The organism is Citrobacter sp. wls615 (assembly GCF_005281355.1).
Classification (GTDB): domain Bacteria; phylum Pseudomonadota; class Gammaproteobacteria; order Enterobacterales; family Enterobacteriaceae; genus Citrobacter; species Citrobacter werkmanii.
In genome coordinates, this window is record NZ_SZXM01000007.1 from 1 (window position 1) to 57,671 (window position 57,671).

The 57,671-nt window shown below is 53.4% G+C and carries 53 protein-coding genes, 1 tRNA gene and 1 other RNA gene (1 of these 55 running past the window's edge); 39 read left to right on the plus strand and 16 right to left on the minus strand.

Annotation, left to right across the window (positions count from 1 at the left end):
• The first annotated feature begins 184 nt into the window (after positions 1–184).
• The 4 genes from FDX04_RS03050 to FDX04_RS03065 all read left to right on the plus strand — a co-directional run bounded on the left by FDX04_RS03050 (position 185) and on the right by FDX04_RS03065 (position 3,745).
• Positions 185–1,045, plus strand: a complete 861-nt coding sequence (locus tag FDX04_RS03050) for a small-conductance mechanosensitive channel MscS (protein WP_042310907.1) — start codon at positions 185–187, stop codon at positions 1,043–1,045.
• Between the two features lie 205 nt (positions 1,046–1,250).
• Positions 1,251–1,886: an arginine exporter ArgO gene (gene argO, locus FDX04_RS03055; RefSeq protein ID WP_137361308.1), complete on the plus strand. Its 636-nt coding sequence runs from the start codon at positions 1,251–1,253 to the stop codon at positions 1,884–1,886.
• Between the two features lie 93 nt (positions 1,887–1,979).
• Positions 1,980–2,726 (plus strand): oxidative stress defense protein, encoded by a 747-nt coding sequence (locus FDX04_RS03060; protein WP_003027002.1) that lies wholly within the window; start codon positions 1,980–1,982, stop codon positions 2,724–2,726.
• Between the two features lie 122 nt (positions 2,727–2,848).
• Positions 2,849–3,745 (plus strand): LysR family transcriptional regulator, encoded by an 897-nt coding sequence (locus tag FDX04_RS03065; RefSeq protein ID WP_137361307.1) that lies wholly within the window; start codon positions 2,849–2,851, stop codon positions 3,743–3,745.
• On the opposite strand, the gene FDX04_RS03070 is transcribed toward FDX04_RS03065, so the two are convergent.
• The 5 genes from FDX04_RS03070 to argP all read right to left on the minus strand — a co-directional run bounded on the left by FDX04_RS03070 (position 3,742) and on the right by argP (position 10,288).
• Positions 3,742–5,208, minus strand: a complete 1,467-nt coding sequence (locus tag FDX04_RS03070; protein WP_137361306.1) for an acetyl-CoA hydrolase/transferase family protein — start codon at positions 5,206–5,208, stop codon at positions 3,742–3,744. The genes FDX04_RS03065 and FDX04_RS03070 overlap by 4 nt on opposite strands.
• Before the next feature lie 24 nt (positions 5,209–5,232).
• A complete protein-coding gene (gene scpB / locus FDX04_RS03075; RefSeq protein ID WP_137370426.1) occupies positions 5,233–6,018 on the minus strand; it encodes a methylmalonyl-CoA decarboxylase in 786 nt (261 codons plus the stop codon).
• 10 nt (positions 6,019–6,028) lie between these two features.
• Positions 6,029–7,024, minus strand: coding sequence for a methylmalonyl Co-A mutase-associated GTPase MeaB (gene meaB, locus FDX04_RS03080; protein ID WP_137361305.1), 996 nt, complete (start codon positions 7,022–7,024; stop codon positions 6,029–6,031).
• The gene (gene scpA, locus FDX04_RS03085; protein WP_137361304.1) at positions 7,017–9,161 is read right to left on the minus strand and encodes a methylmalonyl-CoA mutase; all 2,145 of its coding nucleotides are present in this window, start codon (positions 9,159–9,161) and stop codon (positions 7,017–7,019) included. The genes meaB and scpA overlap by 8 nt, the downstream gene beginning before the upstream one ends.
• A 233-nt stretch (positions 9,162–9,394) precedes the next feature.
• Positions 9,395–10,288, minus strand: a complete 894-nt coding sequence (gene argP, locus FDX04_RS03090) for a DNA-binding transcriptional regulator ArgP (protein ID WP_032940465.1) — start codon at positions 10,286–10,288, stop codon at positions 9,395–9,397.
• A 170-nt stretch (positions 10,289–10,458) separates the two neighbouring features.
• On the opposite strand from argP, the gene rpiA reads away from it, so the two are divergent.
• Both rpiA and serA read left to right on the plus strand, forming a co-directional pair.
• Entirely contained in the window at positions 10,459–11,118 is a 660-nt protein-coding gene (rpiA, locus tag FDX04_RS03095) for a ribose-5-phosphate isomerase RpiA (protein WP_016154364.1), read from the plus strand.
• 270 nt (positions 11,119–11,388) lie between these two features.
• The gene (gene serA / locus FDX04_RS03100) at positions 11,389–12,621 is read left to right on the plus strand and encodes a phosphoglycerate dehydrogenase (protein WP_137370427.1); all 1,233 of its coding nucleotides are present in this window, start codon (positions 11,389–11,391) and stop codon (positions 12,619–12,621) included.
• Between the two features lie 380 nt (positions 12,622–13,001).
• Here the strand turns inward: serA and FDX04_RS03105 are convergent, their stop codons facing one another.
• The 3 genes from FDX04_RS03105 to zapA form a co-directional block, all read right to left on the minus strand.
• Positions 13,002–13,598 carry a 5-formyltetrahydrofolate cyclo-ligase gene (locus tag FDX04_RS03105; RefSeq protein ID WP_137361303.1) on the minus strand — a complete coding sequence of 199 codons (597 nt, stop codon included), beginning with the start codon at positions 13,596–13,598 and terminating at the stop codon, positions 13,002–13,004.
• Positions 13,599–13,617: 19 nt separating this feature from the next.
• A non-coding RNA gene (ssrS, locus tag FDX04_RS03110) (6S RNA) lies at positions 13,618–13,801 on the minus strand.
• A gap of 41 nt (positions 13,802–13,842) precedes the next feature.
• Positions 13,843–14,172, minus strand: coding sequence for a cell division protein ZapA (gene zapA, locus FDX04_RS03115; protein ID WP_003026980.1), 330 nt, complete (start codon positions 14,170–14,172; stop codon positions 13,843–13,845).
• A gap of 167 nt (positions 14,173–14,339) precedes the next feature.
• Between zapA and FDX04_RS03120 the strand changes: the two genes are divergently transcribed.
• The 8 genes from FDX04_RS03120 to FDX04_RS03155 all read left to right on the plus strand — a co-directional run bounded on the left by FDX04_RS03120 (position 14,340) and on the right by FDX04_RS03155 (position 24,512).
• Positions 14,340–14,918 (plus strand): YecA family protein, encoded by a 579-nt coding sequence (locus FDX04_RS03120; protein ID WP_137349424.1) that lies wholly within the window; start codon positions 14,340–14,342, stop codon positions 14,916–14,918.
• A 25-nt stretch (positions 14,919–14,943) separates the two neighbouring features.
• Positions 14,944–16,269 carry a Xaa-Pro aminopeptidase gene (gene pepP / locus FDX04_RS03125; protein ID WP_137361302.1) on the plus strand — a complete coding sequence of 442 codons (1,326 nt, stop codon included), beginning with the start codon at positions 14,944–14,946 and terminating at the stop codon, positions 16,267–16,269.
• Positions 16,266–17,444 (plus strand): 2-octaprenyl-6-methoxyphenyl hydroxylase, encoded by a 1,179-nt coding sequence (gene ubiH, locus FDX04_RS03130; protein WP_137361301.1) that lies wholly within the window; start codon positions 16,266–16,268, stop codon positions 17,442–17,444. Before pepP ends, ubiH begins: the two co-directional genes overlap by 4 nt.
• Positions 17,445–17,525: 81 nt before the next feature.
• The gene (gene ubiI / locus FDX04_RS03135; protein WP_137361300.1) at positions 17,526–18,728 is read left to right on the plus strand and encodes an FAD-dependent 2-octaprenylphenol hydroxylase; all 1,203 of its coding nucleotides are present in this window, start codon (positions 17,526–17,528) and stop codon (positions 18,726–18,728) included.
• Positions 18,729–19,180: 452 nt separating this feature from the next.
• Positions 19,181–20,275 carry a glycine cleavage system aminomethyltransferase GcvT gene (gcvT, locus tag FDX04_RS03140; RefSeq protein WP_048215585.1) on the plus strand — a complete coding sequence of 365 codons (1,095 nt, stop codon included), beginning with the start codon at positions 19,181–19,183 and terminating at the stop codon, positions 20,273–20,275.
• A gap of 24 nt (positions 20,276–20,299) precedes the next feature.
• Positions 20,300–20,689: a glycine cleavage system protein GcvH gene (gene gcvH / locus FDX04_RS03145; RefSeq protein ID WP_006686886.1), complete on the plus strand. Its 390-nt coding sequence runs from the start codon at positions 20,300–20,302 to the stop codon at positions 20,687–20,689.
• Between the two features lie 127 nt (positions 20,690–20,816).
• Complete coding sequence (gcvP, locus tag FDX04_RS03150; RefSeq protein ID WP_137370428.1) at positions 20,817–23,690, plus strand: aminomethyl-transferring glycine dehydrogenase; 2,874 nt, start codon at positions 20,817–20,819, stop codon at positions 23,688–23,690.
• 78 nt (positions 23,691–23,768) lie between these two features.
• Entirely contained in the window at positions 23,769–24,512 is a 744-nt protein-coding gene (locus FDX04_RS03155) for an SDR family oxidoreductase (RefSeq protein WP_137370429.1), read from the plus strand.
• Positions 24,513–24,606: 94 nt separating this feature from the next.
• Here FDX04_RS03155 and bglA read toward each other — a convergent pair whose 3' ends face one another.
• Positions 24,607–26,040 (minus strand): 6-phospho-beta-glucosidase BglA, encoded by a 1,434-nt coding sequence (gene bglA / locus FDX04_RS03160; RefSeq protein WP_137370430.1) that lies wholly within the window; start codon positions 26,038–26,040, stop codon positions 24,607–24,609.
• Between the two features lie 120 nt (positions 26,041–26,160).
• Positions 26,161–26,889, minus strand: coding sequence for a MurR/RpiR family transcriptional regulator (locus FDX04_RS03165; RefSeq protein WP_042310878.1), 729 nt, complete (start codon positions 26,887–26,889; stop codon positions 26,161–26,163).
• A 52-nt stretch (positions 26,890–26,941) separates the two neighbouring features.
• Between FDX04_RS03165 and yqfB the strand changes: the two genes are divergently transcribed.
• On the plus strand, positions 26,942–27,253 hold the full coding sequence (gene yqfB / locus FDX04_RS03170) for a N(4)-acetylcytidine aminohydrolase (protein ID WP_042310876.1): 312 nt from the start codon (positions 26,942–26,944) through the stop codon (positions 27,251–27,253).
• A 163-nt stretch (positions 27,254–27,416) separates the two neighbouring features.
• Positions 27,417–28,076 (plus strand): hemolysin III family protein, encoded by a 660-nt coding sequence (locus tag FDX04_RS03175; protein ID WP_038633489.1) that lies wholly within the window; start codon positions 27,417–27,419, stop codon positions 28,074–28,076.
• Between the two features lie 91 nt (positions 28,077–28,167).
• On the opposite strand, the gene ygfZ is transcribed toward FDX04_RS03175, so the two are convergent.
• On the minus strand, positions 28,168–29,148 hold the full coding sequence (ygfZ, locus tag FDX04_RS03180; protein WP_061382415.1) for a tRNA-modifying protein YgfZ: 981 nt from the start codon (positions 29,146–29,148) through the stop codon (positions 28,168–28,170).
• A gap of 256 nt (positions 29,149–29,404) precedes the next feature.
• On the opposite strand from ygfZ, the gene sdhE reads away from it, so the two are divergent.
• Positions 29,405–29,671, plus strand: coding sequence for an FAD assembly factor SdhE (gene sdhE / locus FDX04_RS03185; RefSeq protein ID WP_016154349.1), 267 nt, complete (start codon positions 29,405–29,407; stop codon positions 29,669–29,671).
• Positions 29,652–30,059 (plus strand): protein YgfX, encoded by a 408-nt coding sequence (locus tag FDX04_RS03190; RefSeq protein ID WP_038633481.1) that lies wholly within the window; start codon positions 29,652–29,654, stop codon positions 30,057–30,059. The genes sdhE and FDX04_RS03190 overlap by 20 nt, the downstream gene beginning before the upstream one ends.
• 99 nt (positions 30,060–30,158) lie before the next feature.
• Here FDX04_RS03190 and fldB read toward each other — a convergent pair whose 3' ends face one another.
• Positions 30,159–30,680 carry a flavodoxin FldB gene (gene fldB, locus FDX04_RS03195; protein ID WP_038633478.1) on the minus strand — a complete coding sequence of 174 codons (522 nt, stop codon included), beginning with the start codon at positions 30,678–30,680 and terminating at the stop codon, positions 30,159–30,161.
• Between the two features lie 112 nt (positions 30,681–30,792).
• On the opposite strand from fldB, the gene xerD reads away from it, so the two are divergent.
• The 5 genes from xerD to lysS all read left to right on the plus strand — a co-directional run bounded on the left by xerD (position 30,793) and on the right by lysS (position 36,882).
• Positions 30,793–31,689, plus strand: coding sequence for a site-specific tyrosine recombinase XerD (gene xerD / locus FDX04_RS03200; protein ID WP_038633475.1), 897 nt, complete (start codon positions 30,793–30,795; stop codon positions 31,687–31,689).
• 23 nt (positions 31,690–31,712) lie between these two features.
• Positions 31,713–32,426: a bifunctional protein-disulfide isomerase/oxidoreductase DsbC gene (gene dsbC, locus FDX04_RS03205; protein ID WP_137370431.1), complete on the plus strand. Its 714-nt coding sequence runs from the start codon at positions 31,713–31,715 to the stop codon at positions 32,424–32,426.
• 5 nt (positions 32,427–32,431) lie between these two features.
• Positions 32,432–34,165 carry a single-stranded-DNA-specific exonuclease RecJ gene (gene recJ, locus FDX04_RS03210; RefSeq protein ID WP_137370432.1) on the plus strand — a complete coding sequence of 578 codons (1,734 nt, stop codon included), beginning with the start codon at positions 32,432–32,434 and terminating at the stop codon, positions 34,163–34,165.
• 91 nt (positions 34,166–34,256) lie between these two features.
• A protein-coding gene (gene prfB, locus FDX04_RS03215; RefSeq protein ID WP_100194817.1) for a peptide chain release factor 2 occupies positions 34,257–35,355 on the plus strand; the annotation gives its coding sequence in 2 pieces (ribosomal slippage) (positions 34,257–34,331 and positions 34,333–35,355; 1,098 coding nt in all).
• Between the two features lie 9 nt (positions 35,356–35,364).
• The gene (lysS, locus tag FDX04_RS03220) at positions 35,365–36,882 is read left to right on the plus strand and encodes a lysine--tRNA ligase (RefSeq protein WP_006686909.1); all 1,518 of its coding nucleotides are present in this window, start codon (positions 35,365–35,367) and stop codon (positions 36,880–36,882) included.
• A gap of 85 nt (positions 36,883–36,967) precedes the next feature.
• On the opposite strand, the gene idi is transcribed toward lysS, so the two are convergent.
• A complete protein-coding gene (gene idi / locus FDX04_RS03225) occupies positions 36,968–37,516 on the minus strand; it encodes an isopentenyl-diphosphate Delta-isomerase (RefSeq protein ID WP_137370433.1) in 549 nt (182 codons plus the stop codon).
• Between the two features lie 165 nt (positions 37,517–37,681).
• On the opposite strand from idi, the gene actS reads away from it, so the two are divergent.
• The 3 genes from actS to FDX04_RS03240 all read left to right on the plus strand — a co-directional run bounded on the left by actS (position 37,682) and on the right by FDX04_RS03240 (position 39,234).
• Entirely contained in the window at positions 37,682–38,440 is a 759-nt protein-coding gene (gene actS, locus FDX04_RS03230; RefSeq protein WP_137361291.1) for an amidase activator ActS, read from the plus strand.
• A 79-nt stretch (positions 38,441–38,519) separates the two neighbouring features.
• Positions 38,520–38,593, plus strand: a tRNA-Gly gene (locus FDX04_RS03235).
• Between the two features lie 317 nt (positions 38,594–38,910).
• The gene (locus tag FDX04_RS03240; protein ID WP_137361290.1) at positions 38,911–39,234 is read left to right on the plus strand and encodes a hypothetical protein; all 324 of its coding nucleotides are present in this window, start codon (positions 38,911–38,913) and stop codon (positions 39,232–39,234) included.
• 208 nt (positions 39,235–39,442) lie between these two features.
• Here the strand turns inward: FDX04_RS03240 and FDX04_RS03245 are convergent, their stop codons facing one another.
• On the minus strand, positions 39,443–39,979 hold the full coding sequence (locus FDX04_RS03245) for a GNAT family N-acetyltransferase (RefSeq protein ID WP_137361289.1): 537 nt from the start codon (positions 39,977–39,979) through the stop codon (positions 39,443–39,445).
• Between the two features lie 804 nt (positions 39,980–40,783).
• Between FDX04_RS03245 and pgaA the strand changes: the two genes are divergently transcribed.
• From pgaA to FDX04_RS03275, 6 genes are all read left to right on the plus strand, one after another.
• Positions 40,784–43,246 (plus strand): poly-beta-1,6 N-acetyl-D-glucosamine export porin PgaA, encoded by a 2,463-nt coding sequence (gene pgaA, locus FDX04_RS03250; RefSeq protein WP_137370434.1) that lies wholly within the window; start codon positions 40,784–40,786, stop codon positions 43,244–43,246.
• A 9-nt stretch (positions 43,247–43,255) separates the two neighbouring features.
• The gene (gene pgaB / locus FDX04_RS03255; RefSeq protein WP_137361287.1) at positions 43,256–45,277 is read left to right on the plus strand and encodes a poly-beta-1,6-N-acetyl-D-glucosamine N-deacetylase PgaB; all 2,022 of its coding nucleotides are present in this window, start codon (positions 43,256–43,258) and stop codon (positions 45,275–45,277) included.
• Positions 45,274–46,608, plus strand: a complete 1,335-nt coding sequence (gene pgaC / locus FDX04_RS03260; protein WP_061382400.1) for a poly-beta-1,6-N-acetyl-D-glucosamine synthase — start codon at positions 45,274–45,276, stop codon at positions 46,606–46,608. The genes pgaB and pgaC overlap by 4 nt, the downstream gene beginning before the upstream one ends.
• A complete protein-coding gene (pgaD, locus tag FDX04_RS03265) occupies positions 46,605–47,111 on the plus strand; it encodes a poly-beta-1,6-N-acetyl-D-glucosamine biosynthesis protein PgaD (protein WP_042310833.1) in 507 nt (168 codons plus the stop codon). Before pgaC ends, pgaD begins: the two co-directional genes overlap by 4 nt.
• An 81-nt stretch (positions 47,112–47,192) precedes the next feature.
• Entirely contained in the window at positions 47,193–47,423 is a 231-nt protein-coding gene (gene yjdI / locus FDX04_RS03270; RefSeq protein WP_032940569.1) for a 4Fe-4S mono-cluster protein YjdI, read from the plus strand.
• 11 nt (positions 47,424–47,434) lie between these two features.
• Positions 47,435–47,707 (plus strand): GNAT family N-acetyltransferase, encoded by a 273-nt coding sequence (locus tag FDX04_RS03275; RefSeq protein ID WP_003033869.1) that lies wholly within the window; start codon positions 47,435–47,437, stop codon positions 47,705–47,707.
• A 35-nt stretch (positions 47,708–47,742) separates the two neighbouring features.
• Here FDX04_RS03275 and FDX04_RS03280 read toward each other — a convergent pair whose 3' ends face one another.
• A complete protein-coding gene (locus FDX04_RS03280) occupies positions 47,743–48,672 on the minus strand; it encodes a LysR substrate-binding domain-containing protein (protein WP_046276120.1) in 930 nt (309 codons plus the stop codon).
• 391 nt (positions 48,673–49,063) lie between these two features.
• On the opposite strand from FDX04_RS03280, the gene FDX04_RS03285 reads away from it, so the two are divergent.
• The 7 genes from FDX04_RS03285 (at position 49,064) to FDX04_RS03315 (ending at position 57,567) form a co-directional block, all read left to right on the plus strand.
• Positions 49,064–49,669, plus strand: coding sequence for an ankyrin repeat domain-containing protein (locus tag FDX04_RS03285; RefSeq protein WP_042310828.1), 606 nt, complete (start codon positions 49,064–49,066; stop codon positions 49,667–49,669).
• 126 nt (positions 49,670–49,795) lie between these two features.
• Positions 49,796–50,584, plus strand: coding sequence for a DUF2877 domain-containing protein (locus FDX04_RS03290; protein ID WP_137361311.1), 789 nt, complete (start codon positions 49,796–49,798; stop codon positions 50,582–50,584).
• Complete coding sequence (gene fdrA / locus FDX04_RS03295; protein WP_137361286.1) at positions 50,562–52,109, plus strand: acyl-CoA synthetase FdrA; 1,548 nt, start codon at positions 50,562–50,564, stop codon at positions 52,107–52,109. The genes FDX04_RS03290 and fdrA overlap by 23 nt, the downstream gene beginning before the upstream one ends.
• Positions 52,109–53,524 carry a DUF1116 domain-containing protein gene (locus FDX04_RS03300; RefSeq protein WP_137361285.1) on the plus strand — a complete coding sequence of 472 codons (1,416 nt, stop codon included), beginning with the start codon at positions 52,109–52,111 and terminating at the stop codon, positions 53,522–53,524. Before fdrA ends, FDX04_RS03300 begins: the two co-directional genes overlap by 1 nt.
• Positions 53,525–53,644: 120 nt before the next feature.
• Positions 53,645–55,195: a xanthine permease gene (locus FDX04_RS03305; RefSeq protein ID WP_137361284.1), complete on the plus strand. Its 1,551-nt coding sequence runs from the start codon at positions 53,645–53,647 to the stop codon at positions 55,193–55,195.
• Positions 55,196–55,221: 26 nt separating this feature from the next.
• Entirely contained in the window at positions 55,222–56,172 is a 951-nt protein-coding gene (locus tag FDX04_RS03310; RefSeq protein ID WP_137361283.1) for a carbamate kinase family protein, read from the plus strand.
• 12 nt (positions 56,173–56,184) lie between these two features.
• Positions 56,185–57,567: an amidohydrolase family protein gene (locus tag FDX04_RS03315; protein ID WP_137361282.1), complete on the plus strand. Its 1,383-nt coding sequence runs from the start codon at positions 56,185–56,187 to the stop codon at positions 57,565–57,567.
• A gap of 45 nt (positions 57,568–57,612) precedes the next feature.
• Here the strand turns inward: FDX04_RS03315 and FDX04_RS03320 are convergent, their stop codons facing one another.
• Positions 57,613–57,671, minus strand: partial view of a nickel/cobalt efflux protein RcnA gene (locus FDX04_RS03320; RefSeq protein WP_137370435.1) — the 3' portion only. Its footprint extends 820 nt past the window's final position; only the last 59 of its 879 coding nucleotides appear in the window; its start codon lies off the right edge, out of view; the stop codon is at positions 57,613–57,615.

Below are 57,671 nucleotides of genomic sequence, written 5' to 3' on the forward strand. Positions count from 1 at the left end.
ATCCTTAACTGATCGGTATTGCGCCAATGCGGGCCTTTTTTATTGCCATTTCAACAGGCTGCTGGCAGAGATTTCTGTGATCTGTTTGGCAAAAATCAGGTTTATTGTTTACTCTTGTCAGATTGCCAGTCCCGGCGGGGCGGCTTTATTTTTCCCATTTGGGTAAGCAAAAAAGGAATAGTAAATGGAAGATTTGAATGTTGTCGACAGCATAAACGGGGCGGGCACCTGGCTGGTCCGCAATCAGGAACTGCTGTTGAGCTATGCCGTCAACATCGTTGCGGCCATCGCCATTGTTATCATCGGTATGATTGTGGCGCGTATCGTATCAAACACCGTTAACCGCCTGATGGTGGCGCGGAAAATTGATGCAACGGTTGCCGATTTTCTCTCCGCACTGGTGCGCTACGGTATTATCGCTTTCACGCTGATTGCCGCGCTGGGCCGCGTTGGGGTGCAAACCGCCTCCGTGATCGCCGTTCTCGGTGCCGCAGGTTTAGCCGTTGGTCTGGCATTGCAAGGTTCGCTGTCCAACCTTGCCGCAGGCGTGCTGTTGGTAATGTTCCGTCCGTTCCGCGCGGGTGAGTATGTAGACCTCGGCGGCGTGGCGGGGACCGTGCTCAACGTGCAGATTTTCTCCACCACCATGCGTACCGTAGACGGTAAGATTGTGGTGATCCCAAACGGTAAAATCATTGCCGGGAACATCATTAACTTCTCTCGCGAACCGGTTCGCCGTAACGAATTCATTATCGGCGTGGCCTACGATTCCGATATCGATCAAGTAAAGAAAATCCTCACCGATATCATCCAATCCGACGAGCGCATCCTTAAAGATCGTGAAATGACGGTGCGCCTGAATGAGCTGGGTGCTTCTTCGATTAATTTTGTTGTACGCGTCTGGAGCAACAGCAGCGATTTGCAAAGCGTCTACTGGGACGTACTGGAGCGTATTAAGCGCGAGTTTGACGCCAACGGCATCAGTTTCCCGTATCCGCAGATGGATGTGAACTTCAAGCGTGTGAAAGAGAACGTGGCAGAGTAATCTTTTTCTGCACCACGGTGCCGGATGGCGCTTCGCTTATCCGGCCTGGTCAGATTTCTATACTGTAAGCCGGAAAGGCGTTAGCTGACATCCGGCAAAGAACCTCTCATTAATTCCTCTAATCCGCGATTAATAATATCCATTTCCGCTAATGATTCTCCCGCGCTATAGTCTGCTCCTAAGAGAAACAGTACGGGATAAAAACGTGTTATCGTATTACTTTCAAGGGCTTGCACTTGGTGCGGCCATGATACTTCCGCTTGGTCCGCAAAACGCCTTCGTGATGAATCAGGGCATTCGTCGCCAGTATCACATTATGATTGCATTACTCTGCGCCATCAGCGATCTGGTGCTGATTTGCGCGGGGATCTTCGGCGGTAGCGCCTTGCTGATGCAGTCGCCGTGGCTGATGGCGCTGGTCACCTGGGGCGGGGTCACATTTTTACTCTGGTACGGTTTCGGCGCGTTAAAAACGGCGATGAGCAGTAATCTGGAACTGGCCAGTGCTGAAGTAATGAAGCAAGGACGCTGGAAAATCATCGCCACGATGTTGGCGGTGACCTGGCTCAACCCACACGTTTATCTGGACACCTTTGTGGTGTTGGGGAGTCTGGGTGGTCAACTGGACGTGGAGCCTAAGCGCTGGTTTGCGCTGGGTACCGTCAGCGCCTCGTTCCTGTGGTTCTTTGGCCTGGCATTGCTGGCGGCCTGGCTGGCGCCGCGTCTGCGTACGGCTAAAGCACAGCGCATCATCAATACGTTAGTCGGATTAGTGATGTGGTTTATCGCTTTTCAACTGGCAAAAGAAGGCGTTACGCATGTTCATGCGCTGTTCAACTAAGTGTTGTCTGATGGACAATGCAGCGAGATCGGCTAAGCTTGCCTGCATGTGCCCTGAGTTTCGGGGTAATTAATGAAACATGGAGGAACGACCGTGAAGTTCAAAATAATGGCCCTGGCGGCATTAGTCGGATTCAGCGCACTATCGGTACAGGCAAATGAGTTGCCAAACGGACCGCACATCGTGACTTCCGGAACGGCAAGCGTGGATGCGACGCCTGATATCGCCACCCTGGCGATTGAAGTCAATGTTGCTGCGAAGGATGCGGCTTCAGCGAAGAAGCAAGCCGATGAGCGCGTGGCGCAATATCTGTCCTTCCTTGAGCAGAATCAGATAGCGAAGAAAGACATTAGCGCTGCCAACCTGCGCACGCAGCCGGACTACGATTACCAGAACGGCAAAAGCATCCTCAAAGGCTATCGTGCGGTGCGTACCGTTGAAGTGACGCTGCGTCAGCTGGACAAACTCAACGCTCTGCTTGATGGCGCACTTAAGGCCGGTCTGAATGAGATCCGTTCGGTATCGCTTGGCGTCGCCCAACCGGATGCCTACAAAGATAAGGCGCGTAAAGCGGCAATTGATGATGCAATTCATCAGGCTGAACAGCTGGCGGCGGGCTTTAACAGCAAACTGGGACCCGTTTATAGTGTGCGCTACCACGTGTCCAATTATCAGCCGAGCCCGATGGTACGGATGATGAAAGCAGATGCAGCGCCTGCGGCATCCGCTCAGGAAACCTACGAACAGCCGGTTATTCAGTTTGACGATCAGGTTGATGTGGTCTTCCAGATTGAACCGACGGCGGGGCAGCCGGCAGCAACGCCTGCCAAAACCCAGTAATCTTTCAAACCCGGCTTTCCAGTCGGGTTTTTTCTGTGTGTAACTGTAAAAATGAGATCTTACATCCAGTCTTTTTTTTCGGCGTAATGAGGATAGGCCATAGCGATTTTTAAGGGGACGCTATGGATATTTTTATCTCGAAAAAGATGCGTAATTTCATTCTGCTGGCGCAAACCAATAACATCGCCAGAGCGGCAGAAAAAATCCATATGACCGCATCGCCTTTCGGTAAAAGCATTGCCGCACTGGAAGATCAAATCGGCTATACGCTGTTTACCCGCAAAGATAACAACATCAGTCTGAATAAAGCCGGGCAGGAGTTGTATCAGAAACTGTTCCCTGTTTATCAGCGTCTCTCCGCTATTGATAACGAAATTCATAACGCCTCTCGCCGCTCGCGAGAAATCGTCATCGGCATCGATAATACCTATCCAACGATTATTTTTGACCAGTTAATTAGCCTTGGCGACAAGTACGATGGCGTAACGGCCCAGGCCGTTGAATTCAGCGAGAATGGGGTGATCGATAACCTGTTCGACCGGAAACTGGATTTTATTATCTCACCGCAGCACGTTTCCTCTCGCGTGCAGGAACTGGAAAATCTGGCGATTAGCGAGCTGTCTCCGTTGCGTCTGGGGTTTCTCGTTTCCCGGCGCTACGAGGAAAAACAGCCGCAGGAGCTGCTGCGCGAGCTGCCCTGGCTACAAATGCGCTTCCAGAATCGCGCCAACTTTGAGGCAATGCTCGATGCTTACATGCGGCCATGCGGAATTCATCCGACGATTATCTACCGTCCGTACAGCTTTATGGCCAAGATTAGCGCGGTGGAGCGCGGACAGTTTTTGACGGTGATCCCTCATTTTGCCTGGCGACTGGTTAACCCCTCGACGTTGAAATATTTCGATGCGCCCGGCAGTCCTATGTATATGCAGGAGTTTCTCTATTCGCTGAAAAACCATCGTTATACCGCCACGATGCTTCAGCATATTGCTGAAGATCGTGAGGGTACGGCAAGTTAACCGAGCATCGATCCGGTTTCGATCAGGTTACGATGCAGATCGAACGCATGGCTGAGATCGTGATGGATATGCCCGCCGGGCGCTCGCTCCAGATAGCGGTGCAGGTAGTCCCGATACAGAGGATGCGCACAGTTATCGATAATCGTGTGCGCCCGCTGCATCGGAGATAACCCACGCAGATCGGCAATTCCCTGTTCGGTGACGATCACTTTGACGCTATGTTCGCTGTGATCGACATGGCTACACATCGGTACGATGGTGGAGATTTTCCCGCCTTTGGCAATCGACGGCGCCATAAAGATCGACAGGTAGGCGTTGCGCTCGAAATCGCCGCTGCCGCCAATGCCATTCATCAGGTTCACACCTGCTACGTGTGTGGAATTGGCATGACCGTAGATGTCAAACTCCAGACCGACATTGAGCGCAATGACGCCCAGCCGACGAATGATTTCCGGGTTATTGGAAATCTCCTGCGGGCGCAGCACAATCCGGCTGGCGAAGAAGTCCATGTTGTCGTAAATCTTCTGCAACGACGGGGCTGAAATAGTCAAACTGGAGGCACTGGCGCCGGTTATCTTGCCCGTTTCCAGCAGATGCACCACAGATTCTTGCAACACCTCGGAATACATCATAAAGGGTGGAATATCCGGGTTCTCGCCCAGTCGCGCCATTACCGCGTTGTTGATATTGCCCACGCCGCTTTGTAAGGGCAGGAATTCCGCTGGGATGCGTTTGTGCGCCATTTCCGCCAGCAGAAATGTCACCACGTTATCGGCAATTTGCTGGCTGACCGGGTTGCTTTTATCCGCGGCATTTCCGGCATCGGGTAGTTCGGTATCCACGACCGCGATAATTTTTTTCGGGTCTATCTGCACACACTGGCTGCCCACGCGATCCATGGTGTGAAAAATCGGTACGCTGTTTCGCCGCGGCGGTGCGCCGGGTATCACAATGTCGGCAAACTCCGCCACGCGCGGGTTATGGTAATGATTCAGTTCGATAATCACCTTTTTCGCCCGTAGCAGCCAGGTCGGCGCGTTGCCGATGCCGCTGGAAAGCCAAATCCGACCATCTGGCGCAATGGCGGAGGCTTCAATGACGGCAACATCGATATCGCCAAAAAAGCCATAATTGACCATTTGCGCCACTTCGCTCAAATGGAGATCGACAAACCTCACCTGACCCTGATTAATTTTCTCGCGCAGGCCCGATGATGTTTGATAGGGAGCCCGCCAGGAAACCGCATCCGCCGCGGATAACGCATCATCAGCGGCAGCGCCAATTGATGCCCCGGTCAGCAGGCGGATTTGAAAAGGCTGCCCGACCTGATGCCGCTCGCAAGCGAGTTGAGCAATTGCGTTAGGTAATGCTTTTGGCGAACCCGCAGGGGTAAAGCCGCTGAATGCCACCATATCGTCGTGCTGGATAATTTCTGCCGCTTCTTCGGCACTCATCCGTTTCATGGCCGTCTCCTTCCTCGAGCGTGATTAATGGCCGACAAAATTGGGTTTACGTTTTTCCATAAACGCGTTCATCCCTTCCTGATAATCCTCGCTGTCGTACACCGCGCGGCGCATGCCCTGAATACGCTCAAATTCGTCTGAGTTCATGGTGTGCGCTTCGCCCAGCACGCGCAGTTCTTCTTTAATGACGGCGATGGCCAGCGGCGCTTTCTCCGAGATGTGGTGCGCCATTTGCAGAGTGAAATCCTCCAGTTCGTCGTCAGGAACCACATGGTTGAGGATCCCGACGGCCATCGCTCGCTGAGCGGTAATCGGCGAGGCGGTAAAGATCAGCTCTTTCACGATGTGGAACCCAGCATCGCGGGTCAGGTTGTGGATGCCGACCAGGTTATATGGCACCCCGAGGTTGACCGGCGTCATCGAGAAGGTAGAGGTTTCAGCGGCGATGATCAGATCGGAACTCATGATCATCTCAAACGCGCCGCCCCAGACGCTGCCTTCGACCATGGAGATCACCGGTTTTGGATATTTTTGGATCATGCGGGTTATCTGGCGCAGCGGATCGTCATAGGAGAGCGGATCGCGACGTCCGGAGGGGAGTTCATGAATATCATGTCCGGCAGAGAACACTTTGGCCCCGCTCGGGGCGCGCAGAATGATACAGCGAATTTCCGGACGATTAAGATCGCTAAGCGCCCGCATCAGATCGTCGATAAACACTTTGCTCAGCGCATTGAGTTTGCGGGTGTAATTGAACTCAATAACCGCGACTTTCTGGATGATGACTACGTTGACGTATTGATAAGACATAATGTTCTCTTTATTCAAAGTAATGATGCTGGATAAATTCACTGATGTGACGCAGACCGGTACGCGGCGAAAGGTCGTTATTTTTGACGGCCTGCAGCGTCTGCTGGAAATAACGGTCGAAATCAGTCCGGGTAAACAGCAGATGCAAAGCTTCTTCTTCAGCCTGCTTGTGTAACCAGTCCACCGCTTGCTGCTGACGGACTTTTTCCAGTCGACCGCTGACGGTAAGGCACGTTTTAAAGTCGGTTATCGCCTGCCAAATCTCCTCAATGCCACGTTTTTCCAGGGCGCTACAGGCCAGAACCTGCGGCTGCCACTCGTCATATTTGCGGCGCAGAATATGCAGAGCGGATTCGTACATATGGCGGGCGATGGCAACCTGGTTACGGTTATCACCGTCGTCCTTGTTGATGACGACCAGATCCGCCATCTCCATCAGGCCCTTTTTGATGCCCTGCAGATCGTCACCGCCGCCGGCAATTTGCAGTGAGATAAAGCAATCCACCATGCTGGCGACTTCGGTTTCTGACTGCCCGACGCCGACGGTTTCTACAATCACCACGTCAAAGCCCGCCGCCTCGCACAACAGCATTAATTCACGGGCGCGCTGGCTGGCGCCGCCTAAATGACCGCTGGAAGGCACCGGGCGGATAAATGCCGATTCTGCACGGGCCAGTTCCGTCATTCGGGTTTTATCGCCAAGAATGCTGCCGCCGCTAACGGGGCTACTGGGATCGACCGCGATCACTGCCACCCGTAATCCCCGGCGGATCAACAGCATACCGAACGTCTCCAGAAAGGTGCTTTTGCCCGCGCCCGGCGTGCCGGTGATGCCCAGACGCAGCGCGTTACCGGTGAACGGCATAATCGCGTCCAGCAATTGCGTACTCAATGGCTGGTGGCGTGGGTGGCTGCTCTCAACCAGCGTCATCGCCTGAGCAAGCGTGGCCCGTTCACCGCGCCGCAAGCGTCGGACGGCATCGTCAAGCGTGGCGGCGTTAATCATGATGCTGACTGATACGGGTCAACACATCGCGGACGCTGTCGAGCATCGGTGTGCCGGGGCCATAAATGGCGGCCACGCCATGCTCGTACAGGAAGGCGTAGTCCTGGGGGGGAATCACACCGCCTGCCACCACGCAGATATCTTCGCGTCCCCAGCCTTTCAGCGCCGTGACCAGTTCAGGGATCAACGTTTTATGCCCGGCAGCCAGTGACGATGCGCCTATGACATGCACATCGTTTTCTACCGCCAGACGGGCGATCTCTTCTGGCGTGGAGAACATCGGACTGAGATCGACGTCGAAGCCGAGATCGGAGTAGGCGCTGGCGATCACTTTCGCGCCGCGATCGTGACCATCCTGGCCCATCTTGGCGATCAGAATCCGAGGTCGGCGACCATTTTCCGCGAGGAACTGTTCGGTTTGCGCAACAATGGCGTCGAACTCATTGGCAGATTTGTCGGACTGGTGATAGCTTTGCGCAATCACGCCGGTGACGCACTGGCTGGGCACCAGATAGCGGTCAAAAGCGGCTTCCAGCGCGTCGGAGATCTCACCGAGCGTGGCGCGAACGCGGGCGGCGTTAACGGCGGCGGCCAGCAGATTTTCATTATGCTGCGCGGCGTGGGTCAGCGCCGTCAGCGCGGCGTTGACGGCATCATTGTCGCGAGTGGCGCGGATATGTTGTAGTGAAGCAATCTGTTCGTTGCGCACCTTCACGTTGTCGATTTCCAGTATCGACGTTTCGTCTTCTTTATCCAGCTTGTACTTGTTCACGCCAACGATGACGCGCTTACCCTGGTCGATCAGCGACTGCTCGCGCGCCGAAGCCTCTTCAATCATTCGTTTGGGAAGCCCAGCTTCAATCGCCTTCGCCATGCCGCCCGCTTCATCAATCTGTTTAATGATCGTGCGCGCCTGCTTCACGATTTGATCGGTCAATGATTCGACGTAGTACGATCCGGCCAGCGGATCGACGGTGCGGCAGATCTCTGACTCCTCCTGGATGATGATCTGCGTATTACGCGCGATGCGGGCGGAGAAATCGGTGGGTAGCCCGAGCGCTTCATCAAAGGCGTTGGTGTGCAGCGACTGGGTGCCGCCAAGCGTGGCGCCGAGCGCTTCAATGGTCGTGCGGATCACGTTGTTGTAGGGATCCTGCTCGGTCAGACTCCAGCCGGAGGTCTGGCAGTGGGTACGCAGTGCGAGAGATTTCGGGTTGGTTGCGCCAAAACTGCTGACCGCTTCGCTCCACAAATAGCGAGCCGCGCGCAGCATGGCGACGTTCATAAACAGATCCATGCCGATACCGAAGAAGAATGACAGACGCGGGGCGAAGTCATCAATTTTCAGCCCGGCAGACAGCGCGGCTTTGATGTACTCAATGCCGTCAGCTAGCGTAAACGCCACCTGCTGGACGCAGTTCGCCCCGGCTTCCCCCATATGATAACCGCTGATGCTGATGGTGTTATAGCGCGGCATATTGGCGGAGCACCAGGCGATGATGTCGGCGATGATGCGCATTGAAGGTTTTGGTGGATAAATGTAGGTGTTGCGGCACAGATACTCTTTCAGAATATCGTTCTGAATGGTCCCGGTGAGCTGTTCCGGCGTTACACCTTGTTCCTCAGCCGCGACGATATAAAACGCCAGTACCGGCAGCACCGCGCCGTTCATCGTCATCGACACCGACATCTTATCCAGCGGGATCTGATCAAACAGCACCTTCATATCTTCAACGGTATCGATCGCCACGCCCGCTTTGCCGACATCGCCCGCCACGCGCGGGTTGTCAGAGTCATAGCCGCGGTGGGTGGCAAGGTCAAAGGCAACGGAAAGCCCTTTTTGTCCGGCGGCGAGGTTGCGGCGGTAAAAGGCGTTGGATTCTTTGGCGGTAGAGAAACCGGCATACTGGCGGATGGTCCACGGCTGCGCGGTATACATGGTGGCGCGTGGACCGCGCACGTAAGGCGGCAGGCCGGGCAGGGTGCCCGTGACTTCCAGATTATCGAGGTCAGCCTCGGTGTACAGCGGCTTGATGACAATCCCTTCCGCCGTCTGTCTTTCCAGCGACTCAACGGTTTTTTCCCGTCGACTGAGTTCTTTATTGGCAAGTGTTTGCCACTCTTGCACGTTAGCCATTTTTTGCTCCGTATTACGCAATAAGTTGAATCTTTACGAGATACGGTGAGCTTTTTCATTTGGCTTGTCGCCAGCAAAAAATAGCCAACAGCGCGTCGTTTTTTGCCGCGTGGTATGTTTTATTTTGTGATGTATTTCAAAGACGTGGCGGGAATAACATGAAAAAGCGGTAAGATGGGGTAGGCCGGATAAGGCGTTACGCCGCCATCCGGCACTCAGAGGCTACAAACAGTTTAATCCTGACGCAGTACGTTGTGACCGTAAGCCAGCAGCGCGTCGGTAACGTTGCGCATCATGCGGCTTTCCGGCGCAAAACGGTGCCAGTACAACATCCGACGCTGGAACAGGCCCGGCGTCAAGTCGATAAGCTCACCGCTTTCCAGCTCTTTTTCTATCTGTAAGTGCGGGATCATGCAGCAGGTCGTGCCCTGACGGGCCAACTGGACGAAGGCTTCAGACGAGTTAACGATATGGCACGGTACGCTGCCTGGCGGCAGGTCGAAGTTTTGTTGCAGGAACGCCTGATGCATATCATCAAGATGGTCAAACGCTACCGCCGGGGCTTTCAGTAGGGCAGAGCGGGTGACGCCGTTCGGGAAATAGCGCTCGGCGAACGCTTTTGAACCCACAAACAGGTAATCCAGCGCGCCAAGTTTATCCACCAGACAGCTTGGCAGCGCCTGATGTTGAATACTCACCGCACCGACCACTTCACCACGGCGCAGACGTTCCTGGGTGCGCGTTTCATCCTCAACCTGCAGGTTCAGGCGAATCGGCGAATTAGCCAGTACCGGGGCCAGCGCCGGAAGCAACCAGGTCGCCAGACTGTCGGCGTTCACCGCCAGCGAAAGCAGCAGCGGCGTGGAACCAGTTTGCTCATCACCCAGCCACTCATCTTCAAGCAGTTCAACCTGGCGTAAAAGCGCCAGCAGTTTCTGCCCTTGTTCAGTAGGGCGAGGCGGTACGGTACGCACCAGCAGCGGCTGTCCGAACATATTCTCAAGCTGTTTTATGCGCTGTGAAACGGCGGATTGCGTGATGCACAGCTTTTGCGCCGCGCGCTCAAATCCTCGTTCACGAATAACCGCATCCAGTGCTTGTAGTGTTCTGTAGTCCGGACGTTTCATTGCTTTGGCGCACTCCTGAAATTTTTGCTTGTTCTGCACTATGACACAAATTTGGGTTGGGTAAAGACGAAATCAGCCACCTGGTAGCGGGTGTGGGGACATTTTTCTGCACAATGTTCTATAATGCGCGTGAATTTTCCCACCATATTCACACCACAGGCGAAACGATCATGACGCAGGATGAACTGAAAAAAGCAGTAGGATGGGCGGCACTTCAGTATGTACAGCCCGGTACCATTGTGGGCGTAGGTACAGGTTCAACAGCCGCACACTTTATTGATGCGCTGGGCACAATGAAAGGTCAGATTGAAGGCGCGGTGTCCAGTTCTGACGCCTCGACCGAAAAACTCAAAAGCCTTGGCATCCACGTGTTCGATCTTAACGAAGTGGACAGCCTCGGCGTTTACGTTGACGGCGCAGATGAAATCAACGGCCATATGCAGATGATTAAAGGCGGCGGCGCAGCGTTGACCCGTGAAAAAATCATTGCTTCCGTGGCGAAAAAATTTATCTGCATCGCTGACGCGTCTAAAGAAGTCGATATTCTCGGTAACTTCCCGTTGCCGGTAGAAGTTATCCCAATGGCGCGTAGCGCAGTGGCTCGCCAGTTGGTGAAGCTGGGCGGTCGTCCTGAATACCGTCAGGGCGTGGTAACTGACAATGGTAACGTGATCCTTGATGTGCACGGTCTGGAAATCCTCGACGCCATCGCGCTGGAAAACGCCATTAATGCGATTCCGGGCGTGGTAACCGTAGGTTTGTTCGCTAACCGTGGTGCGGATGTCGCGCTGATCGGTACCCCAGACGGCGTGAAAACTATCGTAAAATGATCTGATGGGAGCGTCTTCTCCCGTTAAAAAAATTTTGGCAGGGCAAATTTGGTGACTTGTATCACGTTTACAATATTGCCCTGCCGATCTCTCCAAAGAAAAAGTTATCGCCAGTATTTTCCTCTGACATTTCCCGCTGAATGACATTTCCTCAGCATGTCGACGCAAACGTTCATATTGCCGCAATATTATTTTTTGATATGTTGAAGAGGCGGATGAAAATCCCACACACAACACATCAGATTGAACAAAAAAGACAGGGTCGGGGAAATGGCAAAGGTATCACTGGAGAAAGATAAGATTAAATTTCTGCTGGTAGAAGGCGTGCATCAAAAAGCACTCGAAAGCCTTCGTGCAGCAGGTTATACCAACATCGAGTTTCACAAAGGCGCTCTGGACACCGAACAACTGAAAGAGTCCATCCGTGATGCTCACTTCATTGGCCTGCGATCCCGTACCCATCTGACTGAAGATGTAATTGCCGCCGCAGAAAAACTGGTCGCGATTGGTTGCTTCTGCATCGGCACCAACCAGGTTGATCTTAGCGCTGCGGCAAAGCGCGGGATCCCAGTGTTTAACGCGCCATTCTCTAACACACGTTCCGTTGCTGAACTGGTGATTGGCGAACTGCTGCTACTGTTACGCGGCGTACCAGAAGCGAACGCCAAAGCGCACCGCGGCGTGTGGAATAAACTGGCTACCGGCTCTTTTGAAGCGCGTGGCAAAAAACTGGGGATCATCGGCTACGGGCACATTGGTACTCAGTTAGGCATTCTGGCTGAATCACTGGGGATGCATGTTTATTTCTATGATATTGAAAATAAACTTCCGCTGGGTAACGCCACGCAGGTTCAGCATCTTTCCGACCTGCTCAATATGAGCGACGTGGTGAGCCTGCACGTGCCGGAAAATGCCTCCACCAAAAACCTGATGGGCGCGCGTGAGATTTCGCTGATGAAACCAGGCGCGCTGCTGATTAACGCCGCGCGCGGTACGGTGGTTGATATTCCAGCCCTGTGCGACGCGTTAGCGACCAAGCACCTGGCAGGGGCGGCAATTGACGTTTTCCCAACCGAACCGGCAACGAACAGCGATCCGTTCACTTCGCCGCTGTGTGATTTCGACAACGTGATCCTGACGCCGCATATTGGTGGTTCCACGCTGGAAGCGCAGGAAAATATCGGTCTGGAAGTGGCGGGGAAACTGATCAAGTATTCCGACAACGGCTCCACGCTGTCTGCGGTTAACTTCCCGGAAGTTTCGCTGCCGCTGCACGGTGGTCGTCGTCTGATGCACATTCACGAAAACCGTCCTGGCGTTCTGACCGCGCTGAACCAGATTTTTGCCGAGCAGGGCGTCAACATTGCCGCACAGTATCTGCAGACTTCCGCACAGGTAGGTTACGTGGTTATCGATATTGAAGCGGATGAAGATGTGGCAGAGAAAGCGCTACAGGCGATGAAAGCCCTTCCGGGAACCATTCGCGCTCGTCTGCTGTACTAATTTCCTCTATATGGGCAGGCGATGACCTGCCCATCTTTCCTCTGATTTCCCTGCCTCAAAATTTCTTTCTGTAACGCATACATTCTGTTTTCGAGCCTTGCCGCAATTGGCAACTAAAGGCAGTGCTGCGTGTTGTACAGCACTAAAAGAAATTTACGATAGGGGCTCAGCATCGCGCTGAAACGGGAAAGCCCCTACCGAAGCAGGGGCTCTAAAAAGGAAAGGGACGATGATGAGATACGTCATCATGCTGCTGATCCTGTTAATCATCGCTTGCCCAGCATATTAACAGAGAGTACGCAGGAGGGAGGTTCGCCTCCCTCACCCTTCACCGAGGAATTTAGGTCAAAAAAACGGCGCTGTCAATCGGCAAAAAACGGCTACCACTCCCAAATTTTGGATGGTGTCACCACCGCAGGCAGTGGGATATCCCACTCTTCGACAGGCAGCTTTTCCACTCGCTGACAATCGTGCGCGTAGCCTACCGGCTGGACCTTATGCTGCTGCCAGTTTTGCAACGTACGGTCATAAAATCCGCCGCCCATGCCCAGACGCTGCCCGTCTTCATCAAACGCGACTAACGGCGTAACCAGTACATCCAGCTTTGCCAGTGGCAATACGTCGCGGACATCAAGTCGTGGCTCCTGGATCTTTAAGCGGTTGGTCACCAGCGCACTCTGTGGATGATAGTGCAGGAACAGCAGGTTGCCAGGGCTAAAGGGATGAAGAACCGGAAGGTAGACGCGCTTACCCGCTCGCCACAGCTGTTCAATCAGCGGTTGGGTGTCGAGTTCGCCATCGAAAGAGAGAAACACCGCTACGGTATGGGCAAGAACAACAGGGGGAAAACTGAGCATTCTGGTCGCGGCTTGCTGACCAAAGTGTTGTTGCTGATCGCTGGTAAGCGCACGGCGACGCTGACGAATCAGTGTGCGTATTTCTTGTCGGGATAAAGGGAGTTCAGAAAGTAGTGTCATGGCTGTTGCCAGGTAGAAGGGAATCTCCGAGATGCCGCCGCAGGCTGTAACCCTTGAACCCTTGGTTCAAGGTGAATGCGTCGTCACAGTTTTAAGGCTTCTCGGACGGGCCGAGCATGCTCACCAACCGTGGAGCGCCACATTCTTGTGGTATGAAATATCGGCTCAGGGGACTGGCCCGCTTGCAAACATCTCAGAGAAATTTTGTCTTCACGGTCACTCTACCACAGTAAACCGAAAAGTGTTATTCAAAGTTTTGGCCCGTTTTTTCGGTTATGCGACCCTGATCAAGCAACGCTTGTTCGATGGTCTGTTGCAGCATCCGAATACGTTGTTCCATGCTCGCCGCGTACTCACGCGTCTTCGCTTTTTCCTGAGTTAATTCATAGCTGATGTTCAACGCGGCGATGAAAACCAACTGCTCAGTATTTGTGACTCTAGTGCGAACTTTCAGATCTTGCAATCGCTGATTGAGATCGTCCGCAGCCTGATTCAACGCATCCCTTTGTTCAGGCGGGCAATTCACTCGCAGTGAACGGCCAAATATTTGGATATCGACGGGTTGTGCAGACATGCCACCTTCCTGCTGATTGACTGCGCTGCCTTCGTCTCCAGACCTTGGGTCCGCGAAGGGGCGACACTATAGCTACCCTGGTATCAAGATACAAGCCCTTTTCTGGTCCACCAGGGTCCAAAGTGGTAGCATATCATGAATATTCCTCCCTTTGATGACGAATGCTTATGTCTATACAGAACGAAATGCCTGGCTACAGCGAAGTTAGCCAGTTTTTGAACCAACAAGGGGCTGGATTAACCCCGGCCGAAATGCACGGCTTAATCAGCGGGATGATTTGTGGTGGCAACAACGACAGCTCATGGCAGCCGCTGTTGCACGACCTGACGAACGAAGGTCTGGCCTTTGGTCACGAGCTGGCTCAGGCACTGCTGAAAATGCACTCTGCTACCAGCGATGCCCTTGAGGACGACGGTTTCCTTTTTCAGCTTTTTCTGCCTGAAGGTGATGACGTCAGCGTGTTCGATCGCGCCGATGCGCTGGCTGGCTGGGTAAACCACTTTCTGCTGGGTCTCGGCGTTACGCAGCCTAAGCTCGACAAAGTGACCGGCGAAACCGGTGAAGCGATTGACGACCTGCGCAATATCGCTCAGTTGGGATATGACGAAGACGAAGATCAGGAAGAGCTGGAAATGTCGCTCGAAGAGATCATCGAATACGTGCGCGTAGCCGCCTTGCTGTGCCATGACACGTTTACGCGTCAGCAGCCGACGGCGCCGGAAGTCCGCAAACCGACTCTGCACTAAATACAACAACGCCAAGGAGAGTGTTATGAGTGAGATATCTCAGCAAGAATTCCAGCGTCGTCGTCAGGCTTTGCTGGCACAAATGCAGCCCGGCAGCGCCGCGCTGATTTTTGCCGCGCCGGAAGCGACGCGCAGCGCGGACAGTGAATACCCGTACCGCCAGAACAGTGATTTCTGGTATTTCACCGGCTTTAACGAGCCTGAAGCCGTGCTGGTGCTGATTAAAAGTGATGACACTCATAACCACAGTGTTTTGTTCAACCGGGTTCGCGACCTGACGGCGGAGATCTGGTTTGGCCGCCGTCTGGGCCAGGATGCCGCACCGGCAAAACTCGGCGTTGATCGGGCGCTGGCCTTCAGTGAAATCAATCAACAGTTGCATCTGCTGCTCAATGGTCTGGACGCGGTGTATCACGCTCAGGGCGAATATGGCTGGGCCGACGAAATTGTCTGCACGGCGCTGGATAAACTGCGCAAAGGCTCCAGACAAAATCTGCACGCGCCCGCTGCGATCATCGACTGGCGTCCGATGGTGCATGAGATGCGCCTGTTCAAATCACCGGAAGAGATTGCGATCATGCGCCGTGCCGGAGAGATCACCGCCCTGGCGCATACCCGCGCGATGGAAAAATGTCGTCCGGGGATGTTTGAATACCAACTGGAAGGGGAGATTCACCACGAATTTACCCGCCACGGCGCGCGTTATCCGTCCTATAACACCATTGTCGGAAGCGGTGAAAACGGCTGTATTCTGCATTACACCGAAAATGAAAGTGAAATGCGCGATGGCGAGCTGGTGCTGATTGACGCTGGCTGTGAATACAAAGGCTATGCGGGCGACATTACCCGTACCTTCCCGGTTAATGGCAAATTTACCCCCGCGCAGCGTGAAATCTACGATATCGTACTGGAATCCCTGGAGACCAGCCTACGTCTGTATCGCCCCGGAACCTCCATTCAGGACGTCACCGGTGAAGTTGTGCGCATCATGATTACCGGTCTGGTGAAGCTTGGCATTCTGCACGGCGACGTCGACCAGTTAATTACCGAGAATGCGCATCGCCCATACTTTATGCATGGTCTTAGCCACTGGCTGGGGCTGGATGTGCACGACGTTGGCGTTTATGGTCAGGATCGTTCGCGTATCCTTGAGCCAGGAATGGTGCTTACCGTCGAGCCAGGGTTATATATCGCACCGGATGCCGATGTACCGGCTGCTTATCGTGGCATTGGCATTCGTATAGAAGATGACATCCTCATCACCGAAGACGGTAACGAAAACCTGACCTCCAGCGTGGTGAAGAAAGCTGATGATATTGAAGCCTTAATGGCTGCGGCGCGACTGCAATGAGCGTAATTATCGTCGGTGGTGGCATGGTCGGTGCGACGCTGGCGCTGGCCATTTCCCAGCTCAGTCATGGGACGCTGCCAGTTCATCTGATAGAAGCGAGCGAACCTGAAACTGACCGTCATCCTGGGTTTGACGCCCGGGCGATTGCGCTGGCGGCAGGAACCTGTCAGCAGTTGGCGCGAATTGGCGTGTGGCAGGCGATTGCCGATTGCGCAACGGCAATCAAAACGGTCCACGTCAGCGATCGCGGCCATGCCGGATTTGTTACGCTGGATGCGCAGGAATATCGTCTCCCGGCGCTGGGTCAGGTGGTGGAACTCCACGATGTTGGGCTGCGTCTGTTTGCGCTACTGCGTAAAGCGCCGGGCGTCACGCTACATTGTCCCGATCGCGTAGCCAGCGTGGCGCGTACGCAGGAACATGTTGAGGTCACGCTGGAAAATGGCGAGGTTATTACCGGTCGCGTGGTGGTCGCCGCTGACGGTACGCGTTCCGCGCTGGCTACCGCCTGCGGCGTGGACTGGCTGCAGCAGCCTTATGAACAACTGGCGGTAATCGCCAATGTCACGACCTCCATTCCCCACGATGGGCGAGCGTTTGAACGCTTCACGCAGCATGGCCCGCTGGCAATGCTGCCGATGTCTGATGGTCGCTGCTCGCTGGTATGGTGCCACCCGCTGGAGCAGCGTGATGAGATCATGGCCTGGTCCGACGAACGGTTTTGTCGTGAATTGCAAACCGCGTTTGGCTGGCGGCTGGGGCGTATTACCCAGGCCGGTAAACGCAGCGCTTATCCGTTGTCATTAACTACTGCGCTGAAGGCGATGACCCATCGTACCGTGCTGGTGGGGAATGCAGCCCAGACGCTGCATCCCATTGCCGGACAAGGTTTCAACCTTGGTCTGCGCGACGTAATGAGCCTGGCTGAGATGTTAACTCAGGCGCAAAACTGCGCGGAAGATATTGGTGATTACGCAGTGCTGGCACGCTATCAGCAACGCCGCGAGCGCGATCGCGAAACGACGATTGGTGTGACCAACAATTTAGTGTATTTGTTTGCCAATCGCTGGGCTCCGCTGGTAGTTGGCCGCAATGTCGGGCTGATGGCGATGGAATTATTCACACCCGCGCGCGATGCGCTGGCGGAGCGGACCCTGGGTTGGGTTGCGCGATAAATATGGCCTGTAGGCCGGATGGCGGCGTAAACGCCTTATCCGGTCTACGGTTTTGATTGTTCCGGTTTCCAGGAGTAAACAGTGCAAAGTGTTGATGTAGCAATTGTCGGTGGCGGCATGGTGGGACTGGCGGTTGCCTGCGGCTTGCAGGGCAGCGGGTTACGCGTTGCGGTGTTAGAACAACATGTTCCGCAGCCGTTGGCGGCGGATGCAGCTCCTCAGCTTCGCGTGTCGGCAATCAATGCCGCCAGTGAAAAACTGCTTACTCGTTTGGGCGTCTGGTCAGATATCGTTGCCCGTCGCGCGTGCTGCTATCACGGTATGGAAGTCTGGGACAAAGACAGCTTCGGGCGCATTGAATTTGACGACCAGAGCATGGGCTACAGCCATTTGGGCCACATCGTCGAAAACTCAGAGATCCATTACGCGCTGTGGCAAAAGGCGCAGCGTTCGCCGGATATTACGCTGCTGGCACCCGCTGAAATACAGCAGGTAGCTTGGGGTGAGAACGAGGCATTTCTGACCCTGAAAGAGGGCGCAATGCTGACGGCTCGCCTGGTGATCGGCGCGGATGGCGCTAACTCCTGGCTGCGTAATAAAGCAGACATTCCGCTCACCTTCTGGGATTACCGTCATCATGCGCTGGTGGCGACGATCCGTACGCAGGAAGCCCACGGCGCGGTTGCGCGCCAGGCGTTTCACGGCGAGGGTATCCTGGCATTCCTGCCGCTCAGTGACCCGCATCTGTGCTCTATCGTCTGGTCACTTTCTCCGCAGGAAGCCGAACGCATGCAGCAGGCAAGCGTTGAGGAGTTTAATCAGGCGCTGAATATCGCTTTTGATAACCGTCTGGGACTGTGCAGCGTTGAAAGCGAACGGCAGACGTTTCCGCTGACGGGACGCTATGCGCGTCAGTTCGCCGCCCATCGTCTGGCGCTGGTGGGGGATGCGGCGCATACTATCCATCCGCTGGCAGGTCAGGGGGTTAACCTCGGCTTTATGGATGCGGCAGAGCTTATCGATGAGCTTAAGCGGCTACAACGTCAGGGCAAAGATATTGGCCAGTATCTCTATTTGCGTCGCTATGAGCGCAGCCGTAAGCACAGCGCAGCAATGATGCTGGCCGGTATGCAGGGCTTCCGTGAACTGTTTGCTGGTGAGAATCCGGCGAAGAAACTGCTGCGTGATATTGGTCTGAAACTGGCCGATACCCTTCCGGGCGTAAAACCGCAGCTCATCCGTCAGGCGATGGGACTGAACGATCTTCCCGAGTGGCTACGTTAGCGTCCGTAAGGACAATCTTAAGAGTTTGAGACCCGTCACATTTTCCTCTCCCGGCCCTCGCGCCGGGATGCTTCTCTCATTTGAAATAATCTAATTCCACACCTTTTTTCGCATTAGTTTTTTTAATATCACGTTTTTTTCATAACGCCATTTTTGACATTTTTTCCACATTTAATGTTGTTTACTGCTGATTACTCTGCCTTGTTTATGCTTATTATTCTGATTTTTTCGTGTGGTTATGGGTTTTTATTCTGTCGTCGATCTGGCCATTTTTTGCCATAAGCTAATGTGATGGCTAATTTTGCCTTATGGTTTAGCGTCTGTTTCGGTGGTAAGTTCAGGACAAAGAGAACGTTTGCGTCGTAGCCCCTGGAGCGGCTGCGGTGCTGGGTTTCGTGGCGAAAATTTCACCGCGAAAGAGTTGGTAGCCCCGCTTATTCAACGAGGAAAAGATGGCTCAACAGACTCCTTTGTACGAACAACACACGCTATGTGGCGCGCGCATGGTAGATTTCCATGGCTGGATGATGCCACTGCATTACGGTTCTCAGCTCGATGAACACCATGCTGTTCGCACCGATGCCGGTATGTTTGATGTGTCGCATATGACCATCGTCGACCTGCGCGGCAGCCGCACCCGGGAGTTCTTGCGTTATCTGCTGGCAAACGACGTCGCGAAGCTAACGAAGACGGGTAAAGCCCTCTACTCCGGTATGCTTAACGCATCGGGCGGCGTGATAGATGACCTGATTGTCTATTACTTCACTGAAGATTTCTTCCGCCTCGTTGTAAACTCCGCCACCCGCGAAAAAGACCTCTCCTGGATTACCCAACACGCTGAACCTTACGCCATCGACATCACCGTTCGTGACGACCTGTCGCTGATTGCGGTGCAGGGGCCAAACGCGCAGGAAAAAGCAGCAACGTTGTTTACTGACGAACAGCGCCATGCGGTAGAAGGTATGAAGCCGTTCTTCGGCGTTCAGGCGGGTGATTTGTTTATCGCAACCACCGGTTATACCGGCGAAGCAGGCTATGAAATTGCCATGCCGAATGAAAAAGCGGCTGATTTCTGGCGTGCGCTGGTACAGGCAGGCGTCAAACCTTGCGGTCTGGGTGCGCGTGACACGCTACGCCTGGAAGCGGGTATGAACCTGTACGGTCAGGAGATGGACGAAGGGATTTCTCCACTGGAAGCCAACATGGGCTGGACCATTGCGTGGGAACCTGCCGACCGCGACTTTATTGGTCGTGAAGCGCTGGAAATGCAGCGTGAAAAAGGCCACGAACAGCTGGTCGGACTGGTGATGACCGAGAAGGGCGTGCTGCGTAATGAACTGCCAGTCCGTTTCACTGACGCTTCCGGTAACCAACATGAAGGCATTATCACCAGCGGAACATTCTCCCCAACCCTGGGTTACAGCATCGCGCTGGCGCGTGTACCCGCGGGTATTGGTGAGACCGCGATCGTGCAGATCCGTAACCGCGAAATGCCAGTAAAAGTCACTAAACCTGTTTTTGTGCGTAACGGCAAAGCCGTCGCGTGATTCATCCTTTTTGGAGATTGATTGATGAGCAACGTACCTGCAGAACTGAAATACAGCAAAGAACACGAATGGCTGCGCAAAGAAGCTGACGGCTCTTACACCGTTGGTATCACCGAACATGCTCAGGAGCTGTTGGGTGACATGGTTTTCGTAGACCTGCCAGAAGTTGGTGCCACCGTCAGCGCGGGTGATGACTGCGCCGTTGCGGAATCCGTAAAAGCAGCTTCTGATATTTATGCGCCGGTAAGCGGTGAGATTGTTGCGGTTAACGACGCGCTGAGCGACTCCCCGGAACTGGTCAACAGCGAACCGTATGCCGGTGGCTGGATCTTCAAAATCAAAGCCAGCGATGAAAGCGAAATCGAATCGCTGCTGGATGCCACTGCGTACGAAGCATTGTTAGAAGACGAATAAGATTGTGCCGGATGGCACTGCGTTTATCCGGCCTACGGTTTTATCCAGGCCCGGTAAGCGTCAGCGCCACCGGGCAATTGAGTTAGAGACAATCACGATTCACTGCACGTTTCAGGAACCATCGCCCATGACACAGACGTTAAGCCAGCTTGAAAACAGCGGCGCTTTCATTGAACGCCACATCGGACCGGACGCCGCGCAGCAGCAAGAGATGCTGAATGCGGTTGGCGCCGAGTCGTTAAACGCGCTGATCGGCCAGATTGTGCCGAAAGACATTCAGCTCGCAACCCCGCCACAGGTAGGCGAGGCGGCGACAGAATACGCTGCGCTGGCCGAATTAAAAGCCATCGCCGGGCGTAACAAGCGCTTCACGTCCTACATCGGCATGGGCTACACCGCCGTGCAGTTGCCACCGGTTATCCTGCGTAACATGCTGGAAAATCCGGGTTGGTACACCGCGTATACGCCGTATCAGCCGGAAGTCTCTCAGGGCCGTCTGGAAGCGCTGCTGAACTTCCAACAGGTCACGCTGGACCTGACGGGGCTGGACATGGCCTCCGCCTCTCTGCTGGATGAAGCCACCGCGGCGGCAGAAGCCATGGCGATGGCCAAACGCGTCAGCAAACTGAAAAACGCCAACCGTTTCTTTGTGGCGGCTGATGTTCATCCGCAAACGCTGGACGTCGTGCGCACTCGCGCCGAAACCTTTGGTTTTGACGTCATTGTGGATGACGCAGCGAAAGCACTGGATCACCAGGATGTGTTCGGCGTGCTGTTGCAGCAGGTTGGTACCACTGGTGAAGTGCACGACTACAGCAAACTAATTGCTGAGCTGAAATCCCGTAAAGTTGTGGTCAGCGTTGCTGCCGACTTTATGGCGCTGGTGCTGCTGACGGCTCCTGGCAAACAGGGTGCGGATATCGTTTTCGGCTCTGCGCAACGCTTCGGTGTTCCAATGGGTTGCGGTGGCCCGCACGCGGCATTCTTTGCCGCCAAAGACGAATTCAAACGCTCCATGCCAGGCCGTATTATCGGCGTATCAAAAGATGCGGCGGGCAATACCGCACTGCGCATGGCGATGCAGACTCGCGAGCAGCATATCCGCCGTGAGAAAGCGAACTCCAACATTTGTACCTCACAGGTACTGCTGGCTAACATCGCCAGCCTGTATGCCGTTTATCATGGTCCGGTCGGTCTGAAGCGCATCGCTAATCGTATCCACCGCCTGACCGATATTCTGGCGGCAGGTGTGCAACAGAAAGGCTTAAAGCTGCGTCATGCGCATTACTTTGACACGCTGTGTGTTGAAGTGGCTGATAAAGCTGCGGTACTGGCGCGTGCGGAAGCGGCAGAGATCAACCTGCGCAGCGATATTCATAACGCGGTAGGTATTACGCTCGACGAAACCACCACCCGTGAAAACGTGGTGCAGTTGTTCACTGTTCTGCTGGGCGACAGCCACGGCCTGAACATCGACACGCTGGATAAAGACGTGGCGCTCGACAGCCGTTCCATTCAGAGCAGCATGCTGCGTGATGACGCGATCCTCAGCCACCCGGTGTTTAACCGCTACCACAGCGAAACCGAGATGATGCGTTACATGCACTCGCTGGAGCGTAAAGATCTGGCGCTGAACCAGGCGATGATCCCGCTGGGTTCCTGCACCATGAAGCTGAATGCCGCCGCCGAGATGATTCCTATCACCTGGCCGGAATTCGCTGAACTGCATCCGTTCTGCCCGCCAGAGCAGGCGGAAGGGTATCACCAGATGATCGGTCAGCTTTCCGAGTGGCTGGTAAAACTGACCGGCTATGACGCAGTCTGTATGCAGCCGAACTCCGGCGCACAGGGCGAATACGCTGGCCTGCTGGCGATTCGTCATTATCACGAAAGCCGTAACGAAGGCCATCGCGATATCTGCCTGATCCCGGCGTCCGCCCACGGTACTAACCCGGCTTCCGCACAAATGGCGGGGATGCAGGTGGTGGTAGTCGCCTGTGATAAGAACGGCAACATCGATCTGGACGATCTGCGGGCAAAAGCAGAACAACATGCTGCAAACCTTTCTTGCATCATGGTGACCTATCCGTCCACCCACGGCGTGTATGAAGAAACGATCCGCGAAGTGTGTGAAGTTGTGCACCAGTTCGGCGGCCAGGTGTACCTCGACGGCGCGAACATGAACGCCCAGGTTGGAATCACCACGCCGGGCTTTATCGGCGCGGACGTTTCGCACCTCAACCTGCATAAAACCTTCTGCATTCCGCACGGCGGCGGTGGCCCAGGTATGGGACCGATTGGCGTTAAATCGCATCTGGCACCGTTCGTACCGGGCCACAGCGTCGTTCAGATTGAAGGGATGCTGACCCGTCAGGGCGCGGTGTCTGCCGCACCGTTCGGTAGCGCATCCATTCTGCCAATCAGCTGGATGTACATCCGTATGATGGGCGCAGAAGGTCTGAAGCAGGCAAGCCAGGTCGCGATTCTTAACGCTAACTACATTGCCAGCCGTCTGAAAGATGCCTATCCGGTACTGTATACCGGTCGCGATGGCCGTGTGGCGCATGAATGTATTCTCGACATTCGCCCACTGAAAGAAGAGACCGGCATCAGCGAACTGGATATTGCCAAACGTCTGATCGACTATGGTTTCCATGCGCCAACCATGTCGTTCCCGGTAGCGGGTACGCTGATGGTGGAACCGACCGAATCTGAAAGCAAAGTGGAACTGGATCGCTTTATTAACGCGATGCTGGCAATCCGCGCTGAGATCGAGCGTGTGAAAGCCGGTGAGTGGTCGCTGGAAGATAACCCGTTGGTAAACTCGCCGCACACCCAGAATGAGCTGGTCAGCGAGTGGAACCACGGTTATAGCCGCGAAATCGCAGTTTTCCCGGCAGGCGTGGCGAACAAATACTGGCCTACCGTGAAGCGTCTTGATGACGTTTACGGCGACCGTAACCTGTTCTGCTCCTGCGTGCCGATGAGCGAATATCAGTAACTTTTCCGCGTAGTTAAACAATTTCCAGGCCGGGTAAGGCGAAGCCGCCTCCCGGCTTTTTCATATCTGGAGGTCTCTATGGGAATCGCACTTGTTACTGGCGGCAGTCGCGGTATCGGGCGAGCAACCGCGCTGCAACTGGCACTGGAGGGTTACACGGTCGCGGTTAATTTTCATCACAATATTCGTGCGGCTACCGAGGTGGTGAATAACATCGTCGCTTCAGGCGGTAAAGCATTTGCTTTGCGAGCGGATATCAGTGATGAAAGTCAGGTGCTGGCGATGTTTGAATCGATCGACCGTGAAGGGGAATCGCTGACTGCGCTGGTGAATAATGCCGGGATTTTATTTGAACAGACCACAGTGGAAAACTTAACTGCAGAGCGAATTAACCGCGTGCTGGCGACCAATGTTACCGGCTATTTTCTGTGCTGTCGGGAAGCGGTTAAGCGCATGTCGTTTAAGCACGGCGGTCAGGGTGGGGCGATTGTGAATGTCTCTTCGGCGGCATCACGGCTCGGTGCGCCATTCGAATATGTCGATTACGCCGCTTCAAAAGGTGCGGTGGACACGCTCACCACCGGTCTGGCGCTGGAGGTGGCGGCGCAGGGGATCCGCGTAAACTGCGTACGTCCTGGCCTGATCTACACTGAAATGCACGCCAGCGGTGGTGAGCCGGGGCGTGTGGATCGCGTGAAGTCGATGCTGCCGATGCAGCGCGGCGGGCAGCCGGAAGAGGTCGCTCAGGCCATTGTCTGGTTGCTGAGCGAGAAGGCGTCGTATGTGACGGGAAGTTTTATTGAGCTGGCGGGTGGAAAATAGCGCTTTGATTGCCGGATGGCGGCGTAAACGCCTTATCCGGCCTACAGGTTAAGTTCCCGTAGGCCGGATAAGCGCAGCGCCATCCGGCGAAAAATCACAGATTCTCGCCGTTGCTGGCGATCACCGCTTTATACCACTCAAAACTCTTCTTGCGTGAACGCGACATATCGCCAGTGCCGTCATCGTGCTTATTCACGTAGATAAAGCCGTAGCGCTTGCTGTACTGACCGGTGGTGAACGAAACACAGTCTATGCAGCCCCACGGCGTGTAGCCCATCAGATCTACGCCATCATAGGTGACCGCCTTCATCATCTCTTCGATGTGGGCGCGCAGATAATCGATGCGGTAATCATCATTGATACTGCCATCTGTTTCCACTTTATCGTAGGCGCCAAAACCGTTTTCAACGATAAACAGCGGCTTCTGATAACGCTCGTACAGCTCACATAAGGCATAGCGCAGGCCAACCGGGTCAATCTGCCATCCCCAGTCGGAGGTTTTGACGTGCGGGTTCGGTACGCTGCCCTCAAAACCGGAAATGGCATCACCGCTACCACCTTCCGCTTTCACCGCGTTGGTCATGTAGTAGCTGAATCCGAGATAGTCGCAGGTTCCTTCACGCAGGATTTGCGCGTCGCCGTCTTCCATCCTGATGTTAAATTCGCGACGTTCCCACTCGTTCAACACATAGCTTGGGTAGTAGCCGCGCAGCTGGACGTCAGTAAAGACGTAGCGTTCACGCATTGACTCCTGGGCGAACATGACATCTTCGGGCTTACAGGAGAATGGATAGAGCGGCACCATTGCCAGCATGCAGCCCACTTTCATTTCCGGATTGATGCGGCGTGCGGCTTTCACTGCGAGCGCGCTGGCCACGAACTGGTGATGCAGCACCTGGTACATGGTCTCTTCCGGGTTTTCATGCTCGGTATACACCACACCGGAGCAGCAATAGCCAAACAACGGTGCGCGCCAGTTACGTTGGTTATTGATCTCGTTGAAGGTCATCCAGTATTTGACTTTGTGTTTGTAACGCTCAAAGACGACTTCGGCAAATCGAACAAAGAAATCAACAACTTTGCGATTGGTCCAACTCCCATACTGTTGAACCAAATGTAGCGGCATTTCGAAGTGGGAAAGGGTGATGACCGGTTCGATGTTGTATTTCAGTAATTCATCGAACATGTCGTCATAGAACTTCAGGCCTTCTTCGTTCGGCTGGGTTTCGTCCCCATTGGGGAAGATACGGGTCCATGCGATGGAGGTACGGAAACATTTGAAGCCCATTTCGGCAAACAGCTTAATGTCTTCTTTGTAATGACCGTAAAAATCGACGGCTTCGTGGTTGGGGTAGTATTTACCGGGCACGACTTCCTGAGTGATTTCTCGTGGAACGCCGTGTGCCCCACTGGTCAGTACGTCGCATATGCTGGGACCTTTGCCACCTTTGTTCCAACCGCCTTCGACCTGGTGCGCCGCAACCGCGCCGCCCCATAAAAAATCTTTTGCTAAGGTAAGTTTTTTCATCTGCGCTCAGTCTCAAATTAATACAATCTGATTTTGAGTCTAACAAAGCAAATCTAAATGTCACGATATAACAAAATAACGTTAATGTGATTTGTTACATCAAAAAAACAGATTGTTTTTTTACGCTATTCTTTTCGCCAGTTTGCGGCCAAGTGATTCCAGAATATAAATAACGGGGATTTGCGTGGTTATATCGTATACCCCGGCAATGCGCGTTTGTGGAACGTGCCAGGAGAGATTAAAGTCGGCGAGTTTCGCCAGACGCGAGTGTTCATGGCTGGTTACAGAGAGCACTTTACAGTTGTGCAGGCTGAACTGGCTGGCAAAGCGTAGGATCTCTTCAGTTTCACCGGAGACGGAAAGCACGATTGCCAGCGCGTTTCTGGCCATATCATTGGTTACCGGAAAATAAGGGTCGTCAATATGATTACTGAATTTACCGACGTTGGAGAAAAAACGTGCGCCGTATTTCGCAAGCGCTCCTGACGTTCCTGCGCCAACAAATATAATACGTTCGGAAGATAATATAATATCAACAGCCTGATCGAGCAGTTTATCGAATTCGTCGTTATTGACGCTTTTAAAAAAGCTGATAATTTCGCTGGCGCTGAAATTAGCCTGTTGCGGTTCATTCTGCTCTAAATATAATTTGAAGCGTACGCGAAATTCTGAGTAACCTTCACACTTAAGCTTGCGGCAAAAGCGCAGTACGGTGGTAGTGGAAACACCCACGGCATCGGCCAGTTCGCGAATGGTCATGTACATGACTTTGTCACGATTTTTGATGACATAGTTGTAGACCAGCATCTCAAGATTGTTGAGACTGGCGATGGCAGCGTGGGAGAACATACTCACAATAGCAAAACTCACTCATCAGACTTCATCTACAGGGAATAATAACATGCAGCCAAATGACATCACTTTTTTTCAGCGTTTCCAGGATGACATACTGGCCGGACGCAAAACCATCACCATTCGTGATGAGTCCGAATCACACTTCAAAACCGGTGACATTCTACGGGTTGGGCGCTTTGAAGATGAGGGATACTTCTGCACGATTGAAGTTGTTGGCACGTCAACCGTCACGCTGGATACGCTGACCGAAAAACATGCCCAACAGGAAAACATGTCGCTTGAAGAACTGAAACACGTGATCGCCGAGATTTACCCGGATCAAACGCAGTTTTATGTGATTGATTTTAAATGTATTTGATTTAATGTGTACGCTTGTTAGCTGAAAAGGTAAAATTAATCATATGATTTTTATGAACTATTTATTTTAAGATAAATATTACAGCTAACATGTGTTCACTGGAACCATTCTCAGTTACGCTAGAGGGGCAATAACGAAAGTGTTCGTTTCTCGGGAGTAAGCTATGGTTCAGAAACCATTAATCGCGCAGGGATATTCGCTGGCAGAGGAAATAGCCAACAGCATCAGTCACGGTATCGGGTTGGTGTTTGGGATTGTCGGGCTGGTGTTGTTGCTGGTTCAGGCAGTGGATACCAACGCCAGCGCTATGGCGATTACCAGTTATAGCCTGTACGGCGGCAGCATGATCCTGCTGTTCCTCGCCTCAACTTTGTATCACGCGATCCCCCATCAGAGAGCGAAAGTCTGGCTGAAAAAATTCGACCACTGCGCGATTTATCTGCTGATTGCCGGGACCTATACGCCATTTCTGCTGGTGGGGCTTGATTCGCCGCTGGCACGTGGGCTGATGATTGTTATCTGGAGCCTGGCGCTGCTCGGTATTTTATTCAAACTGACCATTGCGCACCGCTTTAAAGTTCTGTCGCTGGTGACCTACCTGACAATGGGCTGGCTATCGCTGATTGTGGTGTATCAATTGGCGGTTAAACTGGCGGCGGGAGGCGTGACGTTGCTGGCCGTTGGTGGTGTGGTCTATTCGCTGGGCGTTATTTTCTATGTCTGTAAGCGCATTCCATATAACCACGCGATCTGGCACGGCTTTGTACTGGGCGGCAGCGTTTGCCACTTCCTGGCGATTTATTTGTATGTTGGACAGGCGTAACCCTTGATTTCGGATGGCGGCTAACGCCTTATCCGGCCTACAAAATGTGCCTGTAGGCCGGATAAGCGTAGCGCCATCCGGCGTTAAGCTTTTACTCTTCCAGCGAATACGGCAGCGGCACAATATGCAGCGTTTTTGCGTCATCGCGAACACGGAACACGCTGTCGGCTTCCATGTCGTTATTCATCACGACCTGCACCAGTATCTGGCCATCAGCGAGCTGTACTGCGGCAAGTACGGTACCGGTACGACGCCAGTTCTCACCCATTTTCAGTTCCAGGTCTTCGCCTGCTTCCGGCACCCGGCTGGCCGTACCTGCCAGAGTCCACATGGCGCGTTTGTTGGCGCCGCGGAATTTGGCGCGCGCCACCATTTCCTGGCCGGTATAGCAGCCTTTTTTGAAGCTGATCCCGCCCAGAGCCTGCATATTGGTCGCCTGGGGAATAAACTGTCCGCTGTTGGCTGTATCAATGACCGGAATACCCGCTTCGATATCCAGCGCCAGCCACTGTTGACTGTTATTTAACTCCGCTTCGCCGCGCAGTTTCTCAACCAGGCTTTCCGCTGTTGCAACATCAACGATCAGCAGGAAACGCTCGGCAGGGTGTTCGAACCACAGTATTGTGGAAGCACCTTCGGTAATAACCTGTTTATCGCTGTTCGGTAATTCGCTAAAGAGATTGGCCAGCGCCGCTCGTGCCTGGAATCCCGCTACGCCCAACAGAACACGCTCGTCGTCCGGCGCAATCACTACCTTCGAGAAGACCGCATATTTCTTCAGTTCTGTAAGCTGCGCATCGCGCAAGCTGCGGCGTTCAAGCCATGCAAAACCGTCACTGTTACGGAACAGGCGCAGATTGCTCCACATTTTACCTTTGGCATCACAATGGGCTGCCAGCACGTGCTGATACTCGGTCATCTGGCTGACATCAGCCGTGACCTGACCCTGAATATACTTCTCACTGTCGACACCGGTAATGGTGGCGAGCGCCCAGTCATCGAGCGTCATTAGCGTCAGAGGTAAACGCGTTGACGCAAAAGGCTGGCGAGGAGGAAAAGATGTAAAAGCCATAATAATGTCCTGATTTGCTTAACGCCGTGATAATGACTAATGGTAAAAGAGCTATGGCCCATTGCAAGCGGTTTAATCAGGCTATTTGTGCCATATAGTAAGCTTTGCGAGGTGACATCCAAAAATGATGAATCCTTTGACTTAATGCGGTTTTATTTAGCGAACGTGCTTCCATTAGCTGATATTCCCGCAAAAGCGTGTGAAAAACACGTTACAATAGCCGGATACTTCGTTTTCGCGAGACAGGAAGAAGAACATGGATATTAATAACAAAGCACGTATTCATTGGGCATGCCGCCGCGGTATGCGTGAGCTGGACATCTCTATCATGCCGTTTTTCGAACATGAATATGACAGCTTAAGTGACGAAGAAAAACGTATCTTTATCCGTCTGCTAGAATGTGACGATCCAGATTTATTTAACTGGTTGATGAATCATGGGAAACCAGCTGATGCTCAGTTGGAGCAGATGGTGCGACTTATCCAGACACGGAATCGGGAACGTGGTCCAGTGGCAATCTGATTTACGCGTTTCGTGGCGTGCGCAGTGGCTTTCGTTGCTTGTTCATGGGCTGGTCGCGGTATTTATTTTATTGATGCCCTGGCCTTTGAGCTACACCCCATTATGGATGGTTCTGCTCTCTCTGGTGGTGTTCGATAGCGTACGCAGCCAACGTAGAATTAACGCCTGTCAGGGCGAGATTAGGCTGTTGATGGACGGTCGTCTGCGCTGGCAAGGGCAGGAGTGGACTATCGTGAGCGCGCCCTGGATGGTCAAAACAGGCATGATGCTGCGTTTGCGTTCAGATACCGGGAAACGTCAGCATTTGTGGCTGGCGGCAGACAGTATGGATGAGGCTGAGTGGCGAGACTTACGGCGGTTAATGCTGCAACAGGCGAAGCAGGGGTAATGCCACCGTATGTCTGATGGCGTGCAGCTTTAAGGCTTAGATTTGATGCGTGAGGTAAGCCGGATAAGGCGTTCACTGCGCCATCCGGCAACACGGTTATCAGGACCAGTGTTCGGCCATTTCCCCAAGAATTTGCTCGCACCAGTTCTGGATGCGTTCATCGCTGAGATCGTACTGGTTCGTTTCATCCAGCGCCAAACCAACAAACAGCTGTCCATCGGCAATGACGGGTTTATCGCTGGTAAATTCATAGCCTTCGGTTGGCCAGTAACCGACAAACTTGACGCCTTTGGTGACCAGTTTATCGTGCAGCATACCCAGCGCATCCAGGAACCATTCGCCATATCCTAACTGATCGCCCATCCCGTAAAGCGCGACAATTTTGCCTTCCAGGTTGAGGTCGTCCAGTTGCTCCCAGACCGCTTCCCAATCCTCCTGAATTTCACCGAAATCCCAGGTCGGGATGCCCAAAATGAGCACATCATACTGCTCCATTAAGGTCGGGGAATCATCTTTGAGGTTGTGCAGTGTCACCAGTTCGGGACCCAGGATATCGCGGATTTTTTCTGCTGCCATTTCGGTGTAGCAGGTACTGGAACCGTAAAAAAGACCCATGTTCATGACGTAAACATCTCAATTCTGCTGTAGCGTTGCGGGTAGTGTAACAGAATCGCCGCAATCCCGGCACAATGAGGCATAATGCATCAAAAATGAGAGTGAATAAGGGGCGCGAGTGGAACAGGATCTGGCGCGCATCGAGCAGTTTCTTGATGCCCTGTGGCTGGAACGAAATCTGGCGGAAAACACATTAAGTGCGTATCGTCGCGATCTGACCATGCTGGTCGAATGGCTGCATCATCGCGGCGTTTCACTGGCGACGGCGCAGAGCGATGATCTTCAGGCATTGCTGGCCGAGCGGATGGATGGGGGATATAAAGCCACCAGTTCCGCTCGCTTGCTCAGTGCCACGCGGCGCTTTTTTCAGCATCTGTACCGCGAAAAATTTCGCGAAGACGATCCCAGCGCCTCGCTTGCATCACCGAAGCTTCCGCAGCGTCTGCCCAAGGATCTCAGTGAAGCGCAGGTAGAGCGGTTGTTGCAGGCACCGCTTATTGAGCAACCGCTGGAGCTACGCGACAAAGCCATGCTGGAAGTATTGTATGCAACGGGCCTACGCGTGTCTGAGCTGGTGGGACTGACGATGAGTGACGTCAGCCTGCGTCAGGGCGTGGTACGGGTGATCGGTAAAGGTAATAAAGAGCGCCTGGTGCCGTTGGGTGAAGAGGCGGTGTACTGGCTGGAAACGTATCTGGAACATGGCCGCCCATGGTTGCTCAACGGCGTATCGATTGATGTGCTGTTTCCCAGCCAGCGGGCGCAACAGATGACCCGTCAGACCTTCTGGCATCGTATTAAACACTATGCTGTGTTGGCGGGAATCGACAGCGAAAAACTGTCACCGCACGTCCTGCGGCATGCTTTTGCCACGCATTTGCTCAATCATGGCGCTGACCTGCGCGTGGTGCAGATGCTACTGGGGCATAGCGATCTCTCAACAACACAAATTTATACTCATGTCGCAACGGAGCGCTTGCGTCAACTACATCAACAGCATCACCCGCGAGCGTGAGTGCTGACAGGATAGGATAGGTTATGAAAAAACGTTTTATGATGTTCACTCTGCTGGCAACGGCGTTTTCCGGCATGGTACATGCAGACGATACGGCGATTCGCCAGTCATTGGCAAAGCTGGGCGTCCAGAGCACAGAGATTCAGTCTGCTCCGGTGGCGGGCATGAAAACCGTACTGACCAATAGCGGCGTGCTGTACGTAACTGAAGACGGTAAACATATTATTCAGGGACCGATGTATGACGTGAGCGGCGCAAGCCCAGTGAATGTCACTAACCAGCTGCTGATGAAGCATTTGAACGCGCTGGAAAAAGAGATGATCGTCTACAAAGCGCCGCAGGAAAAACACGTCATTACCGTTTTCACCGATATCACCTGTGGCTACTGCCACAAGCTGCATGAAGAGATGAAAGACTATAATGCGTTGGGGATCACCGTTCGTTATCTGGCCTTCCCCCGTCAGGGGCTGGAAAGCCAGGCTGAGCAGGACATGAAGTCGATCTGGTGCGCGCAGGATAAAAACAAAGCCTTTGATGATGCGATGGCAGGCAAGGACGTGAAACCAGCGACCTGTGATGTGGACATCGCTAACCACTATGCGCTTGGCGTGCAGTTTGGCGTTACCGGCACGCCGGCGATTGTGCTGAGCAATGGCTATGTCGTGCCGGGCTATCAGGGCCCGAAAGAGATGAAAGAATTCCTCGACGCACATGCAAAACAAACCAGCGGTAAATAATTCGCGTGAAACAAAAGATACAACTTCGTCGGCGTGAAGCCGACGAGACAACCGAGCTGCCTGCCGACCTGCCGCCATTGCTGCGTCGTTTATACGCCAGCCGCGGCGTGAGAACGGCTAACGATCTGGAGCGAAGCTTGAAAGGGATGCTGCACTGGCAGACGCTGACGGGTGTGGAAAAAGCGGTTGAGATGCTGCATGACGCGTTTGAGAAAAACCTGCGCATTATGGTGGTCGGCGATTTTGATGCAGATGGCGCGACCAGCACTGCACTAAGCGTCCTTTCGCTGCGGGCGATGGGCTGTAATACCGTGGAATATCTGGTTCCCAACCGTTTTGAGGACGGCTACGGCTTAAGTCCTGAAGTGGTCGATCAGGCCCATGCACGCGGCGCACAAATGATTATGACGGTGGATAATGGGATCTCCTCCCACGCCGGGGTCGATCATGCGCATGCGCTGGGTATCCGCGTTCTGGTTACCGATCACCATCTGCCGGGGGAAATACTGCCCAATGCCGATGCCATTGTGAACCCAAACCTTGCGGACTGTCCTTTCCCGTCAAAATCGCTGGCGGGAGTGGGGGTGGCGTTCTACCTGATGCTGGTGCTGTGTAATCACCTGAAGAGTAAGGGCTGGTTTGACGCGCGTGGTATCGCGGTACCGAAGATTGTGGAATATCTCGATCTGGTCGCGCTGGGGACAGTGGCGGACGTTGTTCCGCTGGACGCTAACAACCGTATCCTGACCTGGCAGGGCTTGTCCCGTATTCGTGCGGGCGTCTGCCGTCCGGGTATCAAGGCGCTTCTGGAAATCGCCAACCGCGAACCGGCTAAGCTGGTGGCCAGCGATTTAGGTTTTGCGCTCGGGCCACGGCTGAATGCCGCCGGCCGTCTGGATGATATGTCCGTCGGCGTTGCGCTGTTGCTGTGCGACAACATTGGCGAGGCACGCGTGCTGGCCAATGAACTGGACGCGCTCAATCAGACTCGCAAAGAAATTGAGCAGGGCATGCAGGCGGAAGCGCTGACCCTGTGTGAAAAGCTGGAGCGCAGCAGCGAGACGCTGCCGGGCGGCCTTGCGATGTACCATCCTGAGTGGCATCAGGGGGTAGTCGGCATTCTGGCATCGCGCATTAAAGAGCGTTTTCATCGTCCGGTGATTGCGTTTGCTCCTGCCGGCGACGGTACGCTCAAAGGCTCCGGGCGTTCGATTCAGGGGCTGCACATGCGTGATGCGCTGGAGCGCCTGGACACCCTTCATCCTGGCATGATCCTCAAGTTTGGCGGTCACGCCATGGCGGCGGGCTTGTCGCTGGAAGAGGCGCAGTTTGAGCGTTTCCAGCAGCGTTTCGGCGAACTGGTAACCGAGTGGCTGGATCCCGCCTTGCTGCAGGGCGAAGTGGTGTCAGATGGCCCGCTAAGCGCCGCGGAGATGACCATGGAAGTCGCGCAAATGCTGCGTGATGCCGGGCCGTGGGGGCAAATGTTCCCGGAACCGCTGTTTGATGGACATTTCCGTCTCCTTCAGCAGCGTTTGGTGGGGGAGCGTCATCTGAAGGTGATGGTGGAGCCAGTTGGCGGCGGACCTCTGCTGGACGGAATTGCGTTCAACGTTGATACCAGTTGCTGGCCGGACAACGGCGTGCGCGATGTTCAGTTGGCCTATAAACTGGATATTAATGAGTTTCGCGGCAACCGCAGTTTGCAGCTAATAATCGATAATATCTGGCCACTTTAGCGTCACTAATCGCTATAAAAAAGGGCGTGGATTAGTTACAATCCCGCTCTTATAACCGCATTTTGACTAGTCCAATAAAAGAAATCAGACAATGTTTGAAATTAATCCGGTAAATAACCGCATTCAGGACCTCACGGAACGCTCTGACGTTCTTAGGGGGTATCTTTGACTATGATGCCAAGAAAGAGCGTCTGGAAGAAGTAAACGCCGAGCTGGAGCAGCCGGACGTGTGGAACGAACCCGAACGCGCGCAGGCGCTGGGTAAAGAGCGTTCCTCCCTCGAGGCTATCGTCGATACACTCGACCAAATGAGCCAGGGCCTGGAAGATGTCTCCGGCCTGTTGGAACTGGCTGTAGAAGCCGACGACGAAGAAACCTTTAACGAAGCCGTAGCAGAACTCGATACCCTGGAAGATAAGCTGGCGCAGCTGGAATTCCGTCGTATGTTCTCCGGCGAATATGACAGCGCAGATTGCTATCTCGATATTCAGGCTGGCTCCGGTGGTACGGAAGCGCAAGACTGGGCAAGCATGCTGATGCGTATGTATCTGCGTTGGGCTGAAGCACGCGGCTTTAAGACTGAAATTATTGAAGAATCTGAAGGTGAAGTGGCGGGTATTAAATCAGTGACCATCAGAATTGCTGGCGAATATGCGTACGGTTGGCTGCGGACTGAAACCGGCGTACACCGTCTGGTACGTAAGAGCCCGTTCGACTCCGGCGGTCGCCGCCATACGTCGTTCAGCTCGGCGTTTGTCTATCCGGAAGTTGACGATGATATCGATATCGACATCAACCCGGCGGATCTGCGCATTGACGTTTATCGCGCCTCTGGTGCGGGCGGTCAGCACGTTAACCGTACAGAATCGGCGGTACGTATCACCCACATCCCGACCGGGATTGTGACGCAGTGTCAGAACGACCGTTCCCAGCACAAGAACAAAGACCAGGCCATGAAGCAGATGAAAGCGAAGCTTTATGAACTGGAAATGCAGAAGAAGAATGCCGAGAAACAGGCGATGGAAGACAATAAGTCAGATATCGGCTGGGGTAGCCAGATTCGTTCTTATGTCCTTGATGACTCCCGCATTAAAGATCTGCGTACCGGGGTTGAAACCCGTAACACGCAGGCGGTGCTGGATGGCAGCCTGGATCAATTTATCGAAGCAAGTTTGAAAGCAGGGTTATGAGGAACCAACATGTCTGAACAACACGTACAGGGCGCTGACGCGGTAGCCGATCTTAACAATGAACTGAAAACGCGCCGTGAGAAGCTGGCGAGCCTGCGTGAGCAGGGGATCCCGTTCCCGAACGATTTCCGTCGCGATCATACCTCAGACCAACTGCATGCTGACTTCGACGCGAAAGAAAACGAAGAGCTGGAAGCGCTGAACATCGAGGTATCCGTTGCTGGCCGTATGATGACCCGCCGTATTATGGGTAAAGCCTCATTCGTTACGCTGCAGGATGTTGGCGGCCGTATTCAGCTGTACGTTGCTCGTGACGATCTGCCGGAAGGCGTTTACAACGAGCAGTTCAAAAAATGGGATCTGGGCGATATCCTTGGCGCGAAAGGTAAGTTGTTCAAGACCAAGACCGGTGAGCTGTCCATTCATTGCACCGAGCTGCGTCTGCTGACGAAAGCGCTGCGGCCGCTACCGGATAAATTCCACGGGCTGCAGGACCAGGAAGCGCGTTATCGTCAGCGCTATCTGGATCTCATCTCTAACGATGAATCCCGCAATACCTTTAAAGTGCGTTCACAAATTATGGCTGGCATCCGTCAGTTCATGGTGGGTCGCGGCTTTATGGAAGTGGAAACCCCGATGATGCAGGTGATTCCTGGCGGTGCCGCTGCGCGTCCGTTCATCACCCATCATAACGCGCTGGATCTGGATATGTACCTGCGTATCGCGCCGGAACTGTACCTCAAGCGTCTGGTGGTTGGCGGCTTCGAACGCGTGTTCGAAATTAACCGTAATTTCCGTAACGAAGGCATCTCAGTTCGTCATAACCCAGAGTTCACCATGATGGAACTCTACATGGCGTATGCAGACTACAAAGATCTGATCGAACTGACCGAATCACTGTTCCGTACGCTGGCGCAGAACGTTCTGGGCACCACCGAAGTGCCTTACGGCGAAGAAGTCTTCGACTTCGGTAAGCCGTTCGAAAAACTGACCATGCGCGAAGCGATTCAGAAATATCGTCCGGAAACCAACATGGCCGATCTGGATAACTTCGACTCTGCTAAAGCGATCGCTGAATCTATCGGCATCAAAGTTGAGAAGAGCTGGGGTCTGGGCCGTATCGTGACCGAGATCTTCGAAGAAGTCGCGGAAGCGCATCTGATTCAACCGACCTTCATTACCGAGTACCCGGCAGAAGTTTCTCCGCTGGCGCGCCGTAATGACGTAAACCCTGAAATCACCGATCGCTTCGAATTCTTCATCGGCGGTCGTGAAATCGGTAACGGTTTCAGCGAGCTGAACGATGCAGAAGATCAGGCGCAGCGTTTCCAGGATCAGGTTAACGCCAAAGATGCAGGTGATGACGAAGCGATGTTCTACGATGAAGACTACGTTACCGCTCTGGAACACGGTCTGCCGCCGACTGCGGGTCTGGGTATTGGTATCGACCGTATGGTTATGCTGTTCACCAACAGCCACACCATCCGCGACGTGATCCTGTTCCCGGCGATGCGCCCGGTTAAGTAAGATGTGAAATGCCGGATGGCGGCTGATGCCTTATCCGGCCTACGATTCGTTATGTAGGCCAGCTAAGCATAGCGCCATCAGGCAATTAATTCCCGTTGGCAAACTTGCGCAGTAATCCTCGCGCCTTACCGTTTGAAACCTGCATTACCATCCACGGGCTAAACGCCCACGGCGTTGCGTCAATCCCGCTCAACACATCCTCAAGATCGCTCCACTGGTAATCCATCACTTCATCTGCGTTTAGCTGGAGCGGACTCACGATATGTGCGGCGTACACCGGACACACCTCGTTTTCCATAATTCCGCTCGGGTCCGTGGCACAATAACGAAAATCAGCATACACGGAGCTGAGCGAGTCAATGTCTGTACCCAGTTCGAACCGAGCGCGACGGACAATAGCGGCTTCGGTGGATTCTCCCGATTGGGGATGACCGCAGACAGAGTTGGTCCAGACGCCTGGCCATGCTTTTTTGTGCAGTGAACGGCGCGTCACCAGCAGTTGTCCCTGGTCGTTAAATATCCAGCAGGAAAACGCAGCGTGCAGAGGCGTTGTAGCGGTATGCGCCGCATACTTTTCCAGCGTCCCGCAGGGCTGACCCTGCTCATTTAATAAAATGACATGTTCCTGTCGCATAGCGTCCACCATCAATCTTAAGCACCCACATTATATGCTTAATTAAGACAGTTTGATTAACCGTGGGTGTGAAATGCAGCGTCGAGGGGTCGTTACGCGATATGATTTGGCATCCGGTTTCTGGCTGCTATGATAAAGCGTCTGAAAATGTTGCGAGGTATTGTTTTGAGTGCAGGACGCCTGAAGAAAAATGGCCTGAGTGTCGCGATGCTGCTGTGTGTCGGTCTGCTGCTATCTGGCTGTTCCGGGAGTAAGTCGTCTGACGCAGGAAGTTATTCCGGCTCCGTGTATACCGTGAAGCGGGGAGATACGCTATATCGTATTTCACGCGCCACCGGAACCAGCGTGAAAGAGCTCGCTCGCCTGAATAACATTTCCCCACCCTATACCATTGAAGTGGGGCAAAAGCTAAAGGTCAGCGGCGGTGCGAAATCCACTTCTTCCTCTGGTAAAACAAGCTCGAAATCCTCTACCAAAACGGCGACAGTCAGACCGTCTTCTTCCGTGCCTCAGTCGTCCTGGCCGCCGGTAGGACAACGCTGCTGGCAATGGCCTGCCAGCGGTAAGGTGATCCTGCCTTACTCCACGGCGGACGGTGGTAACAAGGGTATTGATATCTCAGCTGCGCGCGGTACGCCGATTTACGCGGCTGGAGCGGGGAAGGTGGTCTATGTCGGCAATCAACTGCGGGGTTATGGCAACCTCATCATGATTAAGCACAGTGAGGATTACATCACTGCCTATGCGCATAATGACACCATGCTGGTGAACAACGGTCAAAACGTGAAAGCCGGGCAGAAGATCGCCACGATGGGCAGCACGGATGCGACGACGGTGCGTCTGCATTTCCAGATCCGTTATCGCGCAACGGCTATCGATCCACTGCGCTATTTACCCCCACAGGGTAGTAAGCCCAAATGCTGACGGTGAATTAATCGCCAGTCAGTCGGTTAGTCCCTTGCCAAGAAGAGCGTAAGGTTTATAATCCCTTACGCACTTCAATGCGGGCGTAGTTCAATGGTAGAACGAGAGCTTCCCAAGCTCTATACGAGGGTTCGATTCCCTTCGCCCGCTCCATAACCCTGCTTTCATTACCTGGTTCATTGAATCCCTTGAAGTCGTGGCGTAACGCCTCCTGACAGTAGCTGACTGTAACCTACTGTGTAACCCTTATGGGCTTACAAGCATGATTCAAAGCAATACTATTCACTCGACAAATGTTTATCTTTACCAGCGAAACGGTATCTATTGAGGGCCTTGATCCCAAGGCATCGCCACGTAAAGCGGCAGTTGCTCGTAAAGCCAGCTATCAACGGTGCTAAGGATGTAGAGGTGTAAATTTTGCTCCAGATATTAAAACAAGCTTTAATAAATTAAATGTTAATGGTGATGAAATGAATATTAAAATTGCTTTTATTGTAACATCTTTGTTTGCATTATCAGGATGTAACATGAACCCTTCGATGTATACGGCTAACGCTAATAAATCAGAGGGGACTGTTACTATGGCCTACCATTACACTTCATCCACTCCAATGTGGTGGAGCCCAGCATTTGGTGAGGAGGCCCAGAATCGCGCCACCGTAATATGCCAAGGGTGGGAATTTGACTCGGCAAGACCTTTAGATGATAGCTCATATATGAATAGTGGTGGGGCAATTGAAGGGATAGATTCTGTAACATATCAGTGTATTAAGAACAAAAAGGGTACCGAATAGTCTCTGAATTAATTGTCATCCCTAAAGCGGTTACATTTCCCCAAAAAAACACTGAGTTTTATCCAACTACCCCCTTGAGATTAAAGGACGAGGGGGCCAGAACGTTAAAGCCTATTGTTCTGTGGTCACCCTGAAGAATACTTCCTGCCCTCCGTCCGCGTATGACCAAGAGGTGGTCCTAATGACAGCCTTTCTTTGAGCCTTATTATCAAAGGGTTATTGGTCGGTCATCTTCAATACTTCTATTCACTTCACTCAGGGTTCGTTGCAGTAAAACCGTATCCAGCCAGCGACCATGCTTGAAGCCAACGTCTTTCAGCGTGCCTATTTCTGTAAATCCGACCTGCTGATGGACTTTAAGCGATCCCTGATTATTGCTGTCGCCGACCATGGCAATTAACTGTCGATAGCCGTGCGTTTCGGCCCAGTCAATTACATGGCGCAGTAGCGCTTTTCCCGCTCCCTGACGCTGCGCCGCCGGGTCAATGTAAATTGAATCTTCGAGGGTATAGCGGTAGGCATAACGTTCGCGGTAGCGAGTGAGATAACAATATCCTATGACCCTGTCTTCCTGCAGAGCGACAATCCACGGCAACCCCAGACTATGAATTTTTTCCAGCCGAGCCAGCATTTCGTGGGTATCCGGTGGGTCAGTTTCAAAGCTGCCTGTACCGTGAATAACGTGGTGTGCATAGATATCGCGTATGGCGGGGATGTGTTTTTCTTCTGCATTAACGATTTTCATCGACCAACTCCTGGTGGCATCTTTTTTCAGATTACCTGAAAGTCTGAAAGGAAGGTAAGCGCAAAAAGTTATGCTTCAATCAGGAGCTCACAATGAAATTAAGCTTGTTAATAGTAAGGGTAAAAATAATTGTGGTTAATGCTGTCAATAGCAAGTCAGGGTGATAAATAGAGAAGCTGATAAATTTTCAGGCCAATATGACCGGATGAAAAAATACTATCATTCAATTGTGAATTAATAAACCACTTTGATTTCATGGTATTATCACTGTGCCTAATGTTTATCGTGGCTGTACCTTTAATTTGACTTCATCAATGCTGCCTGTAAATTAAAATTACGTTGTCGAGTTTGTCTCATTATTTTTATAGTGATAAGAGTGGTTGCTATCAGAACTTTCTCTATTCATACCAAATAGTTACTGTGCAAACAGTTACGGAGTGTAGCTATGTTACCCAACAATAGTTTGCATCGTCACATGGCTTCGTCACGGAAAATTAATCTAAATCCAGAATGCAATCCCAAGAGTATTAGGATAATTTAGTTTAAAATACTTTTTTTGCCTAAGCATTATCTTATTACATAGCCATGAACTACGTTGAGTGATAAAATTCTCGAGTTTATGCCTCCTTTCCAAGGATTAGAGGGCGAGGCAAAGGTAGTCAATAAGACGAAAGAATTAATTGCTTCATAACCCTATTACGAAATAAGCGGCAGTGCGTCTTACATGGTCGGCAACCGTCAGGGATTGACTGTAACTTATTGAAAACGCTTATTTTTACTCTGATGTAAGATATAAGGGCAGATATGTTAAGTATGCGTCGACATGCCAACTTCATTAAACGTTTTAAGTCTGTAAGCTGTTTATTTACGGCAAGCATTCTTTTCCCGATGCCAATCTCTGCGGCGGTATCAGATTATGATGCTTTAGTTATTGAAGCACGGGGAGGTAATAGTGCACCGCTATTACGTTTCCTTGAGGATCAGGGAAAGAAAAGCGCACTAACGCCCAATCAGGTTGCCGACTGGCTGCAAGTTTCCAGTTGGGTCGATAACAACGATAAAACCACAATTGAAATCTGGCAGCAGTATCGTGGACAGATGAATATACCTGCCCGGGGCAAAGTCGCCGCTGCACGAGCGTATCGCAATCAGAAGAACTGGAATGATTCTTTAGCCGTCTGGGAAAGTGTTTTACAGGAAGAGCCTGATAACGTTGATGTTCGTACCGGCTGGATAATGACGTTGGCGGATGCTCGCTACAATCAGCAAGCCCTTACTGAAGCGAATAAATGGGCGCAGGCACATCCCGGGGCTGATTCTGATGCGCTACTTGCCTATGTCTACCATTCGCAGGGAAAAAACTGGGATGCATTGTTAGTCGCCAGCCAGGCGGATGACGTCGATCCGGGCAACAAAAATGCAAAATCCACATTGCTGTCTGCGCTGTCAGCAAACCGCGTTTCCGGGCCCGCCTTAAATATGGCAGAGGTGGTACCAACGGCAGACCCGGTGAAGCGTCGCCTTGAGCTTGATGCCGCAGCAGAAATGGTACGTTCCTCCTATACGTCCGCACGTAATGAAGAAGAACGGTTTATCGTGGCCGATAAAGCGCTGGCCCGTTATGACCAGTTGCTGGCTGCCTGGAAGGATGAACCGTCCGCGCAGAATGATGTCCGTCGGGCCAGAATTGACCGCATGGGCGCCTTGTTGGTGCGTAAGCGTACTGCCGAAGTTGTTCAGGAATATGATTCGCTGTCCGCAAGCGGTGAAGTGCCAAACTATGCTAAACGCTGGGTGGCATCAGCATGGTTGAGCGAACGCCAGCCGGAAAAAACCGAAGCGATGCTAACGAGCATCTATTATCCGAACGGACCGATTCCGGTTACGCCGCTCGGTCCTGAGGATCAACAGGATCTGTTCTACGCGCATATCGATAATGAAAACTTTGATGCGGCGAAAAAGCAGGTCGATGCGTTAATCAAAGACAGCCCGTACCTGCGACGCATCTATGGTTCGCCAACGCCGCAGCCTAACGATAACTGGCTGCTCGGACAGTCGCTGCTGACGCAATATCATATCGCAGCCAATGAACTGCCGGAGGCAGAAAAACTCGCTGAGCATCTGGCACGCACAGGCTCAGGTAACCAAGGGCTGCGCATATCCTATGCTTCTGTTCTTGAAGCCCGTGGACTGCCGCATGCGGCGGAGAAAGAGCTGAAGCTGGCGGAAGTGATTGAGCCAAGCAACCTGGAACTGGAGCGTCAGCAGGCTTATGTGGCGCTGGATCTCCAGGAGTGGAAGCAGGCCGATGAACTGACGGATGACGTTATTGCTCGCAGCCCGGATGATGAAGCGACGCTGCGCCTCGCGCGTATTCGTGATGTGCATAAAATGTCGGAAGTACGTATTAGCGGCACGCAGGGGATCTCGTCCGATAGTCCGGTCAGCGGTAAGAATGATTTCAACATCAACACGGCGATTTACAGCCCGCCAATTGACGACAACTGGCGACTGTTTACCGGATTCAACTTCGCTACCGGTGAATTTGAGGAAGGGAAGGGCATCAGCCGCGATCTGGCGGCGGGTGCAGAATGGACTTCCCGTGATTACTGGGCCGAAATGGAAGTGTCTGGCCGAAATTATGGTGATGGTCAGAAGATTGGTGGGCGTCTATCTGGCTGGCATGACTTCAATGACAACTGGCGCGTTGGCGGTTCGGCCGAGCGTCTTTCGCGCAACACGCCACTGCGCGCGCTGCGTAGCGGCGTGTATGCCAACGGCGGCGATATGTTTGTCCGCTGGTATCAAAACGAACGACGTGAATATCAACTGTCGTTTGCCGCATCACATTTCTCGGACGGTAACGATCGCATCGAATACGGGCTGAGCGGAAAAGAGCGCATGTGGACTACACCGCGCTTCACGCTGGACTTTACGCCGGGCATTGGCGGGAGCACCAACACCAAAGAAAATGTGCCGTATTACAACCCGAAGAGTGATTTTTCGGTTGTCCCTGGCCTGAGCGCGGAGCAGGTTCTTTACCGCCACTATGACACAGTGTGGACCCAGCAAGGCATAGCCGGAGTCGGCGGTTACTGGCAGCAAGGTGAAGACGCAGGCGCTATCGTCCAGGTGGGATACGGACAACGGCTGAAATGGAACAACGTCGTAGATGGCGGGGTGATGCTGGTTTGGGATAAACGCCCCTACGACGGTAAACGTGAGCGGAATATCTCCCTCGCTTTCGATTTAAATGTCAGGTTTTAAGGATTGTTCATGCTGAAAAGATGCCTGTGGCTTAGCGCATTAATCGCTGGCTGGTTGATGATTACCGCGTGCAGCAGCGCGCATAATACAACGCCTCGCTATGTTCCTCCCGCAGAGAGAACGCCGCTGACGGCGGATCATCCGTGGCCGAAGAATAGCTTTCTGGTGCTCGGCTACCATGATGTTGAGGATGGCGCCGCCGACCAGCGCTACCTCTCCGTGCGCACCAGCGCGTTGAGCGACCAGATGGCCTGGCTGCGTGATAATGGCTATAACCCGATCAGCGTGCAGCAAATTCTGGACGCCCATGACGGTAAAATTGTGTTGCCGGAAAAAGCGGTCTTACTCACCTTTGACGACGGATACAGCAGTTTTTATACCCGTGTCTGGCCGCTGCTGAAAGCCTACAACTGGCCTGCGCTCTGGGCGCCAGTGGGCAGTTGGGTTGATTCTCCAGCCAATAAAAAAGTCGATTTTGGCGGCTTGATGACGGCGCGAGATAAATTTGCCACCTGGAAGATGGTCGAGGAAATGGGCAAATCGCCGTTGGTGGAAGTGGGCGCGCACACCTGGAACTCGCATTTCGGTGCTGAGGCGAACCCGCAGGGAAGTAAAGAACCTGCGGTGGCGAACCGCCTTTTCGATAAGAAAACCGGGACTTACGAAACCGACGAACAGTACAATCGTCGCATTAATACTGATATCTCGCTGATTACCAATAAGATTAAATCGGTAACCGGGAAATCGCCGCGCGCGTGGGTATGGCCTTACGGTGCGGCTAACGGCACGACGTTAAACCTGGCCAAAGAGCATGGCTATAAGATGGCCTTTACGCTCAACGAAGGGCTGGCGAACGCCGCGTTTCTGGATGATATCCCGCGCGTACTGATCTCTGATAATCCGTCCCTCAAGCGCTTTGCCAGCCAGGTCGCTCAGGTACGTGAACCGCAAACGATGCGCGTCATGCACGTCGATCTGGATTACGTGTATGACAAAGATCCTGCCCAGCAGAAGCGAAACATCGACAAGCTGATCCAGCGCGTTTATGACATGCGCATTTCTCATGTCTTCCTGCAGGCGTACGCCGATCCTAAAGGCGACGGGAATATTCGCGAACTCTATTTCCCTAACCGTTGGCTGCCGATGCGTGCCGATCTGTTTAACTATATCTCCTGGCAGTTACAAACGCGGGCCGGGGTGACGGTGTATGCCTGGATGCCGGTACTGGCTTTCGACCTCGACGCGTCCATTCCACGCGTGACGGCATGGGATCCGAAAACAGGACGCACTGCGATCAACCGCGAGAATTATGTGCGTCTGTCTCCCTGGGACAGCGAAGCGCGTAAACGCATTACTGATATCTATGAAGATCTGGCAAAGCACGCCAGTTTCAAAGGGATTTTGTTCCACGACGATGCTTTCCTGACGGACTTTGAAGATGCGTCACCGGAGGCGTTAGCCGCCTACCGCGCCGCAGGTCTTCCGGGAAGTATTGAGCAAATCCGTAGCAACCCTCAGACCTTCGAGCGCTGGACGCGCTTGAAAAGTAAGATGTTGATCGACTTTACTAAGCAGCTGACGCAATCGGTACGCAATATTCGCGGTCCACAGGTAAAAACCGCGCGTAATATTTACGCCTTACCAGTGCTGGAGCCTGAAAGTGAAGCCTGGTTTGCACAAAACCTGAATGATTTCCTCAATACCTATGACTGGACGGCGCCGATGGCGATGCCATTCATGGAACAGATCCCGGCTAATGATGCCAACGCCTGGCTCGACAGATTAGTGAATGCCGTTGCACAAACGCCCGGCGCGCTGGACAAAACCGTGTTTGAACTGCAGGCACGAGACTGGCGCAAATCCGGGGACGAAGCAGAAATCAGTGGAAAACAAATAGCTGAATGGATGCGCCAGCTGAAACTTAGTGGTGCAGGTAACTACGGCTATTATCCGGATGATTTCATCAGCGACAAACCTGAGATGTCAGAGATTCGCTCGACGTTCTCCTCATACTGGTACCCGCAAAAATGACCGATCGCATTATTGCTTTCCTGATACTTTGCCTGATGTTCAGCCTACCTTTTGGCGTGGCTGTCATCTTTACAGGTGAAGTCATGTTGAACTTCGTCTTCTTCTGGCCTTTATTCATGTCTGCATTATGGATAAGCGGCGGGGTCTATTTCTGGTTTTATCGTGAGCGTCACTGGAAATGGGGAGACGATACACCGCCACCGACGCTGGAGGGAAATCCGCTGGTTTCCATTCTGATCCCCTGTTTTAACGAAGGGATTAACGCGCGTGAAACCATTGAGGCTGCACTGGCACAGCGATATAAGAATATCGAAGTGATTGCCATCAACGATGGTTCGACGGATGACACGCACGACGTACTGGAACAACTGGCAGTGGAATACCCCAGCCTGCGCGTCATTCATCTGGCTGAAAACCAGGGTAAAGCACTGGCGCTCAAGACCGGTGCGGCCGCAGCGCGCAGTGATTACCTGGTGTGCATTGATGGCGATGCGTTACTGGATCGCGATGCCGTGGCGTATCTGGTGGCGCCGCTGATCCAGTTCCCGCGCGTTGGTGCGGTGACGGGGAACCCGCGTATTCGAACCCGCTCTACGTTAATCGGTCGTGTGCAGGTCGGTGAGTTCTCTTCCATTATCGGCTTGATTAAGCGCACTCAGCGAGTCTATGGGCAGATCTTTACCGTTTCCGGCGTCGTTGCGGCGTTTCGTCGTCGCGCACTGGCCGAGGTCGGTTACTGGAGCCCGGACATGATCACCGAAGATATCGATATCAGTTGGAAGCTGCAGTTGCGCCACTGGTCGGTATTCTTTGAGCCGCGCGCGCTGTGCTGGATCCTGATGCCTGAAACGTTAAAAGGGCTGTGGAAGCAGCGCCTGCGCTGGGCGCAAGGTGGGGCGGAGGTATTTATCGTTAACATGCGTCGTCTGTGGTCGTGGGAGTTCCGCCGCATGTGGCCGCTGTTTTTCGAATTCTGTTTTTCTACCGCCTGGTCGTTTGCCTATGCGATCAGTATCGTACTGTTCCTGCTGGGACTGATGATTCCGATGCCGGACTCGTTGTATGTACAACATCTGTTCCCGCCAGCCTTTACCGGACTTATTCTCGGTGTGGTCTGCTTAATACAGTTTGCAGTGAGCCTGATGATTGAACGACGCTATGAAAAAGGCATTGGCGCCTCGTTGTTCTGGATTATCTGGTTCCCGGTGGTGTACTGGATGCTAAGCCTGTTCACTACGCTGGTGGCTTTCCCGAAAGTGATGCTTAAACGCAAACGCGGCAGGGCGCGCTGGGTGAGTCCTGATCGTGGAATTGGGAGGATCGAATCATGAGCCAGCCACTGATCTTTACGGAACGGCGTTTACTGCCGCGCATCATCGACGTGCTGTTGACGGTCATCGCCTGGGTTGGTTTTTTATACCTGATCTATAAAGGGCTAATCACGGCCCTGGCGCATTCACCGTATATGGGCGTGCGTCCCTTTTTCACCACGCTGGATACGGTCACGTTTTATATCCTTGTCGCGCTGGTCAACGGACTGGTGCTGATCGGCTGGGCGAAATACAACCAGTTTCGCTTTCGGGTGGAGCGTCGCAGCCGTAGACCAGGACTGGAACACCATGAGCTGGCAGAAAGTTTACGCATTACCCGTGAACTGGTTACGGAGTTGAACAAAGCGAGGGTGCTGACGGTCCATCATCATGAGAATGGCGAAATCAGTCATATCGATGTGGACAAGCACATCGCCGATAACCGCCTGCCGCCGCCGACGCCTGCAATGCTGGAATATTTGCCGCCGGAGCGGGAGCCATCGTTACAGAAAGGGACTGAGTGATATTTCTGCTACCCGCCACTTCCTTCAGACTCGCATCGGTCTATGATTAGACTCAGACAATAAAAAATGCGAGGCAATGTCGTGGAAAAGGAACTACTTGATGCAGGCTACCGGGCCTATACCGGCGAGAAGATTGACGTCTACTTCAATACGGCGATATGTCAGCATTCAGGGAATTGCGTGCGGGGAAGCGCGAAGCTTTTCAATCTGAAACGCAAACCCTGGATAATCCCCGATGAAGTGGATGTCGCGACGGTGATTAAGGTCATCGATACCTGTCCAAGCGGTGCGCTGAAATATCGCCAGAAATAAGTGAGGGAATCATGGAAATTCTTGCAGGCCACAACAAATTTTATGTCAACGATGCCGAAGGCAATCAGGTTGCCGAGATTGTCTTTGTGCCGACGGGCGAGCATCTGAGCATCATTGAACATACCGATGTTGACCCCAGTCTGAAAGGTCAGGGTGTCGGCAAACAACTAGTGGCGAAGGTAGTGGAGAAAATGCGCGCTGAAAACCGCAAAGTTATTCCGCTGTGCCCGTTTGCCAAACATGAATTTGATAAAACCCGCGAGTACGACGATATTCGCGCCTGACGTCTGATTTTCGCCGGATAGACTTATCCGGCATATCACTCCCGATGCAGCAAATCCTGATAAATGCCCGTCAGTACCCCTTGCGGGCCAAACTCTTTTTTAATCCACTGGGTTACTCGACCGGTTGCCGAATGCTGGGTCGCCAGCAGCATCCGTGAATCCTGACGTGGGTTGTGGATCTGTCGCGTGACCAGCAGCGACTTTTCCATCGCTTCGCGCACCATATAGTCCGGTAAAAAACCGATGCCTTCGCCCAGAATTTGGCACTGACATTTGGTATTAAAATCGGGAACCAGAATCGACTCCTGACCGTGTAACAGCCACCCGACCTTTTTGTTAATGGTGTGGGCGGTGTCTTCCACCATAATGTTCGGATACAAACGCAGCTGGCTCTCAGAAATCGGTTCAGGCATGAAAGCCAAGGGATGATCCGGGGCAATGGCAAACGACCAGCGAATAGCGCCGATCTCGGTATAATCAATCCCGCCGCCGTCCAGTAACGTATCGGGTGCGCCAATGGCAATATTGGCAAGGTTGTTGATGATCGAATCCCAGACGCCGTTATACACCTCGGTGGTGACGGTTATCTGGCAGGTAGGGAACTGTTTCTTGAGTACCTGCAGCAGTCGTGCCGTATGCTGTGGGGTGTACAACAACTGGTTAATACAGATGCGCACCCGGGCTTCAATGCCCTGAGCGATGGTATCAATGCTGCGCTTAATCGCGTGGAAATCGTTGAGCAGGTCGGTGGCCTTGCGAAACAGATAGCGGCCAGATTCAGTCAACTCAATGCTACGGGTGCTACGCGTAAACAGCACCACATCAAGCCCCACCTCCATGCGTTTAATGGTATAGCTAATTGCTGATGTGGTTAAGCCTAGCTCCTCCGCAGCTTTGCTGAAGCTGCTGTAGCGGGCAGCCATAGTAAATGCCAGCAGATTTTCCTCGGTAAAAATGGAATTCATCTTTTCTCCCTTCAGGCAACCAACACGCCCCGCCACATAATGATTGTTGAATGTATTTGTAATCCTTATACAGAGCAATCAGTTTTGAACAGAATTTAACACTAGTTTTACATTTGATTTGAAGGTAATCACACTTCTGCATATTAATTGCAGGCCGCTATCCGTGCAGCATACCGCCTGATTTACCGGACTAGTAATGAGTGGCAAAAAACGCCCCAGCCATAAGGGAAAGATTGCACTACAGCACGGTTTCCTCTCATTGTTAAATTTTATTCAATAATTGCCACGCTTACGATGAATGAAATTTAAGCGGATGTTATTCTCTACACTCTGTTGCTATTCTCAGCTTATCGGATATTTAAAAAGTCTAAAAAACTGCAGGAGAGCAATTATGTCAGAGAAAGAACTCATTACTGAATTTCTGCTGGCGGCAGAGCAAGGTAATGCCGATGGATTAAAATCCTGTCTGGCAAAAAATGTGGATATTAATGCCACGAACCGCCAGGGACGTACCGCCATTATTATTGCCAGCCTGAATAAGCATTATGACTGTGTTTCTTTACTGATTGCCGCCGGTGCCGATATTAATAAACAGGACCAAACCTGTTTTAATCCTTTCCTGATTAGCTGCCTGACTGACGATTTAACGCTGCTGCGTACCGTATTGCCTGCTAACCCCGACCTTAACTGCCTGAGTCGTTTTGGCGGCGTAGGCATTACGCCAGCCAGTGAAAAAGGACATGTGGAGATTGTGCGCGAACTACTGCTGCGTACTGATATCAATGTCAACCATACCAACTTTGTTGGCTGGACGCCGCTTCTGGAAGCCATTGTGCTTAATGACGGCGGCGCGAAACAGCAGGAGATCGTCAAGCTGCTGCTCGATCATGGCGCGAATCCACATATGACGGATAAATATGGTAAAACCCCGCTGGAACTGGCGCGCGAGAAAGGTTATCACGAAATTGCCGAGCTGCTGATTGCTGCCGGAGCCTGACAGAGGAGCGCCGCTATCGCTACGCCATCACGGCGATGCGTACAGGCGCTAACCGCAGATAGCGCGTTTCTCGCTTTCCGGGGAACGGGGCAAGTTGAACAGGTTTTTTCCCGCGCGGTGAACCTGTTGATACCTGACCAGCAGCGACTGTTGACGTTGCTGAGTGAAGGTTGTGATAACGCGCCTAATAGCTGTCGGCTGGCGCTGACGCATTGCGCGGACCTGTTTCTCCCCGGTGAGCAGGTCAGATTTACCGAGTCGGGGATAGCCGTTGGCAAAGATAAATGGATAGAGACCTCTGGTTGCCTGCCGTGGCGCATACCACAGTGGACGCCAGATGCAGTAACCCTCGCCGCAGTCCGCTGGCAGCGCTGGGAAGAGGTAATCCGCCAACAGTTAAACAGCGACGACACATTATTTTTGTATCAGGGGGACAACCCGTTTTATCAGGAAATCACCCGTCAATTACTCAACCGCCGACAAACACTAATAGCGGCGCTATATACGGGAGTAAATATTTCTACAGCGGCCAGCCATTTAATTGGTCTGGGAATTGGCCTGACGCCATCATCCGATGATTATTTAGTGGGCTTAAGTGCCATTTTATTAATCCCAGGACATCCGCTGGAGAAATATCGTGGAGATTTTTTAGCGGCATTACAATGCGCCGGAAATAATACGACGCTACTTAGCAAAATAACGCTCGAAGAAGCTTTGCATCAACGTTATCGGGAAAGCGTCGTGCGGCTGCTGCAACATATTATTACTGAGCAACAACCCGTTTCTACGCAATATATTACTGACATTAAAAATATCGGCTCAAGTTCTGGCTGCGACATGCTGTATGGCATGGCGGACGCCTGCGCCCTGAGCCACAGGTCCGGAGGGAATTATGTCGATCAGGATAGTTGTTAAAAAGAACACGTATTTTGATTCCGTTTCACTGATGTCTATCTCCACACGTGCAAATAAGCTCGATGGCGTTGAGCAGGCATTCGTGGCGATGGCCACGGAAATGAACAAGGGTGTGCTGAAGAATCTCGACCTGCTGACGCCTGAACTGGAAGAGGCAAAAAGTGGCGATCTGATGATTGTCATTAAAGGCGCAAGCGAGGCGGCGAACGACCAGACACTGGTGGCAATTGAAGATCTGTTTACGCATAAAGAGCAGGGCGGCCAGCATGAAGCGCGCTATGCCACGCTTGCTAGTGCCAAGAAGCATGTGCCTGACAGTAACCTGGCGGTGATCTCGGTCAATGGTCTGTTTGCGGCGCGTGAAGCGCGTCAGGCGCTGCAAAATAACCTCAACGTGATGCTGTTCTCGGACAACGTTTCTCTTGAGGATGAACTGGCGCTAAAACAGCTGGCGCACGAAAAAGGGCTGTTGATGATGGGGCCAGACTGCGGGACCGCCATTATTAACGGCGCGGCGCTGTGCTTTGGCAACGCGGTACGTCGCGGCAACATTGGGATTGTTGGTGCGTCCGGTACCGGTAGCCAGGAACTGAGCGTACGTATTCACGAGTTTGGCGGCGGGATTTCCCAACTGATTGGCACCGGTGGTCGCGATCTAAGTGAGAAGATTGGCGGCCTGATGATGCTTGATGCGATTGGCATGCTGGAAGCCGATCCGCAAACCGAAATCATTGCGCTTATCTCTAAACCACCTGCCCCAGCGGTGGCGCGCAAGGTGCTGGAACGTGCGCGCGCCTGCCAAAAGCCAGTCGTGGTGTGCTTCCTCGGACGCGAAGCCGCGCCTGCGGATGAAAAAGGTCTGCAGTTTGCACGCGGTACCAAAGAGGCGGCGCTGAAAGCGGTGCTGCTGACCGGCGTGAAAAAAGAGAGCCTGGACCTGCATCCGCTCAACTGGCCGCTGATTGAAGAGGTCCGCGCCCGTCTGACCCCGCAGCAAAAGTATATCCGTGGCTTGTTCTGCGGCGGCACGTTGTGTGATGAGGCGATGTTTGCCGCCATGGAAAAACACGCGCAGGTTTACAGCAACATTCATCCGGATCCGGCGTTTCGCCTGAAAGATCTCAACCGCAGCGTGGCGCATACCTTCCTTGATTTCGGTGATGACGATTTTACCAACGGTAAACCACACCCGATGATCGATCCCACCAACCGTATTAGTCGTCTGTTGCAGGAGGCGCGCGATCCTGAAGTGGGCGTGATCGTGATGGACTTCGTGCTTGGATTTGGATCGCATGAAGATCCGGTCGGGGTGATGCTGGACGCGATCGTTGAAGCCAAAGCGATCGCCTCCGCAGAGGGGCGTCCGCTGGAAATCCTCGGCTATGTGCTGGGAACCGATCTCGATACGCCGTCGCTGGAAAAACAGTGCCAGATGCTGACCGATGCCGGGGTTATCTGGGCGAGCAGTAGTACCAACACCGGATTGCTGGCGCGTGAATTTATTTGTAAAGGGGAGGAAGCCTGATGAGCCAGACACTGTTTAACCAGCCGCTGAACGTGATTAACGTCGGCATCGCGATGTTCAGCGATGACCTGAAAAAACAGAATGTGCCCGTGACTCAACTCGACTGGACGCCGCCGGGCCAGGGCAATATGCAGGTCGTGGCCGCGCTGGATGACATTGCTGATTCGCCGCTGGCGGACAAAATCGCAGCCGCTAACCTGCAGGCGCTGGAGCGCATCATCCAGTCGCATCCGGTGCTGATTGGTTATGACCAGGCTATCAACGTGGTGCCGGGGATGACCCGCAACACCATTTTGCACGCCGGGCCACCGATCCGCTGGGAAAAAATGTGCGGCGCGATGAAGGGCGCGGTAACCGGGGCGCTGGTGTTTGAAGGGCTGGCGAAAGATCTGGATGAAGCTGCCGAACTGGCCGCCTCGGGTGAAATCATCTTCTCACCGTGCCACGAGCATGACTGTGTTGGCTCGATGGCGGGGGTGACGTCGGCGTCGATGTTTATGCACATCGTGGAGAACAAAACCTACGGCAACCGCGCATATACCAATATGAGCGAGCAGATGGCGAAGATCCTGCGCATGGGGGCGAACGATCAGAGCGTTATCGATCGACTGAACTGGATGCGCGATGTGATGGGACCGATGCTGCGTGATGCCATGAAGTTGGCGGGTGAAATCGATCTGCGTCTGATGCTGGCGCAGGCGTTGCACATGGGCGATGAGTGCCATAACCGTAACAACGCCGGGACGGCGCTACTGATTCAGGCGCTAACGCCGTGGATAATCCAGACCGGTTATCCGGTTGAGCAGCAGCGTGAAGTATTCGAGTTCGTCCTCAGCAGCGATTACTTCTCCGGGCCGACCTGGATGGCGATGTGTAAAGCCGCGATGGATGCCGCACACGGCATTGAATACAGCACCGTGGTCACGACGATGGCGCGTAACGGCGTCGAGTTCGGTCTGCGCGTCAGCGGGTTGCCGGGGCAATGGTTTACCGGCCCGGCGCAGCAGGTGATTGGTCCAATGTTCGCGGGCTATAAGCCGGAAGATTCCGGGCGTGATATCGGCGATAGCGCGATTACCGAAACCTATGGCATTGGCGGTTTTGCCATGGCGACGGCGCCTGCCATTGTGGCGCTGGTCGGCGGTACAGTCGAGGAGGCGGTCGATTTCTCTCGCCAGATGCGCGAAATCACCCTCGGTGAAAACCCCAACGTTACCATTCCGCTGCTCGGTTTCATGGGGGTACCGACCGCTATCGACATTACGCGCGTGGGCAGCACCGGCATTTTGCCAGTGATCAACACCGCCATTGCGCACAAAGATGCGGGGATCGGCATGATCGGTGCCGGAATCGTTCACCCGCCGTTCGCCTGTTTTGAAAAGGCGATCCTCAACTGGCGTGACCGCTACTGCTAATAACAACAACCGGGGCTAACGGCGTTAGCCCCACAGTAGCAAAGCGTTAAACGTTGCTTACCTGCAGGGCTGGGCGATCTCCGCGATCGCAAACGATGCTTAACCTGTTAAGGATATTCCATGAACAGCATAAAACTAGAATGGAAACGTGGTGACTGGGCGGCTTACTTCGGGCTGATGACCAACAACCTGACGAACCTGCTGACAATGATGGGGCTGCTCATTTTTGTCGTCGGGATCCCTACCGAAATTGTCTATGGTCGCATTGCGCCTGCCTTTGGTCTGGCGGTGCTGGTGGCCAGCGTCTGCTACGCCTGGTTTGGCCTGCAAATGGCAAAACACACCGGACGTAATGACGTAACGGCGCTGCCGTCCGGTCCCAGCGCACCGTCGATCTTTACCGTGACCTTCCTGGTGCTGATGCCGGTTTATCAGCAAACCAAAGATGCCAACTTCGCCATCCAGATAGCGCTGGTGTGGTGCTTTGTGGAAGCATTAATCCTGGTGGGCGGCTCCTTCCTTGGCGAGACCATCCGCAAGATGATCCCACGAACGGTACTGCTCTCTTGTTTATCCGGCCTGGGCCTGCTGTTGTTGGCGATGAACCCAATGCTGCAGGCATTTGAAGCGCCAACCGTTTCTTTCATCGTCCTGCTGCTGATCTTTATTAACTGGTTCGGTAAGAAGCCAATTTTTGCCCGCATTCCTACTGGTTTGCTGTTACTGATTGCCGGTACGGCACTGGCGTGGATCTCGGGTTTGCAAAGCCCGGAGGCGATTAAAGCGTCGATGTCTTCTTTTGGCTTTAACCCGCCGGAAATTCATGTCGACAGCTTCTTGCAAGGGCTGCCGCACGCGCTGCCGTATCTGGCGTCTGCGGTTCCGCTGGGTCTGGCGAACTACATTTTTGACCTCGAAAACATTGAAAGTGCACACGCTGCGGGCGATGAGTACAACACCCGTAAAGTCATGATGGCGAACGGTTTTGCCTCCATGCTCGGCTGCATGCTCGGTAACCCGTTCCCGGTGACCGTATATGTTGGGCATGCGGGCTGGAAAGCGATGGGCGCCAGCATCGGCTATACCCTCGCTTCAGGCATCACCATGTTCCTGGTGCCGCTGTTTGGGCTGGGCGCGTTTATGCTCGCCATTATTCCGATGACCGCGATAGTGCCAATTTTGGTGTTTATCGGCGTGGTGACCGCCAACCAGGTGGTGCGAGAAACGCCCAAAGTCGAGGTTCCCGTTATCTTCATCTGCCTGTTCCCGTGGATCGCTAACTGGGCGCTAACCATCGTTAATAGCGTGATGGGTGCGGCCGGTACGTCAGCCGGAAAACTGGGTAGCGACCTGCTGCACAGCAAAGGCGTCTATTACGACGGGCTGGTGCATCTTGGAAGCGGCGCGCCGCTGGCCAGCATGCTGTGGGGCTGTGTCGCCATCTTCGCCATTATGAATAAGCCGTTGCGTGGGGCGATTGCCGCTGCCTTTGGCGCCCTGCTGTCGCTGTTTGGTGTGATCCACTCCTCGGCGGTCGGCTTTGCAGAGGGCAGTTCGATGATGTTTGTGCTGGCCTACCTGATGATGAGCGGCATGTTTGTCCTTAAGCACGTGCTCGACAGTCGTGAAGCGGTGACTGCACCTGAGCAACAACCGACGAAATCCACCTGAATCGTCTGCAAGCGGAAGATAACACTATGAAAGAACTTGTGGTCGTTGCCATTGGCGGCAACAGCATTATCAAAGATAACGCCAGCCAGTCGATTGAGCACCAGGCTGAAGCGGTGAAAGCAGTTGCGGACACGGTGCTGGAAATGTTGGCCTCGGACTACAACATTGTGCTGACTCACGGGAACGGACCGCAGGTGGGACTGGATCTGCGGCGGGCGGAAATCGCACACGAGCGTGAAGGGTTGCCACTCACCCCGCTGGCAAACTGCGTTGCCGATACGCAGGGCGGTATTGGTTATCTGATCCAACAGGCGCTGAATAACCGTCTGGCGCGGCGCGGTGAGCAGAAGGCAGTTACGGTGGTCACGCAGGTGGAGGTCGACAAAAACGATCCGGGCTTCGCGAATCCAACCAAACCTATCGGCGCGTTCTTTAGCGCAGCCCAGCGCGATGAACTACAGCGGGTCAATCCGGGCTGGCGATTTGTGGAGGATTCCGGGCGCGGCTACCGTCGGGTGGTCGCTTCGCCAGAGCCGAAGCGCATCGTCGAAGCCGAGGCGATTAAGGCACTGACCCAGCAAGGCTTTGTGGTGATTGGCGCGGGCGGCGGCGGGATCCCTGTGGTGCGTGGTGAGCAAGGTGATTACCAGAGCGTGGACGCGGTGATTGATAAAGATCTTTCCACCGCGCTGCTGGCCCAGGAGATCCGCGCCGACATTCTGGTGATCACCACCGGTGTTGAGAAAGTGTGTATTCACTTTGGCAAACCTGAGCAGCAGGCGCTGGATACGGTGGATGTCGCCACGATGACCCGCTACATGCAGGAAGGACATTTCCCGCCGGGCAGCATGCTGCCGAAGATCGTTGCCAGTCTGGCGTTCCTGGCGCGCGGAGGTAAGCGGGTAATCATCACCACGCCGGAATGTCTGCCCGCCGCAATCCGCGGTGAAACGGGTACCCACATTGTCCATTCCTGAGAGGAGATGCGAATGAAAGAAAGTAACAGCCGCCGCGAATTTTTAAGCCAGAGCGGAAAAATGGTGACCGCTGCCGCGCTGTTTGGCGCAGTGGCTCCGGTCGCGTATGCTGCTAATCCTGTCGGGAACACCTGCGGGTCGAAGAGCACGATGACGATTAACGATAAACACTATTACCTGGACAACGTTCTGCTGGAAACGGGGTTTGATTACGAAAACGCGGTGGTGGTACATACCCGTACCGCACTGCAAACTGTTGAAATCCAGGACGGGAAAATTGTTGCGCTGCGTGAGAATAAGCAGCATCCGGATGCGACGCTGCCGCACTACGATGCGGGTGGCAAGCTGATGCTGCCCGCCATGCGCGATATGCACATCCACCTGGATAAAACCTTTTATGGTGGTCCGTGGCGCTCACTGAACCGTCCGGCTGGTACCACTATTCAGGATATGATCCGCCTGGAACAAAAGCTGCTGCCTGAACTCCAGCCATACACCCAGGAGCGCGCGGAAAAGCTTATCGATTTGCTGCAATCTAAAGGTACCTCGATTGCCCGTAGCCACTGCAACATAGAACCGGTTTCCGGGCTGAAAAACCTGGAAAACCTGCAGGCGGTGTTGGCGCGTCGCCAGCCGGGTTTTGCCTGTGAAATTGTGGCGTTTCCACAGCATGGCTTGCTGTTATCAAAATCTGAACCGCTGATGCGTGAAGCTATGCAGGCGGGGGCGCATTACGTCGGTGGTCTGGACCCAACCAGCGTCGACGGGGCGATGGAAAAATCCCTCGACACCATGTTCCAGATTGCGCTGGATTACGATAAAGGCGTGGATATTCATCTGCACGAAACCAGCCCGGCGGGCGTGGCGGCGGTGAATTACATGGTGGAAACGGTAGAGAAAACGCCGCAGTTGAAGGGCAAACTGACCATCAGCCACGCTTTCGCGCTGGCAACGCTGAACGAGCAGCAGGTTGACGCGCTGGCGACCCGTATGGCGGCGCAGCAGATTACCATTGCCTCGACGGTGCCGATTGGCACATTGCATATGCCGCTCAAACAGCTGCGTGACAAAGGCGTGGAGGTGATTACCGGGACCGACAGCGTGATTGACCACTGGTCGCCGTACGGGCTGGGAGACATGCTGGAGAAGGCGAATCTGTACGCGCAGCTCTATATTCGCCCGAACGAGCTTAACCTGTCGCGCGCGCTGTTTCTTGCCACCGGCGATGTGCTGCCGCTAAACGATAAAGGTGAACGCGTGTGGCCGAAAGCGAAGGATGAAGCCAGCTTTGTGCTGGTGGATGCCTCCTGTTCGGCGGAAGCGGTTGCCCGCATCTCCCCTCGCACCGCGACCTTCCATAAAGGGCAACTGGTGTGGGGGAATGTCGCCAGCTAATCTGGATTTACGCGCAGCGGCAATCGCTGCTGCGCGCTCCGCTCGTTAACCAACGATCCCCATATAGCCGTGAATCCCCATATATAAGCCGACCATGGCGATGA

Bases quoted from the DNA above. Each gene is read 5' to 3' on its own strand.
- scpA (WP_137361304.1), bottom strand. From the start codon at position 9,161: ATGGCTAACGTGCAAGAGTGGCAAACACTTGCCAATAAAGAACTCAGT.
- FDX04_RS03105 (WP_137361303.1), bottom strand. From the start codon at position 13,598: ATGACACTACTTTCTGAACTCCCTTTATCCCGACAAGAAATACGCACA.
- FDX04_RS03315 (WP_137361282.1), top strand. From the start codon at position 56,185: ATGAAAGAAAGTAACAGCCGCCGCGAATTTTTAAGCCAGAGCGGAAAA.
- sdhE (WP_016154349.1), top strand. From the start codon at position 29,405: ATGGATATTAATAACAAAGCACGTATTCATTGGGCATGCCGCCGCGGT.
- ygfZ (WP_061382415.1), bottom strand. From the start codon at position 29,148: ATGGCTTTTACATCTTTTCCTCCTCGCCAGCCTTTTGCGTCAACGCGT.
- pgaB (WP_137361287.1), top strand. From the start codon at position 43,256: ATGCTGAAAAGATGCCTGTGGCTTAGCGCATTAATCGCTGGCTGGTTG.
- gcvP (WP_137370428.1), top strand. From the start codon at position 20,817: ATGACACAGACGTTAAGCCAGCTTGAAAACAGCGGCGCTTTCATTGAA.
- FDX04_RS03240 (WP_137361290.1), top strand. From the start codon at position 38,911: ATGAATATTAAAATTGCTTTTATTGTAACATCTTTGTTTGCATTATCA.
- FDX04_RS03280 (WP_046276120.1), bottom strand. From the start codon at position 48,672: ATGAATTCCATTTTTACCGAGGAAAATCTGCTGGCATTTACTATGGCT.
- pgaC (WP_061382400.1), top strand. From the start codon at position 45,274: ATGACCGATCGCATTATTGCTTTCCTGATACTTTGCCTGATGTTCAGC.
- FDX04_RS03070 (WP_137361306.1), bottom strand. From the start codon at position 5,208: ATGAAACGGATGAGTGCCGAAGAAGCGGCAGAAATTATCCAGCACGAC.
- pgaA (WP_137370434.1), top strand. From the start codon at position 40,784: ATGTTAAGTATGCGTCGACATGCCAACTTCATTAAACGTTTTAAGTCT.
- FDX04_RS03300 (WP_137361285.1), top strand. From the start codon at position 52,109: ATGAGCCAGACACTGTTTAACCAGCCGCTGAACGTGATTAACGTCGGC.
- meaB (WP_137361305.1), bottom strand. From the start codon at position 7,024: ATGATTAACGCCGCCACGCTTGACGATGCCGTCCGACGCTTGCGGCGC.
- gcvH (WP_006686886.1), top strand. From the start codon at position 20,300: ATGAGCAACGTACCTGCAGAACTGAAATACAGCAAAGAACACGAATGG.
- FDX04_RS03245 (WP_137361289.1), bottom strand. From the start codon at position 39,979: ATGAAAATCGTTAATGCAGAAGAAAAACACATCCCCGCCATACGCGAT.
- FDX04_RS03155 (WP_137370429.1), top strand. From the start codon at position 23,769: ATGGGAATCGCACTTGTTACTGGCGGCAGTCGCGGTATCGGGCGAGCA.
- serA (WP_137370427.1), top strand. From the start codon at position 11,389: ATGGCAAAGGTATCACTGGAGAAAGATAAGATTAAATTTCTGCTGGTA.
- FDX04_RS03310 (WP_137361283.1), top strand. From the start codon at position 55,222: ATGAAAGAACTTGTGGTCGTTGCCATTGGCGGCAACAGCATTATCAAA.
- zapA (WP_003026980.1), bottom strand. From the start codon at position 14,172: ATGTCTGCACAACCCGTCGATATCCAAATATTTGGCCGTTCACTGCGA.
- FDX04_RS03120 (WP_137349424.1), top strand. From the start codon at position 14,340: ATGTCTATACAGAACGAAATGCCTGGCTACAGCGAAGTTAGCCAGTTT.
- lysS (WP_006686909.1), top strand. From the start codon at position 35,365: ATGTCTGAACAACACGTACAGGGCGCTGACGCGGTAGCCGATCTTAAC.
- dsbC (WP_137370431.1), top strand. From the start codon at position 31,713: ATGAAAAAACGTTTTATGATGTTCACTCTGCTGGCAACGGCGTTTTCC.
- fdrA (WP_137361286.1), top strand. From the start codon at position 50,562: ATGTCGATCAGGATAGTTGTTAAAAAGAACACGTATTTTGATTCCGTT.
- FDX04_RS03050 (WP_042310907.1), top strand. From the start codon at position 185: ATGGAAGATTTGAATGTTGTCGACAGCATAAACGGGGCGGGCACCTGG.
- bglA (WP_137370430.1), bottom strand. From the start codon at position 26,040: ATGAAAAAACTTACCTTAGCAAAAGATTTTTTATGGGGCGGCGCGGTT.
- FDX04_RS03285 (WP_042310828.1), top strand. From the start codon at position 49,064: ATGTCAGAGAAAGAACTCATTACTGAATTTCTGCTGGCGGCAGAGCAA.
- gcvT (WP_048215585.1), top strand. From the start codon at position 19,181: ATGGCTCAACAGACTCCTTTGTACGAACAACACACGCTATGTGGCGCG.
- FDX04_RS03305 (WP_137361284.1), top strand. From the start codon at position 53,645: ATGAACAGCATAAAACTAGAATGGAAACGTGGTGACTGGGCGGCTTAC.
- argP (WP_032940465.1), bottom strand. From the start codon at position 10,288: ATGAAACGTCCGGACTACAGAACACTACAAGCACTGGATGCGGTTATT.
- yqfB (WP_042310876.1), top strand. From the start codon at position 26,942: ATGCAGCCAAATGACATCACTTTTTTTCAGCGTTTCCAGGATGACATA.
- pepP (WP_137361302.1), top strand. From the start codon at position 14,944: ATGAGTGAGATATCTCAGCAAGAATTCCAGCGTCGTCGTCAGGCTTTG.
- idi (WP_137370433.1), bottom strand. From the start codon at position 37,516: ATGCGACAGGAACATGTCATTTTATTAAATGAGCAGGGTCAGCCCTGC.
- FDX04_RS03165 (WP_042310878.1), bottom strand. From the start codon at position 26,889: ATGTTCTCCCACGCTGCCATCGCCAGTCTCAACAATCTTGAGATGCTG.
- scpB (WP_137370426.1), bottom strand. From the start codon at position 6,018: ATGTCTTATCAATACGTCAACGTAGTCATCATCCAGAAAGTCGCGGTT.
- fldB (WP_038633478.1), bottom strand. From the start codon at position 30,680: ATGAACATGGGTCTTTTTTACGGTTCCAGTACCTGCTACACCGAAATG.
- ubiH (WP_137361301.1), top strand. From the start codon at position 16,266: ATGAGCGTAATTATCGTCGGTGGTGGCATGGTCGGTGCGACGCTGGCG.
- rpiA (WP_016154364.1), top strand. From the start codon at position 10,459: ATGACGCAGGATGAACTGAAAAAAGCAGTAGGATGGGCGGCACTTCAG.
- FDX04_RS03275 (WP_003033869.1), top strand. From the start codon at position 47,435: ATGGAAATTCTTGCAGGCCACAACAAATTTTATGTCAACGATGCCGAA.
- FDX04_RS03065 (WP_137361307.1), top strand. From the start codon at position 2,849: ATGGATATTTTTATCTCGAAAAAGATGCGTAATTTCATTCTGCTGGCG.
- pgaD (WP_042310833.1), top strand. From the start codon at position 46,605: ATGAGCCAGCCACTGATCTTTACGGAACGGCGTTTACTGCCGCGCATC.
- FDX04_RS03175 (WP_038633489.1), top strand. From the start codon at position 27,417: ATGGTTCAGAAACCATTAATCGCGCAGGGATATTCGCTGGCAGAGGAA.